Below are 56,337 nucleotides of genomic sequence, written 5' to 3' on the forward strand. Positions count from 1 at the left end.
GCCCGCGAACGACTGGATGGTTTCACCACCCAGTATGCCGAGTTGGCCGGCAACTGCGTGCTGGCCTACGGGCAACCGCGCCAGGAGATCCACCGCATGGCCAAGGAGCAGGGTTGCGACCTGATCGTGGTCGGCAGCCATGGTCGTCACGGTCTGGCCTTGCTGCTGGGCTCGACGTCCAACGACCTGCTGCACGGCGCGCCTTGCGATACCCTGGCGGTGGCCCTGAACAAGGACAAGACCTGATCCCGCGGCCGGGTTGGATCACTCCAACTCGGCCCAGCGCTCGATGAGGCGGTCCAGTTCGGCCTGCAGCGCGTCCATGCGGGCCAGCTTGGCCTGGGTGACCTCGCCCGGCAGCTGGTAGAAGCCGGGATCGGCAATGGCGGTCTGCAGGGCTTCCAGTTCGATCTCCGCGGTTTCGATGGCGCCTGGCAGGGCGTCCAGCTCACGCTGCTCCTTGTAGCTGAGCTTGCGCTTGGCCGGCGCGGCTGCGGGTGCCGCCACAGGAGCAGGCTCGGCCTTGGCGGCCGGCTGTACCGGCTTGTCTTCGCGGGTTTGTACGCCCAGCAGGCGCGGTGAGCCACCCTGGCGCAGCCAATCCTGGTAGCCACCGACGTACTCCCGTACCCGCCCTTCCCCTTCGAACACCAGGGTGCTGGTCACCACGTTGTCGAGGAAAGCCCGGTCGTGGCTGACCATCAGCACGGTGCCCTCGAAACTCAGCAGCACCTCTTCGAGCAGTTCCAGGGTCTCGACGTCGAGGTCGTTGGTGGGTTCGTCCAGCACCAGCAGGTTGGCCGGCTTGCTGAACAGCTTGGCCAGCAGCAGGCGCGCGCGCTCGCCACCGGACAGCGCCTTGACCGGGGTACGGGCACGCTGGGGGCTGAACAGGAAATCGCCCAGGTAGCTCAGCACATGGCGATCCTGGCCGTTGATGGTGATGAATTCGCGACCCTCGGCGAGGTTGTCGATCACCGTCTTCTCCGGCTCCAGTTGCAGGCGCAGCTGGTCGAAGTAGGCGATCTCCAGCTTGGTGCCGTACTGGATCTTGCCGGTGGTGGGCTGCAGGTCACCCAGCAGCAACTTAAGCAGGGTGGTCTTGCCCGAGCCATTGGGGCCGAGCAGGCCGATGCGATCGCCACGCTGGATCAGCAGGGTCAGGTCGCGGATGAGCGGCTCGCCGCCGGGGTGGGCATAGCTCATGTGCTCGGCGAGGATGACCTGCTTGCCGGACTTGTCGGCCGTTTCCAGCAACAGATTGGCCTTGCCCTGGCGTTCGCGTCGCTCGCTGCGTTCGTTGCGCATGGCCTTGAGGGCACGGACCCGGCCTTCGTTACGGGTACGTCGGGCCTTGATGCCCTGGCGGATCCAGACCTCTTCCTGGGCCAGGCGCTTGTCGAACAGGGCATTGGCGGTCTCTTCCGCCGCCAGCTGCTGCTCCTTGTGCACCAGGAAGCTGGCGTAGTCGCCCTGCCAATCGATCAGGTTGCCGCGGTCCAGTTCGAGGATGCGGGTGGCCAGCGCCTGAAGGAAGGCCCGGTCGTGGGTGATGAACAGCACGGCGCCGGGATAGCCGCGCAGGGCGTCTTCCAGCCAGGCGATGGCCCCGATGTCCAAGTGGTTGGTGGGTTCGTCGAGCAGCAGCAGATCGGGCTCGGCCACCAGGGCCTGAGCCAGCAGCACGCGCCGCCGCCAGCCACCGGACAGTTCGGCGAGGGTCTTTTCCGCCGGCAGCTGCAGCCGGCTCAGGGTGCTCTCCACCAGTTGCTGCAGGCGCCAGCCATCGCGGGCCTCCAGCTCCTGCTGGACGTGCATGAGGCGGTCCATGTCCAGTTCACCGCTGGTGTCCTGGGTCAGGTGATGGTATTCGGCGAGCAGCTCGCCGACGCCCGCCAGGCCGGCGGCCACCACGTCGAACACCGAGCGGTCGTCGGCGCGCGGCAATTCCTGCGGCAGCTCGCCGATCTTCAGCGCCGGCGCGCGCCAGACCTCGCCGTCGTCGGCCTGCTGCTCGCCCTTGACGATGCGCAAGAGGCTGGATTTGCCGGTGCCGTTGCGGCCGATGATGCATACCCGCTCGCCCCGTTCGATCTGCCAGGACACCCCGTCCAGTAAGGGGGTGACGCCAAAGGCCAGGGATACGTTGGTGAACTTGAGCAGCGCCATGGGTTTCTCCGCGAAAAAGGCCAGCCAGTCTAGCAGAGACGCCTACCCTAGCGCCGGTCGACGCGACCCGGCGAAACGCCCGGACCGCCCGACGGCAGGCCATGGCCGACGCTTTCGCCGCCTGGCGCCGGCACGTAAGCTAGACTGCCCCGTGACGGTCGGCCGCTGGCCCTGAGCCTGGCGCGCCGCCTCCTCCGCATTCAGCTTTTACGGAATTCCCATGCGCGGTCGCCTGTTCGTCATCCTGCCCCTGCTCCTCGCTCCCCTGATCGGCTCCACCACCTCGCAAGCCGCTCCCCTAGAGCAGCAGCGGCAACTCTACGACCAGGCCAAGGCGGCGCTGGATCGCGGCGACGCCAGCGTTTACCTGGCCAATCGCGGCGAACTGCGCACCTATCCGCTGGAGCCCTACCTGGCCTACGACGAGCTGATCAAGCGCGTCCCCGGCGCCAGCGACGCCGAGATCGAGACCTTTCTCGCCGAGCACGGCGATCTGCCGCAGTCCAACTGGCTGCGTCTGCGCTGGCTGCGCAGCCTGGCCGATCGCGGCGACTGGAATCGCTTCGAGAAATACTATTCGCCCGACTACAACTTCACCGAACTGGATTGCCTGCACGGCCAGTACCTGATCGCCCAGGGCAATGCCAGCGAGGGCTTCAAGCTGGCGGAGAAGTACTGGCTGGTGGGCAAAGCCCAGCCGACCAGCTGCGACGGCCTGTTCCAGGCCTGGGCGGCGCGCGGCCAGCTCACCGAGGAGCGGGTCTGGGAGCGCGCCAAGCTGGCCGCCGACAAGGGCGAATACGGCCTGGTGCGCACCCTCTCCGCCCAGTTGCCGACGCTGTCCGGCCAGGCCCAGCGGCTGATCGACGTGGCGCAGAAGCCGCAGCAGATCGCCAATGTCCAGGCTTTCGCGCCGGCCAGCGAAAGCCTCGCCGACGTGGTCGGCCTGGGCCTGCGCAAGCTGGCGCGCCAGGACCCGGAACAGGCCATGGGCCTGCTCGAGGTCTACAGCCAGCGCATGCCCTTCACCCGCGACGAAAAGGTCGCCATCGCCCGCCAGATCGGCCTGACCCTGGCGAAGAACTTCGATCCGCGCGCCCTGCCGTTGATGGAGCGTTACGATCCCGAGCTGCGTGACGATGACGTCAGCGAATGGCGCGCCCGACTGCTCCTGCGCCTGGGTCGCTGGAGCGATGCCCATGCCCTGATCGAGCGCTTTCCACCCAGCCTGGCCAAGGCCAATCGCTGGGAATACTGGCGCGCCCGCACCCTGGAGCTGATGCAGCCGCAGAGTCCGGCGGTGCTGCGCGAATACGCCGAAGTCAGTCGCGAGCGTGACTATTACGGCTTTCTCGCCGCCGACCGCAGCAAGGCGCCCTATCAGCTCAACAACAAGCCGCTGGTGCTCAGCGACGCCCTCAAGCGCAAGGTACGCAACACCCCGGGCGTGCAGCGGGCCCTGGAATTCATCGCTCGCGGCGAGCCGATCAATGCCCGCCGCGAGTGGTTCTACGTCAGCCGTCACTTCAACCGTGACGAACTGGTGGCCCAGGCGCGCATGGCCTACGACATGCAGTGGTACTTCCCGGCGATTCGCACCATCAGCCTGGCCAAGTACTGGGACGACCTGGATATCCGCTTCCCCATCGCCTATCGCGAGAGCTTCGTGCGCGAGGCCCAGACCCGCGGCCTGCACAGCAGCTGGGTGTTCGCCATCACCCGCCAGGAGAGCGGTTTCATGGCCGATGCGCGCTCCGGCGTGGGCGCCATGGGGCTGATGCAGCTGATGCCGGCCACCGCCAGCCATACCGCCAGCAAGTTCGCCATTCCCCTGGCCTCGCCGCAGCAGGCGCTGACCCCGGAAAAGAACATCCAGCTGGGCACCGCCTATCTGTCCATGGTCCATGCCCAGTTCAACGGCAACCGGGTGCTGGCCTCGGCCGCCTACAACGCCGGCCCGGGCCGGGTGAAGCGCTGGCTGAACGGCGCCCGCCACCTGGCCTTCGATGTCTGGGTGGAGACCATTCCCTTCGACGAGACGCGGCAATACGTGCAGAACGTGCTGGCCTACGCGGTGATCTACGGCCAGAAGCTCAATTCGCCACAACCCCTGGTGGACTGGAACGAGCGCTTCTTCGACGAGACCTGAGCGCCTGCCGGCTAATCTCCCCCTCCCTGGCGGACTCGAACGCTGCTTCGAGTCCGCCGCGCAGGCGCCGTCCAGAGCGTTTCCGTCGCTGCGCCGCACGTTCCATCAAGGCCTCCGGCCCCGTGATGGCTGCGCAATCGAGCGTCACCCCCTATACTGCAGCCCCCTTTTTTTCCGCTATTGAACCGGAGAAACCCATGCTCAAGCGTTCGCTGGCCCTGGCAGCAGGCCTGGCCCTGTCCCTGACGTCCCTGCTTTCCCATGCCGCCGACGAACTGCGCGTCTCGGCCATTCCCGACGAGGCGCCCACCGAGCTGATCCGCAAGTTCAAGCCGCTGGGCGAATACCTGGAGCAACGCCTGGGCATGCCGGTCAAGTTCATGCCGGTGTCCGACTATGCCGGCGTGGTGGAAGCCATGGCGTCGGATCGGCTGGACCTGGCCTGGTTCGGTGGCTTCACCTTCGTCCAGGCGCAGCGCAAGGCGCCGATGAATCCCCTGGTACAGCGTGAGGAAGATCAGCAGTTCACCAGCAAATTCATCACCGCCGATCCGGCCGTGAAGAGTCTGCAGGACCTCAAGGGCAAGACCTTCGCCTTTGGTTCGGTCTCCTCCACCTCGGGCAGCCTGATGCCGCGCTACTTCATGCAGCAGGACGGCATCGTTCCCGAGCAGTTCTTCTCGCGGGTAGCCTATTCCGGCGCCCATGACGCCACCGTCGCCTGGGTTGCCGCGGGCAAGGCCGATGCCGGGGTGCTCAACGCCTCGGTGTGGAAGAAGCTGGTCGACGCCGGCAAGGTCGACACCAGCAAGGTCCGGGTGATCGCTACCACCCCGGCCTACTATGACTACAACTGGACGGTGCGCGGCAGTCTGGATCCGCAACTGGCAGCCAAGATCAAGCAGGCCTTCCTCGACCTGGACCCGGCCAAGCCGGCGGACAAGGCGATCCTCGACCTGCAGGCGGCCAGCCGCTTCGTGCCGACCTCGCCGGACAACTACAAGAGCATCGAAGCTTCCGCCCTGGCAGCCGGCCTGCTCAAGTGAGTCTCGCCCTCAGGGGCGTGACGCTGGTACACGCCGACGGCTCGCCCGCCCTGGCCGATCTCGACCTGCACCTGGAACAGGGTGAGCAGGTCGCCCTAATCGGCCCGTCCGGGGCGGGCAAGACCAGCCTGCTGCGGCTGCTGGCCACCGGGCTGCGGCCCGTGACGGGTCAGCTGGAGCTACTCGGGGAAGATCCCTGGACGCTGGGCAACCGCGCGCGGCGCCAGCTGCGCGCCCGTATCGGTCTCATCCACCAGGCCCCGCCGCTGCCCGCACGTCAGAGAGTCATCACCGCGGTGCTGGGCGGACGGCTCGGCCAGTGGTCGCTGGTGCGTAGCCTGGTCAGCCTGGTGCATCCCCTGGATCGCGCCGGTGCCGCTGCGGCCCTGGAGCCGCTGGATCTCGCCGACCGTCTCTACGCCTCCTGCGATCAGTTGTCCGGTGGCCAGCTGCAGCGCATCGGCATCGCCCGGGCGCTCTACCAGCAACCGCAGCTGCTGCTCGCCGACGAACCCGTGTCGGCCATGGACCCGGTGCTGGCCGGCCATACCCTGGAGGTGCTGCGCGACGCTGCCGGGCGCCAGGGCAGCACCCTGGTCACCAGCCTGCACAACGTCGAACTGGCGCTGCAGCGCTTTCCGCGCATCCTCGGTCTGCGTGCCGGCCGGCTGCTGTGGGACAAGCCCGCCAGCGCGGTGAGTGAGGCCGATCTCGCGGCGCTCTATGCCAATGACGGCCTGAGCACAACTCTATCGCTCGCCGCGCCGACTCCGGCCGAGACACCGCTCGATCTGCCACGATGCTGAATCCGCCTCGTCGGGACCCCGCTGCCCGGCCCCGCCTGCTGCTCACCCTGCTGGCCTTGGTGCTGGCCTGGCCGACGCTGCGCCTGGCGGAATTCGATCTGCTGGGCCTCTTCACCGGCGACAATGCCCGCACCATGGGCAACTTTCTCGCCGGCTTCTGGCCACCGGCCCATGACGCCGACTTTCTCGCCGTGCTGGGTCGCGCCACCCTGGAAACCCTGGCCATCGCCACCTTGGGCATGGCCCTGGCGGCACTGATCGCCCTGCCCGCTGCCCTGCTGGCCACCCGCGCGCTGTCGATTTCCGCCCTGCCCCGCGCCGGTCGCCCCGGTCGGTTGCCGCGCCTGCTCCGCGGGCTGGTCCGCGGGGTACTGATCGTCCTTCGCAGCGTGCCGGAGATCGTCTGGGCGCTGCTGTTCGTCCGCGCCGTCGGCCTGGGCCCCACGGCGGGGGTGCTGGCCATCGCCATCACCTACGGCGGCATGCTGGGCAAGGTCTATGCGGAGATCTTCGAATCGGTCGATCCCCGCCCGGCGCGGGCCCTGCTACTGCAAGGCGCCGGGCGCCTGCAGGCCTTCGTCTATGGCGTGCTGCCCAATGCAGCAGGCGAGATGATTTCCTATAGCGTCTACCGCTGGGAGTGCGCCATCCGCTCCTCGGTGGTGATGGGCTTCGTCGGCGCTGGCGGCCTCGGCCAGCAGGTCGACCTGTCGCTACGCATGTTCGCCGGTGGCGAGGTGGCCAGCCTGCTGCTGACCTTCCTGGTGCTGGTGCTGTTGGCCGATGTGCTGAGCCGGCTGCTGCGCCAGGTGGAGCGCGGCCAAGGCCGTGGCCCCGGGCTGTTGACGGTAGTGGCGATGGGCACCGCCCTGCTGGTGTCCATCAGCTACCTGGGCACCGCCTTCGGTGAATTGCTGAGCGCCCGCGCCCTGGGTCAGATGGGTAGCTTCCTGGCCGATTTCCTCAAGCCGGATTTCTCCGTCGGCCAGCTGTCGGCCGTGGCCTGGGGCGCGGTGGAAACCCTGGCGATGTCGGCCCTGGGTACCCTGCTCGCCGGGCTGCTGGGGCTGCTGCTGGCCTTGCCGGCGGCCGGCCGCTTCGGCCTGGCCGCCCTGGCGCTGGCGCGACTGCTGCTCAATGCCCTGCGCGCCGTGCCGGAACTGGTCTGGGCGGCGCTGATGGTGCTGGCCGCCGGCCTGGGACCCAATGCCGGCACCCTGGCGCTGGCCCTACACACCGCCGGGGTGCTTGGCCGGCTGTTCGCCGAAGCCCTGGAAAACACCCCCAAGGCGCCTGCCGAAGCCATTCGCCTGGCCGGCGGTGGCGCGCTGGCGGCCTTTCTCTACGGCACCCTGCCGGCAGTCTGGCCGCAGTTGCTGGCCTATCTGCTCTATCGCTGGGAAAACAACATCCGCATGGCCAGCATCCTCGGCTTCGTCGGCGCCGGCGGCCTGGGGCAGCAGCTGTACTTCAGCCTGAGCCTGTTCCAGCAGGCCCAGGCCGCCACCGTGATCCTCGGCATGCTGGTGCTGGTGCTGGGCGTGGATCTGCTGAGTAACTGGGCCCGGCAGCGCTGGGTCGTTCGTTAGAGCCTATTCAAAGGCTGCTGCGCGTCGGCCAAACGGCGTTGAAAAGACCATCGGAATGCTCATTTACTACTCGTAAACTCCGCTTCCTCAGGTCTTTTCGCCTTGTTTGGCTCTAGCTCGCGAGCCTTTGAACAGGCTCTTAGCGAATCTCCGGCAGCAGCAGCGCTGGCAATTGCGCGAGAAAGGCGGCTTCGTCGTCGAGCTGACGCAAATCCAGCCAGAGCGCATCGGCGTCGATGCGCCCCACCACCGGAATGGGTAGCTGGCGCAGGCCCTCTTCCAATTGCCGCAGGGCGCGCCCACGCAGGCGCTTGCTGACCTGGGGGCGACAGCACAGCGCCGCCCCGGGCAGCCGTGCCACCGGCTGGGCGCCACTGCCGATCATGCCCAGCGCCGGCTCCACGCTGACCGCATAGGTCGCGCCTAGCACGGCGGCGAAGGCCGGCAGCAGCCGCTCGGCCTGGGTGGTGATGGCCTCGGCCGAGCGCGACAGCAGCCTGAGGCTGGGCAACCGCTCGGCCAGTCGATCCGGATCGCGATAGAGCGCCAGGGTCGCTTCCAGGGCGGCCAGGGTCAGCTTGTCGACCCGCAGCGCCCGCTTGAGCGGATTCTTCTTGATGCGCTCGATGAGGTCGCGGCGACCGACGATGAGGCCGCACTGGGGGCCGCCCAGCAGCTTGTCGCCACTAAAGGTCACCAGGTCGGCGCCATCGCGCAGGGCCTGCTGCACCGTGGGTTCGGCGGGTAGCCCCCAGCGGGTCAGGTCCACCAGGGTGCCGCTACCCAGGTCTTCCAGCAGCGGCACGTTATGGGCGCGGGCAATGGCGGCCAGCTCCGCCGTGGCCACGCTGGCGGTAAAGCCCTGGACGCTGTAGTTGCTGGTGTGCACCCGCATCAGCAGCGCGGTGCGCGGGCCGATGGCGGCCTCGTAGTCGCGGGCATGGGTGCGATTGGTGGTGCCCACCTCCACCAGCTTGACCCCGGCCCGGGCCATGATGTCGGGGATGCGAAAGGCACCACCGATCTCGATCAGCTCGCCACGGGACAGCACCCCTTCCTTGCGTGCCCCTATGGCATGCAGGGCCAGCAGGACCGCCGCGGCATTGTTGTTGACCACGGTCACCGCCTCGGCGCCGGTGAGTTCGCGCACCAGGTCGGCGACCAGGTCGTCGCGATCGCCGCGCTTGCCGGTGGCCAGATCGAATTCCAGATTCATCGGCTGACGCGCGACCTCGGTCACCGCGGCGATCGCCTCTTCCGCCAGCAGCGCCCGTCCCAGGTTGGTGTGCAGCACCGTGCCGGTGAGATTGAACACCCGCCGCACCCGCGGCTGGCTATGCAACGCCAGGCGCTCGCCCAGGCGACCGGCCAGCACGCCCTCCTCCACCTCCACGGCGGTCAGGGTGCCGGCTCTCAGGGCGTCGCGCAGATCGTCCAGCAGCGAACGATAGCCGCCAAGGACCAGCTGGCGACCGTGGCGCTCCTCCAGCGGACGCGAAGCGGGATGGCGCAGCAGGCGGTCGATGGACGGCAGGCGAATGGCGGTCATGGGAGCCTCTTGGATCGATTCGACCCCCAGTGTAGCCGGAACCCGCGGCGGGTCGACCAGGGCGCGCCGCGCTGCCGCAGACCTGGCCCGTCCCGGCGTGGGGTGGCCCGAACCCGGACCCGGGGCGTCCGGAAATGACCCCCGGGTTCCCGGCTTGCCGCGTGCCAGAGCCCGTCCTAGGATGGTTTTCGCGGGCTTTTCCCTGGCGCCTACCGTGGTCCTGGCGTGGAAGGCCCTGGCCACCGCGTCCACCTCACGACAATAACAAAGGTGCCGTCATGTCCAAGAAAACCTCCCCCTGGGCCAGCGATGGCCTGCTCGACAACAGCGACATCGTCAGCCTCGGCAACTTCACCTACCTGCACACGCTGAAGAGCGCCGCGGTCACGCCGCTGGCGCAGACCAGTTCGGCCAGCACCCCAACCGTCAGCGAATTCCTCAACGGCGCCATCAGCGAGTACGTGCTGGGTGGCACGCCCGACGGCATGCGGCCGTTCCTGGTCGATGGCCAGCAGCTGACGCTGCACAACTCGCTCAACGGCGCGACGGCCCACACCTGGATCACCGCCGAGAACCAGGTGCTCATCAGCTATGCCGGCACTACCAGAGGCGAGAATCTGCTGATCGATCCCCTGTCCACCGCCGGTGGTCTGCTGAGCGATCTGCAGATCCTCGGCCAGCAGGTCTCCAGCGCCCAGCGCCAGTCGCTGGACTTCGCCCACCAGGTGATCGAGGCGGCGGCCAAGCAGGGCTATGGCACCCAGGACATCTTCGTCACCGGCCACTCCCTGGGCGGCATCTCGGCGGCCTACGTCGCCCAGCAGACCGGTCTTGGCGGCATCAGCTTCGAGGCCTCGGGCATTCCCCGCGATGCGCACGCGGCGGGTCACGGAGGCAACTTCGTCAATGTGGTCACCCTCGGCGATCCGGTGGCCAACTACAGCTCCGACATCCGCGGCGAGCAGCCCTTCGCGCCCAGCTTCGTCAGTCAGGCCGAGGGCGGTGGCAGCCTGCCGCACTATGGCTCGCTGTTCCTGATCGGCGCCCAGGCGGATCAGCAGGACCTGGCCGAGGCGGCGGCCAAGGTGGGCCACCTGTTCAGCGGCGACAACGGCGGCCAGGTCAATCCGCTGGGAGCGGCCCTGCATCCGGTCAGCGTGGCCGCCGGGATCGCCGAAGCGGCGCGCCTGATCGCCGAATTCCATCTGCCGGCCGCCGAATACACTAACCTGGGAGTGACCCCGACCGGTGGCTTTCTCGACACCCTGCCGGCACAGATCGGCACGGCCCATGGTCCGGTGCTGATGGTCGGCAACTACAGCGTGGCGGAGTTGCAGGCCTTTTCCGAGACCCATGCGACCTTCGGCTAGCCGGCTCGCGGCGGCCTTGTTTCGCCGCCGTGGGAGAACTCCCTCCTGCCGTTCGGGTCTGCCCTCCTATCGTCTGGGACCCCGAGGGTCCCGCCCGCCTTTAGCCCAGGAGAACCCCATGACCGCAGACGGTCCCCAGCGCATGACCGATGAAGAAGCCCAGGAATTCGCCACCGAGGTGTTCAACCTTGCGCGCACCGGCAATGCCGAGGTGCTGGCCCTGGTACTGGACAAGGGGCTGACGCCCAATCTGCGCAATCACAAGGGCGACAGCCTGCTGATGCTGGCCAGCTACCACGGTCACCTGGAGGCCAGTCGCGTCCTGCTGGAGCACCGGGCCGATCCGAATCTGGCCAACGACATGGGCCAGTCGCCCCTGGCCGGGGCGGCCTTCAAGAACAACCTGCCGATGGCCGAACTGCTGCTGGAGCACGGCGCCGCCGTGGAGGGCGCCATGCCCGACGGCAAGACCGCGCTGATGATGGCGGCCATGTTCAATCACGTGCAGATGGTGGAATTGCTGGTCGCCCGCGGCGCCGATCCCAAGGCCCGGGACGCCGCCGGCAACACGGCGCTGAGCGTGGCCCGCGCCATGGGCGCCCAGGACACCCCCGCCGTGTTGGAGCGACTGGGCGGCGTCTGAATGGCTCGTTGTTCAGCGGCGGACAACGCCACGCTGGTGGCAGCCCTTGCCGAAGTGCTGCGCCACGACTACGGCTGTCATACCGCTATCCTCTACGGCTCGCGCGCTCGTGGCGACTGGGAGCCTGACAGCGATCTGGATGTACTAGGGTTCCGGGATACGGACGCCCCGATCCGCTTGCCCACGGACTGGCAGGGCCTATATGTGGATGGCTGGATCGATGCGACCGCTGCACGACCCAATGCCAGTTGGGTTCGGCTAAAGGGCGGCCGAGTCTTGTTCCAGCGCGAACGGTTTGGCGAGCAGGTGCTTGCCCAGGTGGAAGAGCTAGTAGCAGAACAGACCGTAGCGCTGTCAACCGATGAACGTCTCCACCGGCAACAGTGGGCGCGGCGCATGTTGCGCCGGGCAGCACGCGACGATGCCGAAGGTCACTATCGGCTCCACTGGCTGCTGTTCTCCCTGCTGGAAGACTATTTCGCGGTGCGGGGACTCTATTATCCGGGTCCGAAAGCGGCTTTTGCCTTGTTGCGTCAAGGTGCGCCTGAGCACTTTCATGGCTTTGATCGAGCGATGGCGATGAGGGGCTCGCTAACCGAGGTGGCCGATCTGGTTAGCTTGATCTACGACCCCTCCACCGGTATCGAGCAGTCTTGAATCCAAGCACCTGTTTCAGCGCTTCTGGTAGCGATAGAACAAGTTAGGCTCGCTGACCACATAGAGGTTGCCGGCGGTATCCAGGGTGGCACCCTCGGGCTGGCGGATCCGCCGTGACAGGCCGCCGAAGGGCGCCACCAGGGAACGGGTATCCAGGGTATGGCCCTGGTCGTCGAGTTCGATCAGCACCCGCGACTCGTCGCTGAGCAGCAGCAGGTGGCCGGTGCGGCGATCGACATGGACCGCGGACAGGTCGCCGGTGCTGGGCGCCTGGTCCAGCCAGGCCTGGCGATCGATGATGCGCAGGGCGAAGTCGCCGTCGAAGCTCTTGAGCAGGCCACGGATTTCATAGAGCTTGCGCGGCGAGTGCTCCTTGACCACGAACAGCCGATCGCGGGCGGCGTCGTAGTCCAGGCCTTCGAAGCCCTGGTTGGCGCGGGGGAAGAGATCCAGGGTCAGGCTGCGATAGTCCTTGCGCCGGAGCACGTCGTCGCCCTCGGGGATGCCTACCAGGGTCAGGGCGTTGGCACCCTCTTCCGCCAGCAGCAGGCGGTCGTTGCCCAGGTAGGTCACGCCTTCGACGTCGTCGAAGCCTTCCAGGCGATGGCGTTGCAGCAGCTCGCCGTCCCGGCTCAGCGCCAGCAACTCCGGCGGATTGTTGACCACTGCCCAGAGGCGATCCCGCTCCGGGTCATAGCTGAGGTCGGACAGGTTCTCGGTGACGCCGGCCACCGGCTTGGCTTCCACCGCCACCCGGTAGCGACCGAGTTCCAGGGAGGTTCGGGGTTCGCTCTGCCACTGCTGGCCGACCCAGAACAGCAACTGGCTGTCCAGATGGCTGCTGCGCAGGCCCTGGGTCACCCCCAGTGCCAGCAGCAGGGCCAGGCCCAGCAGCCAGCCGGTCCGTCCGATCCTGATCCGTCGTACCCACGCCGTCATCGCCTTGCCCCGTCATTGTTGTACGGGGCGGAGTATCCAGGGCTGTCTTTATGGTTGTGTGACAGTCCTAGCGCCGGGGCTGAACGGGGTTACCCTCCCAGCGCGAGCGACCCGGCAGGGTTTCGCCCTTCATCACCAGCGACAGCGGGCCCAGTTCCACGTCGTCGCCGACGCGGGCGCCATAGAGCACCACGCTGCGCGGCCCCAGGTTGACCCCGGCCCCCAGCTCGACTTCGCCCACCTTCATCACCCGATCTTCGAACAGGTGGGTCTGGGGCCCGGCCAGGGCATTGAGTTCGCCGTGATCGCCCAGCCGCACGCAGTCGAACTCGGTGAGGTCGGTGGTATCCAGGTAGGTGCCCCGGCCCAGTCGGGCGCCGAGCAGGCGCAGTGCCAGGGGCAGCCAGGGCGTACCGCGCAGGGTGCCGAGCAGATTGGGCACGGCCAGGGTCTCGTAGAGGCTGGTGATGGCTTCGCTGCGCCAGACGAAAAAGGTCCACATGGGCGCCGAGCGCGGTCGATAGCGACCGACCACCAGCCACTTGAGGCCCAGCACCACCAGGAAACTGGCCAGGGCGAAAGCGCTGCCGGCCAGCAGGGTCTCGCCAAGCAGTTGCAGCCAGGCTCCGGCCTGCCACAGCGGTACCAGGGCTTCGGCGATGGCGCAGCCGGCGGCGACGGTGAAGCCGGTAGGCAGCACGATGCGCAGGGCCTCGATCAGACCACGCGCCACCCGGCGCCAGGGTGCCGGGCGGAACGTCAGGCTTTCCGGGTAGCCGGTGAGGGTTTCCCGCGCCGGCAACCGCACCGCCGGCGAGCCGAGCCAGGTTTCGCCCTGGCGCAGGGGCACGCCTTCGTCGAGTCGACCCAGGACACCGATCAGGGCGTCCTCGGGGATATGGCAGCCGTCGGCGACATAGGCGCCGTTGCCGACGAAACTGCGGCGGGCGATGGAGGTGCGCCTGAGGGTCATCCAGCCCTGGGCTACCTGTTCGTCGCCTAGCATCACGGCATCGGCGATAAAGGTCTCGGCGCCCAGTTCCAGCAACGAGGACACCGGGCCCTGGGCGGTGGATATCTCCGCATCACGGCCGACCCGGGCACCCAGCAGGCGATACCAGAGGGCCGAGTACACCGTGGCATAGAGGCCCTGCAGGCTTTGCAGCGCCGACTCCTGGATCAGGTTGGCCAGCCACTTGCGCCAGTAGAAGAGGCTGTCGACCGACCACTGGCCTTCGTCCAGGCGCGGCAGGATCAGCCGGCGCGCCAGGGCGCAGCCGAGCAGGGTCAGGGCAACGCTGACCACGCCCAGTGGCAGCGCCAGCACCCCATACTGCAGGGCGTCGAGCAGCAGCGAAGAGGTGTGCCACCAGGGCAGTCCACCGAAACTTTCCAGTTCGTCGATCAGCAGCGCCAGGGGAAACAGCGGCATGAAGAACAGCACCGAGACCACCAGACCGCTGAGGGCATAGAGCCCTTTCAGTACGGCACGCTGGGCACGGGACACCGGGGTCGGCGGCAGGACGCGGGCACCGGCGGCGCCCTGGTCATGGGCCGGCGCGCCGCCCCAGTGGCGTCCGGCCGGGACGCGCTGACCGCTGCGCAAGGCAGACTGGGCCTGCAGGCGAGCGCCGTCACCAAGGGCGGTATCACCTTCGAGGATGGCATAGGAGCCGACCTGGGCCTCCTGGCCGAGGGTCACGGGGCCAAGCAGCAACTCGCCGCGCAGCACCCGGGCGTTCTCGAAGTTGACGCCATTGCCCAGGCTGGCGCCCTGCCCCAGGGTCAGCAGCTCGGGGACGCGCAAGGTCAGGGTGCCGACGAAGGCCTCGGCACCGACCTGGGCGCCCAGCAGCCGGAGCCAGCCACGAGCCAATGGCGAGCCGCTGAGCAGGTAGGCCGGCGCCAGGGCGAGAAAGCGTTCGCCCAGCCACCAGCGGTAGTAGGTCAGGCCCCACAGCGGATAACGACCGGGCTGCAGGCGCCCGGTCAGGCGCTTGCCTACCAGGGCCACGGCGAATTCCAGGCCGATGGCCAGAACGAACAGACTCAGGGCGGTCAGCATGGCCAGGGGCAGCGTGGTGCCGGAATGGATCAGCAGCGGGAAGGCCAGGAAAGGTGCCAACCAGCGTCCCAGGCGCAGGGTCAGGAGTGGCGGCAGAGCCGCCGCCTGGGCCAGCCCGCAACGCCAGCGGCGCCAGCGGCTGGGTGGGGCCCAGGCCTCGGTGGCCATGGCCTGGCCAGCCTCGGCGGCATCCGCCTCCAGGGCGTCGGCAATGGCGCCCAGGGTGCGACCGGAATAGACCGCCTTGACCGTGGCGCTGGCATAGCGCGAGTCCTGACGCAGGCGCGAAACCAGTCGGGCGGCAAACAGCGAGTGACCGCCCAGGTCATCGAAGAAATCCATCTCGGCGTGCAGCGCTTGGCCGGGAAACAGTTCGGCGGTGGCCGCGAGAACGGCGCCCAGGGCGCCGCTGGCCGGAGCGACCGGCGCCACCACGGCAATGGCCAGCGGCCGGGTGCGCAACTGCTTGCGGTCGATCTTGCCGGAATTCAGTCGCGGCATCTCGCCGAGCCACTCGAAACGGCTGGGCACCATGTACAGCGGCAGGCAGCCGGCCAACTCGGTCCGCAACAGGTCGCTGCGCGGCACCGGGCCGCCATCACCGACCAGGAAGGCCACCAGTTGCTCGACGCCGGCCTCTTCGCGCAGCACCACTGCCACGGTCCCGACGCCGGGCTGCCTCGCCAGGGTGGCTTCGATCTCGCCCAGCTCGACCCGATAGCCGCGGATCTTCACCTGGTCGTCGACCCGGCCCAGGCAATGCACCTGGCCGTGTTCGTCGACCCGCGCCAGGTCACCGGTGCGATAGAGCTTGAGGTCGTGGCTGCCAGTGCTCCAGGGATTAGGCAGGAATTTCTCGGCGGTCAGTTCCGGCCGCCCCAGGTAGCCATCCGCCACGCCCGGACCGGTGATGCAGAGTTCGCCCACCTGATCGCGTGGCAGCAGCGCCAGCGGCAGGCTGGCATCGGCGTGCACCACCAGCAGGCTGTAGTTGGGCAGCGGCCGGCCGATGGTCACCAGCTCGCCCGGTTGCAGTTGCGCCAGACTCGCCGAGACAGTGGCCTCGCTCGGGCCATAGGTGTTGAACAGCCGCCGCTGCGGCCGACTCCAGCGCGCCACCAGGGGCTCGGGGCACATCTCGCCGCCGAGGTTGATCAGGCGCAGGCTGGGGACGTCTTCCGGCAACAGCGCCAACAGGGTCGGCACCACGTGCAGCACGCTGATGCGATGGGCGGTCAGGGCGCGGGCCAGGGCCTCGGGGTCGGCGGTGATCTCCCGCGGCGCCAGCCAGAGGGTGGCGCCCACCAGGTAGCTGATCCAGATCTCTTCGAAGGACATGTCGAAGGCCACCGAGAAACCCTGGTAGACCCGGTCGCCGGCCTCGATGCCGAGCAGCGAATTCTCGCTGCGCAGGAAGTGGCAGATGCTGTCCTGGCGGATGCCGATGCCTTTGGGCTTGCCGGTGGAGCCGGAGGTGTAGATCAGGTAGGCCAGGTGGTCCGGGGAGACTTGGCCACGCCGGCGCAGAATCTCGCCCTGGGCCAGGGCGACGCTCAGCTCGTCGGGGGTCCAGCAGCCGAGCCCGGGACGCGCCAGCAGATCGGCGAAGGGTGCCCCGGTGATCACGCCCACCGCCTGGGCATCTTCCAGGCACAGGGCCACGCGATCGGCCGGGGTTTCGGCGTCGCAGGGCAACCAGGCGGCGCCGGTCTTGGCGATGGCCAGCTGCATCACCAGCAGCTCGATACCGCGCGGCAGCCAGAGGCCGACCACGCGGCCAGGCCCGGCACCGGCGGCCAGCAGCCGCGAGGCGGCGCGATCGGCCCAGGCGTTCAGTTCGCCATAGCTCAGGCTGCGCTCGCCTTCGAGCAGGGCGGGCCGCTCGGGCGCCCGCGCCGCGGTGGCCTCGAACAGATCGGCGAGGACTTCATCGCGGCACAGATCGGGGCGGATGGGGCCTTCGACCAGACTGAGGGAGAGTTCGGCAAGCGCTTCCATGGGGGACAGCCTCTGGGTGTTTAGCGCAGTGTGTATCTCCCGGGTTACGCGCTCCTTAAGGCGCGCTTAGGGTTTGCTTAAGGCTGGCGGGTCCTCGCGTCGCGGGCGCCGGAACAGCTCTGAGCTGCGCCTTTTCATCGATCTGCCATTGATCGGCGATGGGCGGCGGTGCGCTGGCGAGGCCAAAAAAAACGCCTCCCGAAGGAGGCGTTTTCAGTTACCGCTCAGTGATCAGCGGAGATCGAAACGATCCAGCTCCATCACCTTGGTCCACACCTTGACGAAGTCCTTGACGAACTTCTCTTGGGCGTCGGCACTGCCGTAGACCTCGCTCAGGGCACGCAGCTGGGCATGGGAACCGAACACTAGATCGACCCGGGTGCCGGTCCACTTCAGCTCGCCGCTCTGGCGATCGCGACCTTCGAAGGTGGCCTTGTCCGGACCGGTGGCCTTCCATTCGGTGGCCATGTCCAGCAGGTTGACGAAGAAGTCGTTGGTCAGGGTCTGCGGTCGCTGGGTGAAGACGCCGTGCTTGGCGCCGCCTACGTTGATGTCCAGCACGCGCAGGCCGCCCAGCAGCACCGTCAGCTCGGGCGCGGTCAGGTTCAGCAGGTGCGCCTTGTCCACCAGCAGGAATTCCGGCTTGACCTTGAACTCCCCGCCCACATAGTTGCGGAAGCCATCGGCCCAGGGCTCCAGGTGCCCGAAGGAATGAACGTCGGTCTGCTCCTGGGAGGCATCCACGCGACCCGGGGTGAAGGGCACGCTGATCGAATGACCCGCCGCCTGGGCGGCCTTTTCCACCCCGACGCTGCCGGCCAGCACGATCAGGTCGGCGATGGAGACCTGCTTGCCCTGACCCTGGACGTCACGCTGGATGCCTTCCAGCACGCCCAGCACCTTGGCCAGTTGCGCCGGCTGGTTGACCTCCCAGTCCTTTTGCGGCGCCAGGCGCAGACGGCCACCGTTGGCCCCGCCGCGCTTGTCGGAACCGCGGAAAGTGGAGGCAGCCGCCCAGGCGGTGCCGACCAGTTCGGACACGCTCAGACCGGACGCGGCCAGTTTGTCCTTGAGCGCCTTGACCTCGGCCTCGCCCAGGGGCGCGCCTGCGGCCTTGGGCAGCGGGTCCTGCCACAGCAGCTCTTCGTTCGGGGTTTCCGGGCCCAGGTAGCGGGCCAGGGGACCCATGTCCCTGTGGGTCAGCTTGAACCAGGCACGGGCAAAGGCGTCGGCCAGTTGGTCCGGGTTTTCCAGGAAGCGGCGGGAGATCTTTTCGTAGGCCGGATCGAAGCGCAGCGCCAGGTCCGAGGTGAGCATGGTCGGCTGGTGACGTTTGTTGGGATCATGGGCATCGGGCACGGCATTGGCACCGGCGCCGTCTTTCGGTCGCCACTGGTGGGCGCCGGCGGGACTCTTGAACAGCTCCCACTCGAACTTGAACATGTTCTCGAAGTATTCGTTGCTCCAGCGGGTGGGCGTGGAGGTCCAGGTCACTTCGAGGCCGCTGGTGATGGTGTCGGCGCCCTTGCCGGTGCCATAGCTGTTCTTCCAGCCAAGGCCCTGCTGTTCGAGGTCGGCCGCTTCCGGCTCGGCACCGACGCTGGTGGCGGGACCTGCGCCGTGGGTCTTGCCGAAGGCGTGGCCACCGGCGATGAGGGCGACGGTCTCCTCGTCGTTCATGGCCATGCGGCCAAAGGTCTCGCGAATGTCATGGGCTGAAGCCACCGGATCGGGATTGCCCTCCGGGCCTTCCGGGTTCACGTAGATCAGGCCCATCTGCACCGCGCCCAGGGGATTTTCCAGGGTGCGCTGCGGATTATCGTTGCGACTGTGCTCCACCGGATGCTGCTCGGGCTGGGCGGTCAGCACACCGTCACCGGGCTGTTCCATCTTCTTGTGGGCGCCATAGCGGACGTCGCCACCCAGCCAGACGGTTTCCGACCCCCAGAACACCGCATCGTCCGGTTCCCAGACGTCCTGGCGACCGCCGGAGAAGCCGAAGGTCTTGAAGCCCATGGATTCCAGGGCGACGTTGCCGGTGAGGACGATGAGGTCGGCCCAGGAGATCTTGCGGCCGTACTTCTGCTTGACCGGCCAGATCAGCCGGCGTGCCTTGTCCAGGCTGACGTTGTCCGGCCAGCTGTTCAGGGGCGCGAAGCGCTGCTGGCCCTGACCGGCGCCGCCGCGGCCGTCACCGACCCGATAGGTACCGGCGCTGTGCCAGGCCATGCGCACGAACAGCGGACCGTAGTGACCGAAGTCGGCCGGCCACCAGTCCTGGGAATCGGTCATCACGGCGCGCAGGTCAGCCTTCACCGCTTCCAGATCGAGGCTCTTGAATTCGGCGGCGTAGTCGAAGTCCTCGCCCATGGGGTCGGACAGCGAGGAATGCTGGTGCAGGAAGTTGAGATTGAGCTGATTCGGCCACCAATCCTTGTTGGTGGTACCGCCGCCGGCGGCGTGATTGAACGGGCACTTGGATTCGGTCGACATCTTCTTGGCACCTCAGGGTCTTGTTCATCCGGTTGTCAGCCGCGACGGCAGCACGGCCTTCAGAAGGCAGGGTTCCGCTCGTGTCGGCCTAGGGGCTCGACAGGCACAGCTGCCGGCGTCGAGCCGGCGCCGGGGGAAGCCCCACCCTGGGCAAAACGGACGTTGCGGTCATTGTTATCCCCTCATCAGATGGGCACACCGACGAAGCGGCGTAAGATCCATACTAGACGGCTTCGCCGCCTGGCGTGATAGAAGGTTTTGCGCCCCTCGATAGACTGGCTCTGCAAGATGACCCCGGAGTGACAGGGAATTGCCAGCCGACTCTTGGCGCGATAAGCAACGTTGGCGACCACTTTGCAGAGGTTCGCGCGGCTTGGCTTCAGGAAGCGGAATCGAAGGCGCGTTTGGGCACTGGCCAGGGCGAGGCAGCCCGCCATATGCGGAAACAGCAGGAACGGCGACCACCCTGCCCCGGGCGGTCGCCCAGCCCGGTCTAGCCCGGGGCGAACAGCAGGTTGGGCGCGTGGCGCTCGTAGCCCTCTTCCGCCAGGCGTACGTCCAGCGCCAGGCTGGCAAGGTCGGCGGACAGGGGTTCGCTGCGGGTGTCATGGTCGCGATAGAGGTGCTTGAGGTAGGTCTTGCAGTGGGCGCAGGTCTCGGCGCGTAGCGGCGCCTTCTGGGCGTTGGCGTCGTCGGTGCTCAGGGAGTAGTAGCCCAGGCCCTTGCCGGTCTCGCAGTGGCTGCACTTGACCCGCACGAAGTGCCACTCGCAGGCGCACAGCGAGCAGGTGAGATACCTCAGGCCATTGGCCTTGCCCAGGTGATGGATGATGCCGGCCATGGGCGGTGCGCCGCAGCAGGGGCAGAGGGTCTGGCTGCCCTGTTCGCGCAGGGCGCTGAAGTCACTGCGCTGCAGCCAGTGGGTCCAGGCTACCTGCAGGGCGGCGCCGAGGAAGGGCACCACGCCGGCCGGCACCAGTTCGTAGCTGCCGGCCAGCAGGGCGATGGCCCAGGCCTTGCGCTGGCCGGCATCGGCCTGGCGCAAGGCGTCGAGGGCGGCCCGTACCGGCGCCTGCTCGACCGTGAAGGCCTCCAGCAGCGCCTCAAGCGCGGGCAACCAGTCGCCTTCGCGGACCAGGGTGTCGTAGCCCAGCGGCGGTAGGCCGTGCTGCAGACTCTGGGCGCTGCGGGCCTCGTCCAGTGGCAGGGGCGCGAGACGGTCGAAGACCCCTTGCTGGGCTTCGCACAGGTCGGCCATCAGCAGCAGGTAGTCACTCAGCGCATTGTCGGTGGCCAGCAAGCGCAGGCGGTCGGCGCGATAGCCGAACAGCTCGCCACCGGGCAGCAGGATGAAATCGGGATTGACGGCCGCGGCTTCGATTTCGCCGGGCTCGAGGATCTGGCCTGCCATGGCAGGGCTCCTTAGGAAAACGGTGGAAGATGGAGGATTCAGGATAGCGGGCGGGTTTGGATGTCGGACTCCGCTGCCCTCACCCCAACCCTCTCCCGGAGGGAGAGGGAGTCAGATCGGTGCGCAGGAGAAATCCCGCGCTCCCGATCCGTAGGTTGGGTTGAGCGCAGCGAAGCCCAACAACAGCCTTACTTCTTCTCGCGGGTGACCTTCTCGTACCACAGCGAATGGTGCTTCTTGGCCCAGGCGCGACTGACCCAACCGGTCATCATCGCGGTCACCGAGCCCTTGATCCAGATCCCCGCATAGATGTGCACGATGATCGACAGCACCAGCACGAAGGCGGCGACGGCGTGGGCCAGGGCGCCCAGGCGGATCACCGGGATGGGGAACAGGTGGGCGAAGTACTGCCGCCAGATGACCACGCCGCTGACCAGCAGGATCAGCATGCAGGCCAGCAGCACCCAGAACAGGATCTTCTGCCCGGGGTTGTACTTGTCGATCGGCGGCAGCTTCTCCTCGCGGTTGTTCAGTACGTCGTTGATCTGCTTGAGCCACTGGGCGTCTTCGCGGCCGATCTTGTTGTGCCGCCAGAAGCGGATCACCAGAAAGGCGAAGAACAGGAACATCGCCACACCCATGAAGGGATGCAGGATGCGCGTCCAGGTGCCGCCGCCGAACAGGCTCGACAACGGAAACAGCGCCGGGTGGAACAGCGCCAGTCCCGACAGCCCGGCCATGAAGAACAGGATCGCCACGATCCAGTGGTTGGTCCGCTCGTTGGCGTTGTAACGCTGGATTTCAGGTTTCATCTCGATCTCCCAGGACGCCCCCGGCTAACCGGGGGCGTACCCCTGCTAGGGCTGCTTGTCGTGCGGATCGAAGATCTGCACGGACGGACTCAGCTGCTTGACCTCGCCCTTGGGCGCATCGCCCTCGTGACGGGGCGGCGCCTCGACCACTTCGTCGTCGTCATCGGTCCGGTTGGGACCGACGCGCACGTAGTGGAAGAAACCGGCCAGCACCGCCGCGCCCATGGCGAACAGTGCCAGGGGTTTGGTGAAGCCCTTCCACAGGCCCACGGTGGGGCTGATGGTCGGATCCTTGGGCAGGTGGTTGTACAGCTGCGGCTGGTCGGCATGGTGCAGCACGTACATGACGTGGGTGCCCCCTACCCCCACCGGGTCGTACAGACCGGCGTTCTCGTAGCCGCGACTCTTGAGATCGACGATGCGCTCGGCGGCGTGCTCCTTCATGGCGTCCTTGGTGCCGAACACGATGGCGCCGGTTGGGCAGGTCTTGACGCAAGCCGGCTCCAGGCCGACCCCGACCCGGTCCGAACACAGCGAGCACTTGTAGGCCTTGTTGTCCTTTTTCGAGATCCGCGGGATGTCGAAGGGGCAACCGGCGATGCAGTAGCCGCATCCGATGCAGTGGTCCTGGTTGAAGTCGACGATACCGTTGGCGTACTTGACGATGGCCCCCGGACTCGGACAGGCCTTCAGGCAGCCCGGCTCGGCGCAGTGCATGCAGCCGTCCTTGCGGATCAGCCACTCCAGCTTGCCGGCCTCGTCCTCGTGCTCGGTGAAACGCATCAGCGTCCAAGAGTCCGCGGTGAGGTCCGCCGGGTTGTCGTAGGTGCCGTGGGTATGGCCCACCTCGTCGCGCAGCTCGTTCCATTCCGAGCAGGCGACCTGGCAGGCCTTGCAGCCGATGCACTTGGACACATCGATCAGCTTGGCCACTTCCGCCTGATTGCGCACGGACGGATAAGCCGTAGTCGTCGCGGAGCGGGCGTAGATATCTTGGCTTGCCATCACGCTTTCTCCACGTTGACCAGGAACGACTTGAACTCGGGCGTCTGGGTATTCCCGTCACCCACGAAGGGAGTCAGGGTATTGGCCAGGTAACCCATCCGCGCCACGCCGGAGAAGCCCCAGTGGATGGGGATACCGACATGGTGCACCGTTTCGCCATTGACCTGCAGCGGACGGATCCGCTTGGTCACCACCGCCTTGCAGACGATGTGGCCGCGCTTGGAGCTGACGCGTACGAGATCACCCGCGGCGATGCCCTTCTGCTTGGCCAGCACCTCGCCGATCTCGACGAACTGCTCGGGCTGGATGATGGCGTTGAGGCGGCAGTGCTTGCTCCAGTAGTGGAAGTGCTCGGTCAGGCGGTAGGTGGTGGCCGCATAGGGGAAGTCCTTGCGATCGCCGAAGTCCGCCCAGTCGTCCTTGAGCACCCGCGCCGCCGGGCTGTTCAGCGCCTTGCGGTTGTTGGGGTGCAGCGGGTTGACGCCGATGGGCGTTTCGAACGGCTCGTAGTGCTCCGGGAAGGGCCCCTCGGCCATCTTGTCCAGCGAGAAGAAGCGCGCTACCCCTTCCGGGTTCATGATGAACGGACTCATCCCGTCGCCAGGCTTGCCGTCGATCTTGAAGTCCGGCACGTCGGTACCGCCCCACTTCTGCGCCTTGTCGTTCCACCAGACCAGCTTCTTGCTCGGGTCCCACGGCTTGCCGCTAAGATCCGAGGAGGCACGGTTGTAGAGGATGCGGCGGTTGTTCGGCCACGACCAGGCCCAGCCCAGGGTCTGCCCCATATGGAACGGATCGCTGTTGTCGCGCCGCGCCATCTGGTTGCCCTGCTCGGTCCAGGCGCCGCAATAGATCCAGCAGCCCGAGGCAGTACTGCCGTCGTCCATCAACTGGCCGAAACCGGCAAGTTGCTGGCCGGCCTTGGCCGAAACGGCGCCCTTGGCATCGAGCACGTCGGTCACAGCGTAGCCGTTGAACTCCTTGGCCAACTCCTCCGCCGAAGGCTCTCCTGGTTTGGCATAGGGCCAGGAAAGGCCCAGGATTGGATCAGGAAAGGCACCGCCGTCCTGGCGATAGGCCTCGCGCAATCTGAGGAACAGTTCGGACATGATGACGATGTCGCTTCGGCCCTCGGCAGGCGCTTCGGCACCCTTGAAGTGCCACTGCAGCCAGCGACTGGAGTTCACCAGGGAGCCGTCTTCCTCGGCGAAGCAGGTGGTGGGCAGGCGGAACACCTCGGTCTGGATTTCCGCGGTATTCACATCGTTGTGATCGCCGTGGTTGCGCCAGAATTCGGAGGTCTCGGTGGCCAGCGGATCCATGATCACCAGCCACTTGAGCTTGGACAGCCCGCGCATCACCTTGGCCTTGTTGGGGAAGGCGGCGATGGGGTTGAAACCCTGGCAGAAATAGCCGTTGACCTGACCCTTGCCCATCATGTCGAAGTAGCGCAGCACATCGTAGCCAGCACCCGTGACATCGACCTTGGGCAACCAGTGGTAGCACCAGTCGTTATCCTTGGTGGCGTTGTCGCCGTACCACGCCTTCATCAGGCTGACGTGAAACTTGCCGTAGTTCTGCCAGTAGCTCATCTGTCCCGGACGCAGCGGCTTGCTGGCGCGTCGGTCGATGAAGGCGTGGTAGTCCTGCTCGCCGTCGGCGCCGATGGTCAGGTAGCCCGGCAGCTGGATCGACAAGAGACCCAGGTCGGTAAGGCCTTGGATGTTGGAGTGACCGCGCAGGGCGTTCATCCCGCCACCGGGCATACCGATGTTGCCAAGCAGCAGCTGCACCATGGCGCCGGCACGAATGATCTGGGCGCCAATGGAGTGCTGAGTCCAACCTAGGGCATAGAGGATGGTCATCGTGCGACCGGGCGCCGAAGTCTCAGCAATCTCGGCCCAGACCTTCTCGATCGCCTCAACGGGCGTACCACATACCTGACTGGCCACTTCCAGGGTGTAGCGGCTGTAGTGCTGCTTCATCAACTGGAAGACGCAACGCGGGTGCTCAAGCGTTGCATCGATCTTGACGAAGCCGTCGTCGCCGATCTCGTAGCCCCATTGAGTCTTGTCGGTATAGGTACGTTTTTCAGCGTCGTAGCCGGTATACAGGCCGTCTTCGAAGGAGAAGCCTTCCTTCACGATAAAGCCTACGTCGGTGTAGTTACGGACGTATTCGTGCTGGATCTTGTCGTGAGTGATCAGGTAATTGATCAACCCGCCCAGGAAGGCAATGTCGCTGCCGGTCCGGATGGGGGCGTAGTAGTCCGCAACCGAGGCAGAACGGGTATAGCGCGGATCGACCACGATCAGCCGGGCGTTGTTGTGCGCCTTGGCCTCGGTGACCCACTTGAAACCACACGGGTGCGCTTCAGCGGCATTGCCGCCCATGATCAAGACGAGGTTAGCGTTCTTGATGTCGCTCCAGTGATTTGTCATGGCGCCACGGCCAAACGTCGGGGCAAGACCTGCCACCGTCGGGCCGTGTCAAACGCGCGCTTGGTTATCGAAGGCCAACAGGCCCAGATTCCGCGCGATCTTGTGCGTCAAATAACCGGTTTCATTGGAGGACGCCGAGGCGGCCAGGAAGCCCGTGGTCAGCCAGCGATTGACCGTCTGGCCCTTGTCGTTGGTGGCGATGAAGTTGGCATCGCGGTCTTCCTTCATCAGGGTAGCGATGCGGTCAAGCGCCTCGTCCCAGCTGATGCGGGTCCACTCGTTGCTGCCAGGCTTGCGCACCTCGGGATACTTGAGGCGATTGGGGCTGTGGATGAAATCCAGCAGGCCGGCGCCTTTCGGGCAGAGGGTGCCACGGTTGACCGGATGGTCGGCGTCGCCCTCGATGTGAATGATGTTCTGGGCCACGTTCTTGGCCCGGTCACCCATGCTGTACATGATCAGGCCGCAGCCGACCGAGCAGTAGGGACAGGTGTTGCGGGTTTCCACGGTGTGCGCCAGTTTGAAATGGCGCACCTGGTCGGCAAAGGCGGCTGTGGGAGCCATGCCTAACGCCGCCAGGCTGGATCCCGCAAGGCCGACTCCAGCGACCTTGAAGAATTGCCGACGGTTCATATCCACGTTTTCTTGTCCTCGTTCAGGCTGGGCCTGGTGCATAGCCAGGCCCTGAGGCAAGAGTAACCCAATCGTTTGGCTTATCGAGCGCTTCGCCCTTGTCGCCGATCAATGGAAGTCGGCCTTCCCTCCTCTAGTCCGATGCGACCTGACGAATGGCCTGAGCATCCAGCTCGGTCGTCGCCCCTTCCACCTGCAGCGGATTGTCGCCCCGCGCCACCAGTCGTTCGCCGATCAGCCGTGAACCCCTGACGTTTAGGTGGTTGCCATCCTGGTACAGCGGCGTGCCGTCGAGTGCCGAATGGCAGCGCTGGGCATCGCAGGTAACGGCCTTGGGATCCAGGGTCAGCAGCTGCGGGTAGCGCTGCTTGAGGTCGTCGAGGATCAGGGTGAAGGGTTCCTGGCGCCGCGCCACGTCGCCCAATTCGACGGAACAGTCGTTGGCGGTGTGGAACAGCCGGTTCTTGACCTGACAGGTGTCGCGCCCGGCACCGATCTCGGGGATGCCGGCCAGGATCACCGGGGTGGCGCCGCTCTGGACGATGATGCGCAGGGCGTTGTCCAGGCCCTCCCGCAACAGCTCGGCGGGCGTCGCGCTGCCCCCCGGGCGCTGCAGCACGTTGTAGGCCGAAAGGCCCGCTTCGCTCATGCCTTCCAGGTACATCGGCCAGCGTCCGCCCAGCACCACATAGCGATAGCCGCCGGTACGAATGGCCTGGGTCACCACCGGTGCGGTGAGCTGGATCGACGGATCCAGGCGATTGCCCGGACGGGTGATGTGGACGTCGTCGAGACCGGGCAGGTAGAGGGTACCACTGCGGGTCATGTCATAGCCGCGCAGGCCGGCGTCCTTGAGCAGGACATCGAGCATGCCGGTGCTGGCGGCGGCGTGGCTATCGCCCACCAGCAGCACCTCCGCCCGCGGCCGGTCGACGGCGCCCAGGCGGCAGCGGTCCGGCGACCATTGGGTCGCCATGGTGCCGAACTCCTCGATGAAGCAGCTGCCCCGTGCCTTGGCGAAGGTGCTGTCCAGCGCCTCGACCATGGCGGCGGTGTTGCCGTCGTAACGCTGCGGAAAACCCTGGAACTTGAGCGTCAGCCCGACCGCCAGCGCACCCACCAGCAGCGGCGCGACATAGAGGCCAGCGAAGATCAGTCGTGGCGAATGGCGCGGCCGACCGCGGAAGGGTTGCTCGACGAAGCGCCACGACAGCGCGCCTAGCGCCACCGAGGCCGCCACCAGGGCCAGTTGCAGCCCCAGCTCCTTGGGCACCTCCATGTAGTTCGTGAAGGCCATCAGCGGCCAGTGCCAGAGATACAGCGAATAGGAGATCAGGCCAATGAACACCAGGGGCCGTTGGGCCAGCAGCCAGCGCGCCGGGCCCCGACCGTTTTCTCCGGTCCAGATCAGCAGAGCAGCGCCCAGGCAGGGCCAGAGGGCATTCACCCCTGGGAAGCGACTGTGATGATCGAGGGTGAAGGCCGGTACCAGGATCAGCGCCAAGGCCACCAGCCCAAGCACCCTGGCCTGCCCGGCGCTGGCGCGCGGCAGGCGCTCCCAGTACAGCGCCAGCAGGCTGCCCACCAGCAGTTCGAAGGCGCGGGCATGCAGCAGATAGTAGGCGGCATTGGGTTGCGCCCGTGCGGCCCACTCCGACAGCGCCAGGCCCGCGAGCGCCAGCAACACCGCGACCTGGCCGCAACGGCGCACGCCCAGCAGGCGATAGCCCAGCAGGAGCAGCACCGGCCAGAACAGGTAGTACTGCTCCTCTACCGCCAGCGACCAGGTATGCAGCAGCGGCAGCTCATCCGCCGTGGGCGAGAAATAGCCATTGCTGGCGCGCCAGAAGAAGACGTTGGCGATGGACAGCAGCGCGGCCATCAGGCTCTTGCTGTAGCTGGCGAGATCCCGCGGCAGCAGGATGCAGGCAGCCGCCACGCTGGTGACCACGGCCATGGCCACGAAGGCCGGTAGCAGCCGCCGCACGCGGCGCAGATAGAAGTCGGCGAAGCTGAAGCGCCCCAGCGCGAGGTCCGGTGCGGTCTTGCGGGTGATCAGATAGCCGGAGATGACAAAGAAGACATCGACGCCGATATAGCCGCCACCAAAGGCGCTGAAGCCGACGTGATTGAGAACGACCAGCAACACGGCGATGGCGCGCAGGCCATCGATGTCCCGACGATAGTTAAGCTCCATGGTACAGACTCCTGCTAGGCCTCGACGATCCAGCGAGGGCCTCTGCCAGGAATCATGCCGACCCCGGAGACGCCATCGCTGCAAGGACGCTGCGCATCCCTTTGCGCAACCCGCCTGCGACCGGTGGTCGCTCCAGAGGTTCAGCACTAGGCGCAACCGAAACACCCAAACGAGAAGTGGATCACTCTAGCGCGGGCATCTGCCACCGATCCCGGCGATTCGGCAGCGCCGGAAAGTCATGCTAAGCTCGCTAACTTTCCTCGCGATGCCTTCGGACCCTTCCACCATGTCCAAGCACCTGCCGACGCCGCCATAGCACCACCCCTCCTCCGGTAACCGCCCCTGCGGCGTGTGCCCGCATCGTCCTGCCCCGTCGTCTATCCGCGATCGTGCCCCGCCGTACCATCGCCCGTTCTGGATACGCCATGAAAAGTGTCTCTCCCCGTGCCGACATCCTGGCCGGTCTCACCACGTCCTTCGCCCTGGTGCCCGAGTGCATCGCCTTTGCCCTGGTCGCCCATCTCAATCCGCTGATGGGACTCTATGGCGCCTTCTTCATCTGTACCCTCACCGCCCTCTTCGGCGGTCGGCCCGGCATGATCTCCGGCGCGGCCGGCTCCATGGCGGTGGTGATCGTCGCCTTGGTGGTGCAGCACGGCGTGCAGTACCTGCTGGCCACGGTGGTGCTGGGCGGCCTGCTGATGATCGCCTTCGGCCTCCTGCGCCTGGGCAAGCTGATCCGCATGGTGCCGCACCCGGTCATGCTGGGCTTCGTCAACGGCCTGGCCATCGTCATCGCCCTGGCCCAGCTGGAACACTTCAAGCAGGGCGACACCTGGCTCAGCGGCGCCCCGCTGTGTCTGATGATCGGCTTGACCCTGGCAACCATGGCCATCATCTGGCTCCTGCCCCGCCTGACCCGTGCCGTACCGCCAGCGCTGGCGGCCATCCTTGGCGTGGGGCTGGCGGTGTATTTCCTCGACCTGCCGACCCGTACCCTGGGCGACATGGCTCACATCGCCGGCGGATTGCCGCAGCTGGCCCTGCCCCACATCCCCTGGACGCTCGAAACGCTGCAGATCATCCTGCCCTATGCGGTGCTGATGGCCCTGGTCGGCCTGCTGGAGACCCTGCTGACGCTGAATCTCACCGACGAGATCACCGAGAGCCGCGGCCGGCCCAATCGCGAGTGCGTGGCCCTCGGCGCGGCCAACATGGCGTCCGGCCTGTTCGGCGGCATGGGCGGTTGCGCCATGATCGGCCAGACCATGATCAACCTGAGTTCGGGTGGGCGTGGCCGGCTATCGGGGATAGTCGCCGGGATCCTGATGCTGCTCTTCGTGCTGTTCCTGTCGCCGCTGATCGAGCGCATTCCGCTGGCGGCACTGGTCGGCACCATGTTCGTGGTCGCCCAGCAGACCTTCGCCTGGGCCTCGCTGCGGGTGCTGCACCGGGTGCCGCGCAGCGACATGCTGATGATCATCGCCGTCACCGTGATCACCGTCTTCGCCGACCTCGCCACCGCGGTGCTCTGCGGCATCGTCCTGGCCGCGCTCAACTTCGCCTGGCAGCACGCCCGCCGCCTCTATGCCGACAGCCACTTGGAAGCCGACGGCAGCAAGAGATACCAGGTGCACGGCACCCTGTTCTTCGCCTCCACCGCCACCTTTCTCAACCAGTTCGATCCGGCCGGTGATCCGCCCAAGGTGGTGGTGGACTGCCGCCACCTGAGTTTCGTCGACTACTCCGCCGTGGCGGCACTGCGCACCCTGCACGAGCGCTATGCCAAGGCCGGCAAGCGGGTGCGGGTGCTGCACCTGTCCGCCCGCTGCAAGCAGCTGCTGCGGCGTGGCGGCGTGACGGACGACCTCGCCCTCGGCGATTGAACCCGAAACGGCGCCGCCGGGTCTCTCCCAGCAATATCCTGTTCCCGGAGACCCGCGGCCATGTCCAAGATCCTCGCCTGCCTCGACGGCTCGGCCGTGAGCGCCGCCGTCTGTGACTTCGCTGCCTGGGCCGGCACCGCCCTGGATGCCCCGCTCACCCTGCTGCATGTGCTGGATCACCGACGCTTCCCGCGACCAGGCCAGGCCACCTCGCCGCTGCTGGTCAATCGGGAACAGCTGCTCACCGAGCTGGCCGCCCTGGATGCCCAGCGCGGCACGCTCGCCGAAGACCAGGGCCGGCTACTGCTCGATGCGGCCCAGCTACGGGTGGAAGAGCAGCAGGCGCGCTGCGCCGGCGCCGTGCTGCAACATGGAGATCTGATGAGCTCGCTGGAGAGCCTGCAGGAGGATTTCGACCTCATCGTGCTGGGGCGCCAGGGTGAGGACAGCCCGCCCAAGCGGCTGATCGGTCGCCACCTGGAAAGCGCCATCCGCCTCCTGCACCGCCCGCTGCTGGTGGCCGGCCACCTGTTCGTCAAACCCAGCGGCGTGCTGCTGGCCTATGACGACAGCAGCAGCGCGCGCAAGGCGGTGACCTGGGTGGCCAACTGCCGGCTGTTCGACGGCCTCGCCTGCCACCTGGTGACCGTCGGCCGCGACCGCGAAGAACGCCGCGCCGCCCTCGCCCGCGCCGCCGCCGAACTCAGGGCGCAGGGCCGCACGGTCACCACCGCCATCACCGACGGCGACGTGGAACTGGGCCTGGAGCGCTATCGCAAGCAACACGGCCTGGAGCTGGTGGTCATGGGCGCCTTCGGCCACTCCCGCCTGCGCCACTTCTTCATGGGCAGCAACACCCGCAACATGCTGGAAGCGGCCGGCAGTGCGCTGATCGTGGTGCGCTAAAGGGGCTTGAGCTCAGCCTAGAAATCCACCCGCCCGCGACTGGCCTTGAGGCCGCTGCGGCGCGACTTGCCTTCCAGGCGGCGCTGCTTGGAACCGTAGGTGGGCTTGGTCGGGCGCCGCGGCTTTTCCTGGACGTTGGCCGCCGCAATCAACGTGGCCAGGCGTTCCAGGGCGTCGGCGCGATTCTGTTCCTGGGTGCGGTATTGCTGGGCCTTGATCACCACCACGCCGTCGCGGCTGATGCGCCCGTCGCGCAGCACCAGCAGCCGCTCCTTGAGCGCTTCCGGCAGCGACGAGGCCTGGATGTCGAATCTCAGGTGGACGGCGCTGGAAACCTTGTTGACGTTCTGCCCACCCGCACCCTGGGCGCGAACCGCGGTGAGCTGGATTTCCTGCTCGGGCAGCGTCAGACGCTCGTCGATGACCAGACTCACGCCAGGTGCGCGCCGCGGCTGAGCCAGGCGTCCAGCAGCGGTTCCAGTTCCTCCAGCGGCTGGTAGCCGTTGGTGACCAGCGCCAGCTGACCATCACGCTCGGCCAACAGCGTGGGGAAGCCGGCGATACCCAGATTCAACGCCCAGTCGAAGTCGGCCTGGGTGGCCTGGTGCGCCGGCTCGCCATCGAACAGCGGGGCGAATTCGATACGCGGCAGGCCACAGGCTTCGGCCAGCTCCACCAGCAGCGCCGGCTGGGTGACGTCGCGGGCTTCGACATAGAAGGCCCGCTGGATACGCTTGGCCAGTGGCCAGACGGCCTCTTCGTCGAGCTGGCGGGCGGCGACCAGGGCGCGGCAGGCCGGCTCGGTGTCGTACACTAGGCCTTCCGGCGGACCCTGGTCCAGGGCGAAAGGCTGGCCCGTGGTCTCCTGCACCGCCTGCCAGTAGGCCAGGGTGCGTACCCGGCTGGCGGTGTCCTGGGCTACCCGCTCGCGGCGCAGGCCGCCCACCACCAGGTGCAGGGGAATGCCCTGGGCCGCCGCTCGCTCGGCCAGGCGCTCGACCACTGGGGCGAAGCCCCAGCACCAGGAGCACATGGGGTCCATCACATAGAGCAGGCGACCGGGCATCCTAGACCTCCTCGGGGCTGGGGGTGGCGTTCAGCCGCGGATCGCGGCCGATGGGATGGGGTTCGTTGCGCAGGCGCGCCAGCTCGATCTGCTTCTGCCGCTCGCGGGCACCGGCGCGGGTCTTTTCCGACAGCGAATCCCAGCAGTGCGGGCAGCTGATGCCGGGGCTGTAGTGCGGCGACTGCATGTCTTCCGGCGAGACCGGCGTACGACAGGCATGGCACTGGTCGTAGACCCCTTCGGCAAGGTCATGGGTCACGGTGACGCGGTTGTCGAAGACGAAGCACTCGCCTTCCCAGCGGGATTCCTCCGCCGGCACCTCTTCGAGGTACTTGAGGATGCCGCCCTTGAGGTGGAAGACCTCGGGGAAGCCTTCCTGCAGCATGAAGCTCGACGCCTTCTCGCAGCGGATGCCACCGGTGCAGAACATGGCGACTTTCCTGTGCCGGGCCGGATCGAAGTGCTCGCGGATATAGGCCGGGAAATCGCGGAAGCTCTTGGTCTTGGGATCGATCGCCCCCTTGAAGCTGCCGATGCCCACCTCGTAGTCGTTGCGGGTGTCGATCACCAGCACCTCGGGGTCGTCGACCAGGGCGTTCCAGTCCCGGGGTTCGACATAGGTGCCCACGCGGCGGTTGGGATCGACGCCGGGCACGCCCAGGGTGACGATCTCCTTCTTGAGCTTGACCTTGGTGCGATAGAAGGGCTGCTCGGCGCAGTAGGATTCCTTGTGGTCGATGTCGACCAGGCGCGGATCGGCGCGCAGCCAGGCCAGTACCGCATCGATGCCTTCGCGGCTGCCGGAAACGGTGCCGTTGATGCCTTCCTCGGCCAGCAGCAGGGTGCCCTTGACATCATGGGTCAGTAGGGTCTGCAGCAGGGGTTCACGCAATTGGACGTAGTCGTCCAGGGTGACGAACTTGTACAAGGCCGCCACGACAATCTTGTCGGTCATCTTCGGGTTCCCAGGGGTCGCCCTCGCAAAGGGCGGACCGGTTAGAACCTGTTCATGACCTGCTGCGCGTCGGCCAAACTGCGTTGAAAAGGTCTTCGGAATGCTCATTTACCACTCGTAAACTCCGCTTCCTCAGCCCTTTTCGCCTCGTTTGTCTCTAGCTCGCTAGGTCGTGAAACAGGTTCTTTGACGAAAACGCCGGCAAGAATGCCGGCGCCGGTCAAATTTTAACCAATTAGTAGGGCGCCGAACAATGGCGCCTTGAGATCAACCCGCCAGGTCGTGCTTGCTGCCGCCGCGGCAGGTGGGCGAATCCGGTGCCTGCCCCTGGGCCGCCCACTCCGCCGGGGTATAGGTGTGCAGCGCCAGGGCGTGGAACTGGCCCATGAGTTCGCCCAGGGTGCCGTAGACCTTCTGGTGGCGTTTCACCGCGTTGAGCCCGGCGAAGTGTTCGCTCACCACCACCGCCTTGTAATGGGTCTCCTGGCCGCGGCTGTGCATGTGGCTTTCGTCGAGCACCTCCAGGTGCTCGGGTTGCAACAGGCCCAGGCTGGACTGGATACGTTCGCGCATGCTCATGGGGATACCTCGACTGTGAGAAACGTCATTCTAGCGAGCCTGGGCCCCGCCCGGAAACGACGAAGCCCGGAACGGGTCCGGGCTTCGTGGCAAAGGCTCGACTCAGCGCTTGGCGGGCGGCGGCGCGTTCTCGGCACCGGCCGGCGGCTTCACGCCCAGCTCCTTGTCCATTTCGGCGAGGATGCCGTTGACCTTGGGTACCGCCTGCTCCAGCTTGGCCTGGGTCAGCTGAGCGGACTGGGCTGACAGCCGCGGCAGGGTGGCGATCATCTTCTTGCCCAGATCGGACTGGTAGAACTTGATCAGGCCTTCCAGCTCGTCTTCGGTGAAGTTGTCGGTGTACAGCTTGACCATCTCGGGCTTGATCTTTTCCCAGCCGATGGTGCTGTCCAGCGCCTGGTTGGCACGGGCGGTGTAGCTTTCCAGCACGGCTTTCTTGGCCGGCGCCTTGGCCTGCTCGAAGTGCTGGGCGAACAGTTGCTGGACCTGGGCATAGACCGGGGTGGTCAGCTTGTCGGCGTTGGCCAGCTTGAGAAAGCGCTCCGCGTCGGCCGCGTGGCTCTTGGCGTCGGCCAGGGCGAAGCTGCTGGCGCTGGCGAGCAGCACTACGGCGCCAAGCGTACGGAGAGTCTTTTTCATGGACGTCCTTGGGGATGCGAAAAATGGACGGGAAGTCTGGCAGAGATGGGCTGAATGCCAGCTGAACTGCCCACGGCACCCTCACAATTGAGAATACTTCCCATTTGGGAACCCTGGCGCTAAGCTGCTGCCCAAACTAGCTGGACCCACACTCTATAAGCGGAGAGCGCCATGAGCCGTACTGAAACCGATAGCATCGGCCCCATCGAAGTAGCCGACGACGTCTACTGGGGCGCCCAGACCCAGCGATCGCTGGAGAACTTCGCCATCGGCAACCAGCAGATGCCGCTGGCGGTAGTGCATGCCCTGGCGACGGTGAAGAAGGCGGCCGCGCGGGTCAATCTGCGCCTTGGCGAACTGCCGGAAGATGTCGCCACCCTGATCGAAAAGGCCAGCAGCGAGATCCTCGACGGCTTCCACGATGACCAGTTCCCCCTGGTGGTCTGGCAGACCGGTAGCGGCACCCAGAGCAACATGAACGTCAACGAGGTCATCGCCGGGCGCAGCAACGAACTGGCCGGCAACGGCATGGGCGGCAAGAAGCCGGTCCATCCCAATGACCACGTCAATCGCGGCCAGAGCTCCAACGACTGCTTCCCCACCGCCATGCACATCGCCACCGCCCTGGCGGTGCAGAACGACCTGCTGCCGGCCATCGCCGAGCTGTCCGGCGGCCTGGCGCTGCAATCGGCGCGCTACCAGAACCTGGTCAAGACCGGCCGCACCCACATGATGGATGCGACGCCAGTGACCTTCGGCCAGGAGCTGTCGGCCTTCGTCGCCCAGCTGGATCTGGCCGAGCGCGCCATCCGCAACGCCCTGCCGGCGGTCCTGGAACTGGCCCAGGGGGGTACCGCGGTCGGCACCGGCCTAAATGCGCCCAAGGGCTTCGACGAAGCCATCGCCAAGGAAATCGCCGAACTCACCGGCCTGCCCTTCGTCACCGCGCCGAACAAGTTCGCCGCCCTCGCCGGCCATGAGCCGCTGGTGGCCCTGCACGGCGGCCTCAAGACCCTGGCCGTGGCGCTGATGAAGATCGCCAACGACCTGCGCCTGCTGGGCTCCGGTCCGCGCGCCGGTTTCGCCGAGGTGAAGCTGCCGGCCAACGAGCCGGGCAGTTCCATCATGCCGGGCAAGGTCAACCCGACCCAGTGCGAGGCGCTGTCGATGCTGGCCTGCCAGGTGATCGGCAACGACGTCACCGTGGGTTTCGCCGCGAGCCAAGGCCATCTGCAGCTCAACGTCTACAAGCCGGTGATCGCCCACAATGTGCTGGAATCCATCCGCCTGCTGGCCGATGGCAGTCGCAACTTCAACACCCATTGCGTCACCGGCATGGAGCCGGACGAGCACAAGATGGCCGAGCACCTGGAACAGGGATTGATGCTGGTGACGGCGCTCAATCCGCACATCGGCTACGACAAGGCCGCCGAGATCGCCAAGAAGGCCTATGCCGAGAACAAGACCCTGCGTGCCGCCGCGCTGGAGCTTGGCTACCTGACCGACGAGCAGTTCGATCAGTGGGTACGCCCGGAGACCATGCTGGAAGCCGGTGGCCGTGGCTGAGGCCCGCGGCGCCACGCCGCTGGAGGGGGATGGCCGGCGTCTGCTGGTCATCCAGGGCAATCCCAAGCGCACCAGTTTCTGCCAGTCGCTGGCCGACGCCTATGTCCAGGGCGCCCAGGCCAGCGGCCAGGTGGTGCGCCAGCTCAAGTTGGCCGATGCCCAGTTCGATCCGGTGCTGCGCGAAGGCTATGACCTCTCCCAGACCCTGGAGCCGGATCTGCTGGAAGCCCAGCGGCAGATCCACTGGGCCGAGCACCTGGTGTTCATCTACCCGGTGTGGTGGAACGGCTTGCCAGCGGTATTGGCGGGCTTTCTTGAACGGGTGCTGCAACCGGGCTTCGCCTTTGCCCAGCGCGACCAGACCTGGGGCGGCGAACCCCTGCTGACCGGCCGCAGCGCCGAGTTGCTGGTGACCTCCGACACCCCGCCCTCCCCCTGGCAGCGCCTGCGCAACCAGGCGCCCCATCGCCAGGGCATCCAGGAGGGCCTCGAGGCCTGCGGTATCCAGGTGCTGCAGGTCCATGAGTATTCGCCAGTGCGGGCAGCCGACGAGGAGCAGCGGTTGCGTTGGTTGCAGGAAGTGGAGCGGTTGGGGCGGAACGAGTAGTTGCACGTTTTCTATCGCGGCCATGGGCCGCTCCTACACCTTGGACAATCCGTAGGAGCGGCCCATGGCCGCGATCAGCAAGACGCCCGAGTTCCGTAGGAGCGGCCGCATCGGCGGACCGGCATGGCCGCGATTTCGTCGCTGCAAACCGAAGCCTGGCATAACCAAAGCGCCTTTTATTCTTTCTCCTGCGGATCATCCATCGGCACTATCGGCTCTCCTCTTTCGTCTGCGGAGCTCCGTCATGACCCGCTATCTCATCCTTCCCGGTTGGCAGGGCTCTGGCCCTGAACATTGGCAGACCCACTGGCAACGCCTGCTGCCGGACGCCCGTCGTGTCGAACAAGACGACTGGCAACGCCCCGATCCGCAACGGTGGGTGGATGCCCTTGACCAGGCCATCGCCAGCTCGCCCTTACCCGTGGTGCTGATCGCCCATAGCCTGGGTTGCGTCACCGTCGCGCGCTGGGCCGCCAGCGCTCCGGTAGCGCGTCGGCAGCGGGTGCTGGCCGCCTTGCTGGTGGCGCCGGCCGACGTCGAGCGCCCGGGTTGCCCGGCGGAGCTGGTGGGTTTCGCGCCCTTGCCCCGCCAGGCGCTGCCCTTTCCCTCGCGGGTGGTGACCTCGGACAACGACCATGCCATCAGCCTTGCGCGGGCCGATGCCCTGGCGCAGGCCTGGGGCAGCGAGCTGGACATCCTGCCCGGCGCCGGCCATATCAATACCCGCTCGGGGCATCGGCAGTGGGAAGAGGGTCTGCTGCAGCTGGCGAAGCTGGGATCGGCCCAGGGCCTGCGGGTCGCCTGAGCCGCGCTCAGCGGTCAGAAACGCCCCATGACCTGGCTCTGGCCGGCCCTGAGCCAGCCGATGCTCTGCAGCACCGGAGAGATGTCGCTGCCGGGCTGCGCCGTACCCTGCACCTGACCCCGCCAGTTGGCTAGGCTCAGGCGCAAGTCCAGACGATGCTGGCCGGGGCGCTCGAAGACGCCCTGCAGCCAGGGTGCGGTCTGGCAATCCACCTGCAGCCGAACGTCGCCCAGGCTGAGTCGCCGGGGCACCAGGATCTGCAGGCCATCGCCCTGCCAGGCGCCACCGGCCGCCAGGCAACGGCGCCAGCTGCCCCCGAGGCGGACGGCGCCGACCAGCCGACCGGCGAGCAGCGCACTACCCGGTGTTTGCACCCAGCGCAGATCGCCACCGGCGAGATCGGCCCGCCACTGCCAGGGCCAGCCGCTCAGGGTCAGCCCCCAGGGCGCACCTTCGGGCTCGCCTACCGTGACCTGCAGCCTGCCCGGCCAGCGCAGGTGCCACTGCCAGGGCCCGGCGCCACCACCGGGCCAGGCGAGGCGCTGCATGCCGCCGCCGAGCAAGGAGCCCTGCAAGCCGACCGGGGTGACCTGGGGCGGCAGCAGGCGCGGCAGCCAGTCCGCGGCCGGCCAGTAGAGCAGGCAGCCCAGGGCGAAGATCAGGCAGGCGAACAGGGTGAACGCCAGGCGCACGAGCCAGCGAGTCATGGCGCGCGCTCCACCAGTACCGCCAGGACTTCCAGTTCGAAGGCCACGCCCGTCGGCTGGCTGCGGATCCTCAGGGTCCGGGGCAACCAGCCACGCACACGCGCCCAGGCCTGCAGCCGCTCCACGGCGGCCACATTCACCGCGTCTCCGCGCAGGTGCCAGACCGGCTCGCCCAGGGTCAGGGCGCTGAAGGTCACCCCGTCAACCGCACCGCGCCAATCCGCCTCCTGCAACGGCTGGGCGACGGGCAGCGCCCGAGCCTCTTCGGCGAGGCGGACCCAGTCCACCGAGACGGGTCGACTGCCTGGCGCAGGGCGCAGCAACAGGATGGCGGCCAGCAACAGGATGACCAGGCCGCCGAGGGCCAGTCGCCGGCGTTCGGCAGGCAGCCGCTGCCAGCGCTGCAAAAGGATGCTCATGGTCGCTTCTCCGTCGAGGCCGCCAGGCGCAGGGTCAGGCGCCCGGCCTGCCGTTGCCACTGCAGGGTAGCGAATTCCTCACCGAGTCGGGTGCGCAAGGCCTTGTCCAGGCTGGCCGGCCCGTCCAGCACCACCTGGATGCCCTGCTCGTCCAGCGACCACTCCACCAGGCGCAGGCCGGGCTGAGTATTCAAGGCGGCGCCGAGCGGCCCCCCGAGCCGCTGCCAGAGGCGCCACTGACCCTCCAGCTGCCGTTGGGTGCGGCTGGCCAGCTGGAGTTCGCGCGCGGCGCGGCCGGCATCGAGCCGGTCGCTAGGCAGGCCCAGACGCTGGGCGACATAGGCCCGGTCCGTCTGGGCCTGGCGCCAATGCTGCACCTGTTGCAGCCCCAGGTGCACCGCGGCCAGCACCGCAGCGGCGGCCATGCCCAGTACCAGGGGCCGTGGCAGCTCCAAGGACGCTCGACGGCGGCGCTGGCCTTGCCGTGGCCAGAGATCCTGGGGCGCCACGCCGGCGGCGGGCTGGGGCCAGAGGGGTGCGACGGTGGCCTCGGGATCGGCGTCGAGCAGAGTGGCCAAGGCTGGCGGCAGACTCGCCTGGAGCGCGCTGGGCCAGGTCAGCCAGACGTCGCGATCCGCCACGCGGGTCTTGAATCTCAGGCTGTCGCCCAGGCGCACGCCGATCCCACCCTCGGCGGTGGGCTCGGGCAAGAACTCGAAGTCGACCCAGCAGGCGGCCACCGTCCAGCCGCAGGCGGCGCAGTGCTCACGCCAGGCCTCCAGCAGCGCCCGGTCGAGGGCCAGCAGGCGCAACCGGCCAGGAGCGCGACCCAGGCAGACCAGGTGCTGGCCGCTGGCGTCCGCCAGCAACTGGTCTTCCAGCAGCAGGCCCCACTCGTGGGGACGCAGTCCCTTGGGCGCGGCGACGTCGAACAGGCTGCAGTCCTCACCGTGCAGCAGCAGGGTCACCGGCTGGGCGGCCTCTGGCAGCGCCGCCGCGGCTTGCAGCCGGTCGCCCTGGAGGCGCGCGGCCACCAGCGGATTGTCCGGGCCCGGCGGACCGGGTCGCCGCGTGCGCAGGAGCAGGCGCGCGGAACTCTGGGCCGGGCTGAGGTCGCGGCGCAACTGGGGCAGCAGGCGCCCGAACGGGAGGGAGGCGAGCATGGGGTCAACCTGTCTGAGGCAGGGCGAAGGTGCAGACATAGCCGGCACCCTGCACGGTAAAGGTCAGCCGTACCCCATTGGCGGGTTCGGCCTGGGGCGGATAGGCGAGCCAGCGCCCGCCGCCGTGAAATTCCAGTTGCAGGCGCTCGATGCCCGGTTGGTCGAGCACCGGTTGCCAGACCGGGGCCTCCACCGCATCCAACTCGGCGCTGCGCCACAGTCGCAGCCGCTCCTGGTCGGCATCCCATTCCAGGCGCTGGCGGCGCAGGCGACCGGCGCCCTGTCCCGCACTCAGCGGCAGGGCATCCAGGGCGACCCAGTCCAGCCGGTGCTCGTCGGGGTGCCAGTCCAGCAGGGCGTTGTGCAGCGGCAGACGGTGCTCCTGCAGCGGGCGCAAGACCAGGCCACCCAGGCGGCGATCCAGCAGGCCGCAGAGGTCCAGTACCCGCGCATCGGCCGACTCCCGCGCAGCCAGGCGGCCGCGGGCGTCGAGCCAGAGATTGACCAGCCCACCCAGCAGCAAGGCGAGCAGCGCCGTGAGGGCGATGGCCAGCAGCACCTCGATCAGGGTCATGCCCGCCTGGCCCCTCATGGTTGGGCTCCGGCATGGATCGGCCAGTCGCCCAGGGCTCGACCGAGGGCGGCATCGGCATAGAGCGCCAGGCGTTGCCCGCCCAGGGGCCCGCCCGCGCCCTCCAGACGCCAGTAGCAGCGCTCGCCGCCCTGGCTCAGTTCGCCCTGACTGGCAGTCAGGCCTTCCACCTGCCAGCGGGCCTGGAGTTCGCGGGCGCAGAGCTGGGCCCGTTCGCGGGCCTGGGCGACGCCGGCGATGTCCAGCCGCTGGCCGATCACCTGGCTGACGCCCACCGCCATGAAGGCAACGATGGCCAAGGCCACCAGCACCTCCAGCAGGGTGAAACCACGCTGGTTCATGGACGCTCCACCGCGGCACGCCCCCGCAAATCGACCACCAGCAGCCATTGCCGCTCTTCTTCGGCGAAGGCCAGGCGCTGGCCTTGGGTATCGCCGTTCGGCCACCAGACCAGCCGCGGCTGGGCACTCACCGGCTCGGCCAATTGCAAACCGCTGGGCCAGCGCCCGTCGGGTAGATCGGCGCTGGCCAGGGGTTGCCAGCGCGGGCCCTGGGCATCGGCCACCAGCTGCAGATAGCGAAAGCCGGTGGCGTCGGCCTGCCAGCCGAGGATGCGCCCGCTGTGACGGGCGGTGTCCCGCGCCAGCTGGAAGTCGCCCGCGAGGCTTTCCAGCCGCCACTGCCCGGCCGGACTGCCGCCGCCCAGGCGCGCCACGCCCACGGTGGTCAGCAGCCCGACGATCAAGAGCACGACCATCAGCTCCAGCAGGGTGAAACCGCCCTGGCGCCCCGGCATGGCAGCTCAGAGGGTCCAGTTGCCGATGTCGGCATCGCTGCCCTCGCCGCCTTCGCGGCCGTCGGCGCCGAGGCTGTAGAGATCCACCCGGCCATGTTCGCCGGGGATGCGATAGCGATAGGCGGCGCCCCAGGGGTCCTCCGGCAGGCGGCGGATATAGCCGTCGGCGCGATAGTTGCGCGGCTCGGGGGCCTGGGTCGGCTTGCTCACCAGGGCGGCGAGGCCCTGCTCGGCGGTGGGATAGCGCAGGTTGTCCAGGCGGTACATGTCCAGCGCCTGCTCCAGGCTGGCGAGATCGGCGCGGGCCTTCTGCTGCATGGCCTTGTCCTGGTTGTCCAGCACATTGGGCGCGACGATGGCCACCAGCAGGCCGATGATGAAGATCACCACCATGATCTCGATGAGGGTGAAACCGGCCTGGCGGGCGGGTACGGCATGGGAAGGCATCGCGAAAGTCTCCTTGGGGTGCATCAGAGGTTGAGCGCCTGGTTGAGCTGCATGATGGGCAGCAGGATGGCGAGTACGATGGCCAGCACCACCCCACCGAGCACGAGGATCAGCACCGGCTCGAACAGCGCCAGGGCCAGGTCCACCTGCTGGTTGAAGTCGCGCTCCTGGGCATCGGCGACCCGTTCCAGCATGGCATCGAGGGTGCCGCTGGCCTCGCCGCTGGCGACCATGTTCACCAGCAAGGGGGGAAAGACGCCGCTGCGATCCAGCGCCCGGCCAAGGCCCGTGCCGGCAGTGACCTGCTCGATGGCGGCTTCCAGGGCATCGCGCAGCACCTGGTTGCCCAGGGTGGCGCGACTGACCTGCAGGCCTTCGAGCACCGGGATGCCGCTGCCGATCAGGATCGCCAAGCTGCGGGTCAGGCGGGCGCTGTCGAGGGTGCGCAGCAACTCGCCCAGGCGCGGCAGGCGCAGCGGCTGCCGGTGCCAGCGTCGCCGCCACTCGACCTGGCGCAACAGGCGCTGCACACCTAAGCCGACCAGCAACACCAGGCCCAGCAACCAGGGTCCGAAGACCAGCAGACCGTCGCTGACGGCCACCAGGGCGCGGGTGATCCAGGGCAGTTGCAGGCCGCTGTGGATGAATTGCTCGGTGAGCTTGGGCACCACGAAGGTCATCAGCCCCGCCACCACGGCGACCGACACCAGGGCCAGCGCCAGCGGATAGATGAGCGCGGTGCGCGCCTTGTGGCGCTGGCGCTGCACCCGTTCGAGATAGTCGGCCAGGCGTTCCAGCACCGGGCCCAGGCGTCCGGCCCGTTCGCCAGCGGCCACCAGGGTCAGGTACAGCGGATCGAAGGTGCCCGGATGACGCCCCAGGCTGTCGGCCAGGGTATAGCCCTCGCGCACCTGGCCCAGCAGATCCAGCAGCAGCGCCTTGAGCGCCGCCTGGCGACTCTGGCGCTCCAGCATCTGTAGGGCCTCGGCCAGGGGAATGGCGGCGCCCACCAGGGTCGCCAGCTGGCGGGTGAAATCGGTGCGGCTGTTGGCATCCAGCCGCCCGGCACGGTTGCGGGTCCCCCGTGCCGGACCGGTCGCCTGCACCTCGCGGGGAAAGAGGCCGCGCTCGCGCAGCAACTGGCGAGCATGGCGCTCGCTCTCGGCCTGGATGACATCGCGCTGGCGACGCCCGTCGCCGTCCAGCGCCAGGTAGCGGTAGGCCGGCATCAGCGCAGCGCTCCGCCGAGGGCGTTACTGGTGCACCGCACGCAGCACCTCCGCCAAGCTGGTCTCGCCTGCCGCCAGGCGCTCCAGGGCGCTCTCGGCCAGAGTAGCGCGGCGGCCTTCCAGCAGCCGGGCCATCTCGCCTTCACCGGCGCCGCGATAGATGAGCTCGGCCAGTTCGGCGTCCAGGGCGACGAACTCGTAGAGCCCCAGGCGACCGCGATAGCCACTGCCATTGCAGCTTGGGCAACCCTGGGGCTCGCGCAGCCGTTCGAGCCCGGCCAGCCCTGGCAGCAGCGTCTGTTCGGCCGTCCGCAGTGGACGCCAGGCCGCGCAGCTGCACAACCGTCGTACCAGCCGTTGGGCTAGCACGCCCTTGAGGCTCGACGCCAGCAGGAAGGGCTCCACGCCCATGTCACGCAGCCGGGTGATGGCGCCCAGGGCGCTGTTGGTGTGCAGGGTGGAGAGCACCAGGTGGCCGGTGAGACTGGCCTGCACGGCGATGCCGGCGGTCTCCACGTCGCGGATCTCGCCGATCATGATGACGTCCGGGTCCTGCCGCAGGATGGCCCTCAGGCCACTGGCGAAGGTCAGGCCGGCACGCGGATTGACCGGCGTCTGGCCGATGCCGGGCAAGGCGTATTCCACCGGGTCTTCCACGGTAAGGATGCTGCGACTGCCTTCGTTGAGCAGCCCCAGGCTGGCATAGAGGGTGGTGGTCTTGCCCGACCCGGTGGGGCCAGTGACCAGCAGGATGCCGTTGGGCTGCGCCAGGGCGCCGCGCAGGCCGGCATCGATGGCCGGCGGCAGGCCGAGGCGTGAGAGCTCCAGCAGGCTGGCCTGCTTATCGAGGATGCGCATGACCACCCGCTCGCCATGCACGCCGGGCAGAGTCGAGACGCGGATGTCGACGTCGCGACCGCTGGCCCTCAGGGTGATGCGGCCGTCCTGGGGCTGGCGCTTCTCGGCGATGTCCAGCCGCGCCATGACCTTGATCCGCGACACCAGCATGGCCGACAGCGCCCGCGGCGGGCGCAGCAGCTCGCGCAGCACCCCATCCACCCGCACCCGCACCACCAGTGCCTGCTCGAAGGTTTCCACGTGCAGGTCGGAGGCATCCAGGCGCAAGGCCTCGGCGAACAGGGCGTTGATCAGGCGGATCACCGGCGCCTCGCCAGCGCTGTCGAGCAGGTCCTCCACTCGTGGCAGCTCCTCCATCAGCCCGGCCAGGTCGACGGTCTCGCCGAGGCCTTCCACCAAGGCCTCGGTGCTGGCCTGGCCGGCTTCGTAGAGCGGCCCCAGGCGCTGTTCGAAGACCTCGCGGGCGAGCCATTCGCAGCCCTGCGGCGGTCCGTGGCGGCGCTGCACCTCCTGCAGCAGCGCCAGGTCCGCATCCGTGCGGCACAGCAGCCGATAGCCCTCGGGTGCGGCGGCCAGGGCGATGCCGGCCTGGCGCGCCAGACGATAGGGCAGCGTCGGCGTCATCAGAGGCCGTCCAGGCGCGCCCGCGCCGAGGGATAGAGACTCTGCAGGGTGGGCGCACCGCGCGTGCCCGGTGGCGTGGCCGGCAAGGCCGCGGCCGGGGCGGCGGCGCGCATGCCGCGGTACTTGTCCTCGCTGATCTGCTGCACCAGCGCCGGATCGCGCAGGATGCGCGGGCGAATGAACACCACCAGATTCTGCTTGGTGCTGGAGCGGGTACGCGACTTGAAGAGATTGCCCAGCACCGGCACGTCGCCCAGCAGCGGCACCCGCTGGTCGCTGTCGCTACCCTCGTTGCTGATCAGGCCGCCCAAGACGATGAGGCCATTGTCCTCTACCATCACCGTGGTCTTGATCTCGCGCTTGTTGGTGACCACGTCGCTGGCACGCACGTTGTCGGCCAGGGACGAGACCTCCTGGACGATCTCCATGCGCACCGTGTCGCCCTCGTTGATCTGCGGCTTGAGACGGAGCTTGACCCCCACCTCGCGGCGCTCGATGGTCTGGTAGGGATTGGCGTTGTTGCTGGTGACCGAACCGGTGACGAAGGGCACCTCCTGGCCGACCATGATGGAGGCTTCGGCGTTGTCCAGGGTCAGCAGGGTCGGTGTCGACAGCAGGTTGAAACCGCTCTCGCTGCGCATGGCCTGCAACAAGGTGACGAAGTTCAGCCCGCTGCCGCCGATGCGCCCGACCCCGGCGGAGATGCCCTGCATGCCCGAGAGCAGGCTGCCCAGGGCGGTGGTGTCCTGGTTGGCCGCGGCGGCGGCGATACCGTTGATGGGCGTGCCGTTGGTGAAGTTGACGCCGCCCGCCGGCAGGTTGCCATTGCGGTCGAGGAACAGCCACTGGACGCCCAGCTGGTTGGCCTTGGTGTCGGTGATCTCGGCGATGATGGCTTCCACCACCACCTGGGCGCGGCGGATATCCAGCTGGCTGATGATGCGCTTGTAGCCGGCCAGCTCCCGCGGCGGCCCGATCAGCACGATGGAATTGGTGCCCATGTCCGCTTCCAGGCGAATACCGGGCGCTCCCGGCGCTAATGTCCCGCCGCCACCCTTGGGCAGAGGAGCCTCCCCCTCTCCACTACTTTCAGCAGGGGTGGTATTACCGACAGGGGCGGCCACAGGGATCTCCACCCGCGCCTCCTGGGTGACCTCGCCGCTCAGGCCGCGCAGTACCTTGACCACCTCGCCGGCCTTGGCATGGTGCAGATAGACCACCTCGGTGTCGCTGGCGGCATCGCGAGAGACGTCCAGTTCGGCCACCAGCCGGCGTACCTGACGCCGCACGCTTTCGTCGCCACGCACCATGAGAGCATTGCTGCGGGCGTCGGCCAGCACCTGGACGCCGCCGCCGGCCTGGCCGCGGCTGGCCAGCAGGCGCTCCACCAGCGGCGCGGTGTCACGCGCCTGGGCATGGCGCAGGCTGATCATCTCCACCGGTTCGTCGCGCCCGCGATCCAGCCGCGTCAGCAGCTGGCCGATGCGGCTAAGGTTGCTGCGCCAGTCGGTCACCACCAGCAGGTTGCTGGCCGGATAGGGCGTGGCCACTCCGACCCGGGCGTCCATCAGCGGGCGGACGATGCCCAGCAGCTGTTCGAGATTGCCGCCGCGCACGGCGAATACCCGGGTCGCCACGGTATCCCCGGCGCCGGGCTTGGCCGGGGCGCCGTCGTCCACCTCCACCGGCAGCGGCTCGGTGCGCGCAGCCTGGTCCGGCAGGATCTTCACGCTGCCGTCGTCCAGCTCCACCGCGGCGTAGCCATTGGCGCGCAGCTGGGCCAGGGCCAGAGCATAGACGTCATCGGCGGCCAAGGGCTGGGCGCTGCGTACCGTCAGGGTACCGCGCACCCGGGGATCGATGACGAAGTTGGTGCCGGTGATGCGCCCCACGCTTTCGATGAACAGATCGATCTCGGTGTTCTCGAAATTGACCTCGAAGCGTTGGTCGGCCTGGGCGCCGAGCAGCCAGAAGGCGAGGAGCAGGCCGCAATAGCTGCGTTTCTTCACAGGGACAGTCTCACGGGTAGGGCCAGGGCGCGGCCCCGACGTTCCAGTTCCAGGGTCAGGGCGCCGGTGGCGCGCCAATGCGGCAGGCGTTGCAGCAGCGTCCGGGTATCGGCCACGGGGACGGCGTCCACCCGGCGTAGCACGTCGCCGGGCTCAAGTCCGAGGCCACTGAAAAAGGCCGGCTCGGCGCCGGGTTGCAGGCGGTAGCCGGTCAACTCGCCGTGTTCGCGCACGGGGGTGGCGCGAATGCGTCTGAGCAGACTGGCGAGGTCACCCTCCTCCGCCGCTGGCGTAGACGGCGCCTTGACTGTGGCCGGCTTGGCCGTATCGCTAGCGGCCAGGCCCACCAGCGCTCGCGGCGCCGGCCAGGGCAGCCGCTCTTCGCGGCCGGCGCGGCTGAAGACCAGGCCCTGGGCGTCGATGGCGGTCAGCACCAGCCCCGGCGCCAGGCTGTCGCCCAGGACCAGCGACCGCTGGCGATCGCCGTGGCGCAGGACCACCACGGAGCCGTCGATGGGCACCGCCTTGATTGCCCCGACCCACTGGATCGGCAGGGTGCTGGGCGCCGCCTGGCTGGCGGCGCGCCAATGGCCGGCGAGCAGATCGGTGGCGGGAGACGCCTCGACCTGGACACTGGGTACGGGCGTCGGCAGCCACAGCAGGCGCAGATCGCAGACCACCCGCGCCGCCAGCCAGGCGGCGATGCCCAGCCACAGCAGGGTCAGCAGCCGCAACGCCAGGGGATGGATGAGCAGGCGCGCCATCAGGCCAGAGACTCCAGACGGCGGCGTAAGGCGGCCAGCGGATGCCAGCCCGGATGGCCTTCGACGAACTCCAGGCGTGGCACGGGTAGCGGCGCCAGGCCCCAGTCGGCGGGCCGGGCGCGCAGAAAGGCTTCGAGGCGTTGCCACAGCGCCTCACCGGCGCCGAGCTCGCGCCCCAGGGCGAAGGTACGACAGGTGGTAAAGGAGGCGCCCAGGGGCGCCTGCACCGGTCCGATGCGCTGGCCACGCGGCGCGCCGTAGCGGCAGGTCCACTGGACGCCCATCAGCCGCGGCAGATCCTGGCTGTTGTCCAGCAGCAGGGGTTCGCCGAAGCGATTGTCCGCGGCTTCCTCCAGCAGCGTGTGCAGGCCGTCGGCCGAGGTGGGCAGATCCAGCACCGTGGCCTCGTGGCCGCCACAGAGGGCGATCAGGTGCTCGCGGGTGATCCAGTCGCCCCGGCGCAGCGGCTGGTCGTATCTCAACCCCGGCAGGAGCACCGGCTGCGCATCGCCACCGCCCAGGGCCGCGGCGATCAGGGCGTCCCAGCTGCCGCCGAGCAGGTCACGGCGCCAGAGGTCCACCGGCGCCCGTGCCAGACGCTGGTCGAGCCACCCGGCATGGGGCGCGCGGGCGACGGCCAACTGACGCTGGTGGCTTTCCAGCAGGGCCCGGTCGAGCACCCGCTCGGCCTGCACCGGATGGAAGACGGCGTCCAGGCGCCAGCCGTCGCGACCACCCCGGCAGCGGATCTCGAAGATACCGACGCCGCGGCAACCCGGCAGGCACACCGGCAGCGGCCGACCGCTACCGCGCATCACCGGGATCAGCTCCGGCCAGAGATCCTGCCCGCGAGCGCAGAGCAGCAGGTCCGCTTCCTCCAACCGCTCGGCCAGCCACAGGCCCGGTCCACTGCCGACATCGGCCAGCACCACCAGCAGATCGACCTTGCCCCGTGCCTCGGCCAGCACCGGGCGCAGCCGGGCATACCAATCGGCCAGGGGCGCCTGCTGATCGCTGGCATAGGGATCGGTCACGCCGACCAGGGCGATGCGCACCCCGTCGCGCTCGATCAGGGTGAAGGGGGCGACGCCCAGGGCGCTGCGCTGTTCCTCGGTGAGGGTGGCGCCCAGTACCGGACGACCATAACGGCGATAGAGGGCGGCGCTGCGCTCGGGCCAGAGCAGGCGTTCGTCACTGCTGACCCGGACCTCGCTGCCCAGCAACTGGCTGCCATCCACCCCGGCTTCGCCGCGGGTGAGCTGGGTCAGGCCGCTGCCGTTCCAGCACTGGCCATTTTCCAGGGTCAGGCTGCGGGTCGCGCCCTGACGGGTGCGCAGCTGGGAGAGCTGACAGGCCAGGGCGGCATAGCCACCGTAGCGCTGGCCATCGCCACGCCCGGCATCCAGCAGAGGCGCCAGCGTCGGGGCCAGGCGCGCGGCATCGGCACCGGTGCGCCAGGGCGCGGCGCCGATGCGCCCGGCCGGGCCGAGGCGTACCCGCGGCACCACCGGCCAGCCGGGTTCGCGGGCGTCCAGGGTGTCGGCCACATAGAGCAGTTGTAGATCGGCATCCCCCGAGCGAGTCGAGAGGCCCTGGGCACAGCCGCCCAGCAGCGGCACCGTGGCGCCCGCCGCGAGCCAACCCAAGACCTGGCGTCGTGCCCAGTTGCTCATCCGATGTCTGCCCTGCGCGCTAGAGAGGGCGGCATCCTAGGCGGCGAAAAGCTACAAATTCATGACAAAACAGCAAGTTACAAACTGTTACAGATGGTCTGCCGGGAAATGACCGGCTGTAACCTTTCAGTCACCAGACCATCACAGAGGCTTCCTACAGTCGCCGCTCCCGTGATTAATCAAGGAAGCTTTGCGCATGAGCACTTTCACGAGCGACGACCGTAACCGTAATGAAAGCGGCAACGAACCGCTGGACGCCGTCGTCGACCGTTACCTGTCGCGCCGCAGCGTCATGAAGGGCGGCCTGGGCGCTGCGATCGCCATGATCGCCGGCGGCGGGCTGACCGCCTGCTTCGACGGCGGTGGCGGCTCGAACGACGATCCGGCTCCCAGCCAGCCGACCCCGGCGCCGCAGCTCAAGCTTGGCTTCGAATCCATCCGCGGCGCGCGCCTCGACGCCATCGTCCTGGCCGCCGGCTACAGCGCCCGCACCCTGGCGCCTTGGGGCACCCCGCTGAACAACCTGGCCAACGCCTGGCGCAGCGATGGCAGCAATACCTCCACCGACCAGGCCAATGCGGCTGGCATGCACCACGACGGCATGCACTTCTTCCCGCTGAACAACTCCAGCAGCGATGGCCTGCTGGCCATCAACTACGAATACATCGACCAGAAGGTGCTGCACCCCAACGGCCCGACCACCACCAACGGCAAGCGGCCCGCCGAGGAAGTGCGCAAGGAGATCAACGCCCACGGGGCGGCGGTGATCCGCATCCGCAAGGTCGACGGCATCTGGCAGGTGGTGACCAACGACGCCCTGAACCGCCGTTTCACCAGCGCCACGCCGATGGAAATCGCCGGCCCGCTGCGCGGCAACGCCAACCTGATCACTCCCTACTCTCCGGACGGCACCCGTACCCGCGGTACCAACAACAACTGCGGCAACGGCTTCACCCCCTGGGGCACCTACCTCACCTGCGAGGAGAACTGGCCGGGCATCTTCGTCAACAAGGGCACCCTGCCGGTAGACCAGAAGCGCATCGGCATCACCAACAAGAGCAACTACGGCTGGGAGACGCCGGCGGGTGACGCCAGCGAGGTGGACAACGAATTCCGCCGCTTCGACCTGACCCCCACCGGCGCCAGCGCGACCCAGGACTTCCGCAACGAAGCCAGCGGCTACGGCTACATCGTCGAGATCGATCCCTACAACAGCGCCGCGCCCGCCACCAAGCGCACCGCCATGGGCCGCTTCCGCCACGAGGGCTCGGCCTACGGCATTCCGGTCGCCGGCCAGCCGCTGGCGTTCTACATGGGCGACGACTCGCGCAACGAATACATCTACAAGTTCGTCTCCGCCGCCGCCTGGGATCCGGCCGACGCCAACTCGGCCAACCGCCTGGCCATCGGCGCCAAGTACCTGGACAACGGCACCCTCTACGTCGCCCGCTTCGACGACGGCGGCAACGGCAAGTGGCTGCCGCTGACGGTCAATGCGCCGACCAAGGACGGCCGTACCCTGGGCGCCCTCTATGGCGACCTGGCCGGCATCATCCTCAACACCCGCGGCGCCGCCGATGCGGTGGGCGCGACCCCCATGGACCGCCCGGAGTGGACCACCGTCAACCCCTTCACCGGCGAGGTCTACGTCACCCTCACCAACAACTCGGCGCGCACCGCCGCCAACGCCGCCAACCCGCGGGTGCCTAACGTCAACGGTCACATCGTGCGCTGGAAGGACAACAGCAACCAGACCGACTTCACCTGGGACATCTTCGTCTTCGGCTCCGACGCCGGTGCCGCACCCGACATCAACCGCTCGGGCTTGACCGAACTCAACCAGTTCGCCAGCCCCGACGGCCTGGCCTTCGACAGCCGCGGCATCCTCTGGATCGAGACCGACAACAGCGACAACGCCGTGGCCGAGTACACCAACGACCAGTTGCTGGCGGTCATCCCGGCCCAGGTGGTGGACGGCAGCGGCAAGCAGGTCGCCATCTCGGCCACCAACCAGACCGCGCTGCGCCGCTTCCTGGTCGGGCCCAACGGCTGCGAGATCACCGGCATCACCTGGACGCCGGATCTCACGACCATGTTCATCAACGTCCAGCATCCGGACAACTGGCCCTTCAGCGAAGTCGCCACCGAGGCCACCCCGGCTGGCACCAAGGTACGCCCCCGCGCCTCCACCGTGGTGATCCAGAAACTCGACGGCGGCCCCATCGGCGTCTGATCGCGTCGGCGATAGCCAGGCTCCCCGGTCGGCAACGACCGCGGGAGCCTTTTGTTTTGCGGCGGACTCGATATTCGTCCTGTGACGTTTTCACCTCCTGGCGCCAGATTGACCGTAGGTTGGGCTGAGACTGCTCCATCGTCGAAGCCCAACATTGCCGGACCCAAGCCCCGCTACGTTGGGCTTCGCTACGCTCAACCCAACCTACGACGAGCGGTGACAACGGCCGCTTCCGCGCGCGCTGGCCGCGATTAGCTACTGCAACACCTCCGCCCCGCCCGGTCCAGGGACCCACAGGGTGGTGTCACGCGTCGCCAGCCAGCGCACCCGTTGCGCCGGCACCGCCGCATGCCAGCGACTCACGCCCTGGGCCGCCAGCTGCCGCACCTGGCGAAAGACCTGGCCATCGCGACGCACCTCGACCCCGAGCAGGAAGTCGCCGCTGTTGAGGATCAGTCTTTGAGTCAACAGGCTGAAGGTCTCCTCCCCTACCCCGGGCAAGGCCTGGCGCAGGGCCTCGACAGTGGCGTAGCCCTGGGCCGGCCGCGCGGTGATCAGCAGTTGCAGCGTCTCCCGCGGCACCTCACCGAGAAACAGTGCCTCCAGCAGCGGCAGGTGGCTCATCCCCAGGGCATTGGCATTGAGGCGCCAGCCTGAGGTTTCCGGCAGCGCGCAGAGTTCGCGCAAGTGCAGATGCCGACCGGGTCGCGCCGGCACGATCAGATCCAGCTCACCTATCTCGGCCAAGGGCAGATTGGGCACCAGCACCGGTGGCGTCAGGCGCAAGGCATCGGGAGTCTCCAGACCGAATTCACGGGTCTCGCCATCGGCATCGACCCAGTCGGCGAGGCGTTCGGCGAAGCCCTCGGCCGTCAGTCCCGGCTCACCCAGCCCACCAGGACGCTGCGCCAGCAGCCGCTTCAGCTGGCGCAAGGCCAGGTCCCGCTCCGGACCGACCAGGGCGTTGACGTTGAAGCAGCCATGCAGATCGCGCAGCTGGGCACGGACCTGGGCGCCTTCCACCTCATAGACCAGCACCTCGCCGCTCAGGCTCCGCCAGAACTCGGGGCGCTGCCGCGCGCCAGCTTGCACCAGCCCCTGCGTGACCACCTGCTCGGCGCCAGTCGCCAGCGCCCGCGCCAGGGTCTCGTGCTCCAGCAACCTCGCCCGCTGCAGCTCGGCCCGCCCCTCGGCCAGCAGCACCGGCAACAAGGCCGCCACCAGCGCCAGCGCCCAGAGCGCCATCAGCAGGGCCACGCCCCTTTGTCGCCGCACCCCTGTTCCTCCAGGCAAAAGCGGCATTGGAACCGACTCAGGTTGCAGAATCGTGGCAGTGACGCAGATGCCTGTTGGGCTTCGACGATAGGGCCGTCTCAGCCCAACCTACAAAGCCTAGGTAGGTTGGGTTGAGCGCCAGCGAAGCCCAACAATCCAACGCCCAACAAAAAACCCGCCACCAGGGCGGGTTCCTCACCACGAAGGCCTCATCACAGCTTGGCGATGGACACCTCGGTGGATTTGACGAAGGCGATCACCTCGCTGCCCACCACCAGCTCCAGCTCCTTGACCGAGCGGGTGGTGATGACGGAGGTGACGATGCCGGCGGCGGTCTGGACGTCGATCTCGGAGAGCACCGAGCCTTCGATGATTTCCTTGATGGTGCCCTTGAACTGGTTGCGAACGTTGATGGCCTTGATGGTCATGGCAAAACTCCTCGGATGAGCGATCAGTAGGCCCAGCGCAGTTGCGTGGGCAGGGGTTGCACGATTTCCGGTAGATCGGGATTGAGCGGTTGCTGCAGCACCCGGGCCAGCACCTCGGCTTCCAGGCGGGCCAGCTGGGCATCGCCGGCGGCCCGGGGGCGCGCCAGGGTGACGTCGAGATCCAGGCCGACATGGCCGTCTTCGATGAGCACCACGCGGTCGGCCAGGGCCACCGCCTCGCCCACGTCGTGGGTCACCAGCAACACGGTGAAGCCGTGGCGCTGCCAGAGGCCTTCGATGAGTTGCTGCATCTCGATACGGGTCAGGGCATCCAGGGCGCCGAGCGGCTCGTCCAGCAGGAGCAGGCGCGGCTGGTGGATCAGGGCGCGGGCCAGGGCCACGCGCTGCTTCTGGCCGCCGGACAGCGCCGAGGGCCACTCCTGGGCACGATCGGCCAGGCCGACCGCCGCCAGGGCTTCCAGGGCGCGCGGCTTCCAGTCGCCCTTGAGGCCCAGGCCGACGTTGTCGATGATGCGTTTCCACGGCAGCAGGCGTGCGTCCTGGAACATCAGCCGGGTGTCTTCGCGATGCTCCGCCAGGGGTTCGTCCTGCCCCAGCAGGGTGCCGCCACTGGCGCGGTCGAGTCCCGCCACCAGGCGCAGCAGGGTACTCTTGCCGCAGCCACTGCGACCCACCACGGCAACGAACTGGCCGGCCGGGATTTCCAGATCGATCCCGTGGAGCACGGTGCGCTCGCCAAAGGTCTTCACCACCTGTTGCAGCTTCAGGGCGATGCCCCGCGCCAGCGGCGGAACGGCTTGCAGACTGGTCATGCGTGGGCTCCTTTCTGATAGGCCGGGTGCCAGCGCAGCCAGGCACGTTCCAGGCCGCGGGCGGCCAGATCCGCCAGCTTGCCCAGTACGGCATAGAGCAGGATGGCCAGCACCACGATGTCGGTTTGCAGGAATTCCCGGGCGTTCATCGCCAGGTAGCCGATGCCGGAGCTGGCGGAAATGGTCTCGGCGACGATCAGCGTCAGCCACATCAGGCCGAGGGCGAAGCGCACCCCCACCAGGATGGCCGGCAAGGCGCCCGGCAGCACCACGTGCCAGAACAGCCGCGCCCCGGAGAGGCCGTAGCTGCGGGCCATCTCCACCAGCGCCGGATCGACGTTGCGGATGCCGTGGTAGGTGTTGAGGTAGATGGGGAAGAACACCCCCAGGGCCACCAGGAACAACTTGGCCGACTCATCGATGCCGAACCAGAGGATCACCAGCGGGATCAGTGCCAGGTGCGGCACGTTGCGCACCATCTGCAAGGTGCTGTCCAGCAGGCGCTCGCCCCACTTCGACAGCCCGGTGATGAAGCCCAGCGCCAGGCCGATGCTGCCGCCGATGGCGAAGCCGATGCCGGCGCGCCAGCCGCTGATGGCCAGGTGTTGCCAGAGTTCGCCGCTCTTGACCAGGCTCCAGCCCGCCTCCAGCACCGCCGCTGGCGACGGCAGGATGCGACTGGACAGCAGGCCGCTGCTCACCGACAGCTGCCAGGCGGCGAGCAGGGCCACGGGCACCAGCCAGGGCGCCAGGCGCTGCAATTGACGTTCGGTCGTGCTGCTCATGCCGCCTTCCTCAACTCTGCGCCGCTTTTTGCGGCAGGATGTCGTTGGCCACCATCTCGCCGAAGGGACTCACGTAGTTGGCGCCTTCCACCTGGGTCGGGCGCTTGACCGGCAGGTGCGGGAACAGCAGCTCGGCCACCCGGTAGGATTCCTCCAGATGCGGATAGCCGGAGAAGATGAAGGTATCGATGCCCAGGGCGGCGTATTCCTTGACCCGCGCGGCCACGGTGGGACCGTCGCCGACCAGGGCCGTCCCGGCACCGCCACGCACCAGGCCGACACCGGCCCAGAGATTGGGCGCGATCTCCAGGTTGTCGCGACGGCCCCCGTGCAGGGCGGCCATGCGCTGCTGGCCGACCGAGTCGAAGCGGGCGAAGGCCGCCTGGGCCTTTTCGATGGTGGCATCGTCCAGGTTAGCGATCAGCCGGTCGGCGGCCTTCCAGGCCTCTTCATTGGTCTCGCGGACGATCACGTGCAGGCGGATGCCGAAGCGCACCGTGCGGCCCTGGGCGGCCGCCTTGACCTTGACCGCCTCGATCTTCTCGCGCACCGCGTCCAGCGGCTCGCCCCAGGTCAGGTACAGCTCCACCTGCTCGGCGGCCAGGTCCTGGGCGGCATCGGAGGAGCCGCCGAAATACAGCGGTGGGCGCGGTTGCTGCAGCGGCGGATAGAGCAGCTTGGCGCCCTTCACCTGGATGTGCTTGCCTTCATAGTCCACCGTCTCGCCTTCCAGCACGCGACGCCAGATGCGGGTGAACTCCACCGAGGCTTCGTATCTTTCGCTGTGGGACAGGTGCAGGCCGTCACCGGCCAGTTCGTCCGGATCGCCGCCGGTGACCAGGTTGAACAGCGCCCGGCCGCCGGACAGGCGATCCAGGGTGGCCGCCTGCCGCGCCGCCACGGTGGGCGAGATGATCCCGGGGCGCAGGGCCACGAGGAACTTAAGTTTCTGGGTGACCGGAATCAGCGAGGCGGCCACCAGCCAGGAATCCTCGCAACTGCGGCCGGTGGGGATCAGCACCCCACCGAAGCCCAGGCGATCGGCGGCCTGGGCGACCTGGGTCAGGTAGCCGTGATCGACCGCGCGGGCGCCTTCGGCGGTACCCAGGTAGTGGCCATCGCCGTGGGTCGGCAGGAACCAGAAGATATCGAGACTCATGGGGGCGTTCTCCAGCAGGCGAAATCAGGGTTGGGCGGCAGCGGTCTGCAGACTGGCGGGCGGGGTCCACACCACGTCGCGGATGACCAGCGGCTTGGGAATCAGCTTGAGGGCGGTGAAGGCGTCGGCGATCTTCTGCTGCTGCGCCGCCACCTCGGGACTGATGAACCGGGCGCCATAGCCCTGGCGCTTGACCACCCGTTCGGCGGTGTCCAGCGGCAGGTTCAGCAGCGGCGCCACCTGGGCGGCGACCTGGTCGGGGTGGGCCTTGGCCCACTCGCCCACCGAGCGCACCTCGTCGACGATGGCGCCGACCTGTTCGGGATGGGCCTTGGCGAAGCTGCGGGTGGCCAGATAGAACTGGTGGTTGTCGGCGAGGCCGGTGGCATCGGTCAGGGTACGTGCCTGCAGCTGGGTCTCGGCGGCGGCCTGGTAGGGATCCCAGATCACCCAGGCATCCACCGCGCCGCGCTCGAAGGCGGCCCGGGCATCGGCGGGCGGCAGGTACACCGGCTGGATGTCCTGGTAGGGGATGCCGGCCTTGGCCAGTGCCTGCACCAGCAGATAGTGGACGTTGGAACCCTTGTTCAGGGCGATCTTCTTGCCCTTGAGATCGGCCAGCGAGCGGATCGGCGAATCCTTGGGCACCAGGATGGCTTCGCTGGTGGGCGCGGGCGGCTCATGGGCCACATAGACCAGATCGGCGCCGGCGGCCTGGGCGAACACCGGCGGTGTCTCCCCGGTCACGCCGAAATCGATGCTGCCGACGTTGAGGCCTTCCAGCAGCTGCGGGCCGCCGGGGAATTCGGTCCACTGCACCTTGACGCCGTCCTTGGCCAGACGCTGCTCCAGGGTGCCGCGAGCCTTGAGGGTGATCAGGGTGCCGTACTTCTGGTAGCCGATGCGTACCGTCTCTTCCGCCTGCGCCAGGCCGGCGGCCAGGGTCAGCAGGGAAACGGCGAGCAGTGAACGGGTGAAGGAGAACTGCATGACTGAGGCTCCGGGTCAGATACCCCAGCGCGCCTGGCCGATACGATCGGCCAGCAGCTCGGGAGTCAGGGGTTGGGGACGCCGCACCAGGGCCGCGTGGAATTGTTCGAGGGATTCTTGGAGGCGCTGCTCCAGCGCCGGGGTCAGGGCGACGCCGGTCTCGGTATAGCTGACCTGGCTGTCGTCGGCGAAGACGCCATTGAGGATTTCCTGGGCCTTGAGCGCCGAGAGCACCGGCTTCAGCGCATAGTCGATGGCCAGCAGATGACCACTGGAGCCGGCGGTGGCCAGCGGCAGCACCACCTTGTGGGTCAGGGCCCGCTCGGGCAGCAGATCCAGCAGGGTCTTGAGGGCGCCGGCCAGGGAGGCCTT

Annotated in this window: 48 protein-coding genes and 1 pseudogene (2 of these 49 cut by a window edge); 15 read left to right on the forward strand and 34 right to left on the reverse strand. The window is 67.8% G+C overall.

Features of this window, described 5'->3' with window-relative positions:
• Positions 1-246, forward strand: the 3' portion of a protein-coding gene (locus tag FEZ61_RS16825; RefSeq protein ID WP_017639786.1) for a universal stress protein. The gene continues 195 nt to the left of window position 1, outside the view; the window shows 246 of its 441 coding nt (coding positions 196-441); its start codon lies beyond the left edge, outside the window; it ends in the stop codon at positions 244-246.
• Positions 247-264: 18 nt separating this feature from the next.
• Here the strand turns inward: FEZ61_RS16825 and FEZ61_RS16830 are convergent, their stop codons facing one another.
• Positions 265-2,169 (reverse strand): ATP-binding cassette domain-containing protein, encoded by a 1,905-nt coding sequence (locus FEZ61_RS16830; RefSeq protein ID WP_017639787.1) that lies wholly within the window; start codon positions 2,167-2,169, stop codon positions 265-267.
• Between the two features lie 220 nt (positions 2,170-2,389).
• Between FEZ61_RS16830 and FEZ61_RS16835 the strand changes: the two genes are divergently transcribed.
• The 5 genes and pseudogenes from FEZ61_RS16835 (at position 2,390) to phnE (ending at position 7,759) form a co-directional block, all read left to right on the forward strand.
• The gene (locus FEZ61_RS16835) at positions 2,390-4,318 is read left to right on the forward strand and encodes a transglycosylase SLT domain-containing protein (RefSeq protein ID WP_173149579.1); all 1,929 of its coding nucleotides are present in this window, start codon (positions 2,390-2,392) and stop codon (positions 4,316-4,318) included.
• A 197-nt stretch (positions 4,319-4,515) separates the two neighbouring features.
• Positions 4,516-5,364, forward strand: a complete 849-nt coding sequence (locus tag FEZ61_RS16840) for a putative selenate ABC transporter substrate-binding protein (protein ID WP_173149581.1) — start codon at positions 4,516-4,518, stop codon at positions 5,362-5,364.
• Entirely contained in the window at positions 5,361-6,170 is an 810-nt protein-coding gene (locus FEZ61_RS16845; protein WP_173149583.1) for an ATP-binding cassette domain-containing protein, read from the forward strand. The genes FEZ61_RS16840 and FEZ61_RS16845 overlap by 4 nt, the downstream gene beginning before the upstream one ends.
• Positions 6,164-6,976 (forward strand): annotated as a pseudogene (locus tag FEZ61_RS24470) (ABC transporter permease); the annotation flags it as partial. The gene FEZ61_RS16845 and the pseudogene FEZ61_RS24470, both read left to right, overlap by 7 nt.
• 51 nt (positions 6,977-7,027) lie before the next feature.
• The gene (gene phnE, locus FEZ61_RS24475) at positions 7,028-7,759 is read left to right on the forward strand and encodes a phosphonate ABC transporter, permease protein PhnE (protein WP_242455189.1); all 732 of its coding nucleotides are present in this window, start codon (positions 7,028-7,030) and stop codon (positions 7,757-7,759) included.
• Between the two features lie 139 nt (positions 7,760-7,898).
• On the opposite strand, the gene selA is transcribed toward phnE, so the two are convergent.
• The gene (gene selA, locus FEZ61_RS16855; RefSeq protein ID WP_093255969.1) at positions 7,899-9,308 is read right to left on the reverse strand and encodes an L-seryl-tRNA(Sec) selenium transferase; all 1,410 of its coding nucleotides are present in this window, start codon (positions 9,306-9,308) and stop codon (positions 7,899-7,901) included.
• 278 nt (positions 9,309-9,586) lie between these two features.
• Here selA and FEZ61_RS16860 point away from each other — a divergent pair, with 278 nt between their 5' ends.
• The 3 genes from FEZ61_RS16860 to FEZ61_RS16870 all read left to right on the forward strand — a co-directional run bounded on the left by FEZ61_RS16860 (position 9,587) and on the right by FEZ61_RS16870 (position 11,978).
• Entirely contained in the window at positions 9,587-10,678 is a 1,092-nt protein-coding gene (locus FEZ61_RS16860; protein WP_173149587.1) for a lipase, read from the forward strand.
• 118 nt (positions 10,679-10,796) lie between these two features.
• Positions 10,797-11,321, forward strand: coding sequence for an ankyrin repeat domain-containing protein (locus FEZ61_RS16865; protein ID WP_017639794.1), 525 nt, complete (start codon positions 10,797-10,799; stop codon positions 11,319-11,321).
• Complete coding sequence (locus FEZ61_RS16870; protein ID WP_017639795.1) at positions 11,322-11,978, forward strand: nucleotidyltransferase domain-containing protein; 657 nt, start codon at positions 11,322-11,324, stop codon at positions 11,976-11,978.
• Between the two features lie 15 nt (positions 11,979-11,993).
• On the opposite strand, the gene FEZ61_RS16875 is transcribed toward FEZ61_RS16870, so the two are convergent.
• From FEZ61_RS16875 to FEZ61_RS16910, 8 genes are all read right to left on the reverse strand, one after another.
• A complete protein-coding gene (locus FEZ61_RS16875) occupies positions 11,994-12,917 on the reverse strand; it encodes an SdiA-regulated domain-containing protein (RefSeq protein ID WP_017639796.1) in 924 nt (307 codons plus the stop codon).
• A gap of 67 nt (positions 12,918-12,984) precedes the next feature.
• Complete coding sequence (locus tag FEZ61_RS16880) at positions 12,985-16,980, reverse strand: Pls/PosA family non-ribosomal peptide synthetase (RefSeq protein WP_173149589.1); 3,996 nt, start codon at positions 16,978-16,980, stop codon at positions 12,985-12,987.
• 231 nt (positions 16,981-17,211) lie between these two features.
• Entirely contained in the window at positions 17,212-19,473 is a 2,262-nt protein-coding gene (katG, locus tag FEZ61_RS16885; RefSeq protein ID WP_173149591.1) for a catalase/peroxidase HPI, read from the reverse strand.
• Between the two features lie 493 nt (positions 19,474-19,966).
• Positions 19,967-20,884, reverse strand: a complete 918-nt coding sequence (gene fdhE, locus FEZ61_RS16890) for a formate dehydrogenase accessory protein FdhE (protein ID WP_173149593.1) — start codon at positions 20,882-20,884, stop codon at positions 19,967-19,969.
• A 188-nt stretch (positions 20,885-21,072) separates the two neighbouring features.
• Positions 21,073-21,696 carry a formate dehydrogenase subunit gamma gene (locus tag FEZ61_RS16895; RefSeq protein WP_059315878.1) on the reverse strand — a complete coding sequence of 208 codons (624 nt, stop codon included), beginning with the start codon at positions 21,694-21,696 and terminating at the stop codon, positions 21,073-21,075.
• 45 nt (positions 21,697-21,741) lie between these two features.
• Complete coding sequence (gene fdxH / locus FEZ61_RS16900) at positions 21,742-22,701, reverse strand: formate dehydrogenase subunit beta (protein WP_064309443.1); 960 nt, start codon at positions 22,699-22,701, stop codon at positions 21,742-21,744.
• Positions 22,701-25,781 (reverse strand): formate dehydrogenase-N subunit alpha, encoded by a 3,081-nt coding sequence (gene fdnG, locus FEZ61_RS16905; protein WP_173149595.1) that lies wholly within the window; start codon positions 25,779-25,781, stop codon positions 22,701-22,703. Before fdnG ends, fdxH begins: the two co-directional genes overlap by 1 nt.
• Positions 25,782-25,908: 127 nt before the next feature.
• Positions 25,909-27,972 carry an acyltransferase family protein gene (locus FEZ61_RS16910; RefSeq protein WP_173149597.1) on the reverse strand — a complete coding sequence of 688 codons (2,064 nt, stop codon included), beginning with the start codon at positions 27,970-27,972 and terminating at the stop codon, positions 25,909-25,911.
• A gap of 425 nt (positions 27,973-28,397) precedes the next feature.
• Between FEZ61_RS16910 and FEZ61_RS16915 the strand changes: the two genes are divergently transcribed.
• Positions 28,398-29,858, forward strand: coding sequence for a SulP family inorganic anion transporter (locus tag FEZ61_RS16915; protein WP_173149599.1), 1,461 nt, complete (start codon positions 28,398-28,400; stop codon positions 29,856-29,858).
• Positions 29,859-29,918: 60 nt separating this feature from the next.
• Positions 29,919-30,764, forward strand: coding sequence for a universal stress protein (locus FEZ61_RS16920; protein WP_173149601.1), 846 nt, complete (start codon positions 29,919-29,921; stop codon positions 30,762-30,764).
• Between the two features lie 17 nt (positions 30,765-30,781).
• On the opposite strand, the gene arfB is transcribed toward FEZ61_RS16920, so the two are convergent.
• From arfB to FEZ61_RS16945, 5 genes are all read right to left on the reverse strand, one after another.
• Positions 30,782-31,192 (reverse strand): alternative ribosome rescue aminoacyl-tRNA hydrolase ArfB, encoded by a 411-nt coding sequence (gene arfB / locus FEZ61_RS16925; RefSeq protein ID WP_064309477.1) that lies wholly within the window; start codon positions 31,190-31,192, stop codon positions 30,782-30,784.
• Between the two features lie 2 nt (positions 31,193-31,194).
• Positions 31,195-31,830, reverse strand: a complete 636-nt coding sequence (locus FEZ61_RS16930; protein ID WP_017639807.1) for a DsbA family protein — start codon at positions 31,828-31,830, stop codon at positions 31,195-31,197.
• Position 31,831: 1 nt separating this feature from the next.
• Positions 31,832-32,785, reverse strand: a complete 954-nt coding sequence (locus tag FEZ61_RS16935) for a rhodanese-related sulfurtransferase (RefSeq protein WP_064309448.1) — start codon at positions 32,783-32,785, stop codon at positions 31,832-31,834.
• A 267-nt stretch (positions 32,786-33,052) separates the two neighbouring features.
• Positions 33,053-33,364 (reverse strand): BolA family protein, encoded by a 312-nt coding sequence (locus FEZ61_RS16940; RefSeq protein WP_064309449.1) that lies wholly within the window; start codon positions 33,362-33,364, stop codon positions 33,053-33,055.
• Positions 33,365-33,466: 102 nt separating this feature from the next.
• Positions 33,467-34,003, reverse strand: a complete 537-nt coding sequence (locus FEZ61_RS16945; RefSeq protein WP_017639810.1) for a DUF2059 domain-containing protein — start codon at positions 34,001-34,003, stop codon at positions 33,467-33,469.
• Between the two features lie 171 nt (positions 34,004-34,174).
• On the opposite strand from FEZ61_RS16945, the gene FEZ61_RS16950 reads away from it, so the two are divergent.
• From FEZ61_RS16950 to FEZ61_RS16960, 3 genes are all read left to right on the forward strand, one after another.
• Positions 34,175-35,569, forward strand: coding sequence for a class II fumarate hydratase (locus tag FEZ61_RS16950; protein ID WP_017639811.1), 1,395 nt, complete (start codon positions 34,175-34,177; stop codon positions 35,567-35,569).
• A complete protein-coding gene (locus FEZ61_RS16955) occupies positions 35,556-36,176 on the forward strand; it encodes an NAD(P)H-dependent oxidoreductase (protein WP_007162355.1) in 621 nt (206 codons plus the stop codon). The genes FEZ61_RS16950 and FEZ61_RS16955 overlap by 14 nt, the downstream gene beginning before the upstream one ends.
• A gap of 244 nt (positions 36,177-36,420) precedes the next feature.
• Positions 36,421-36,981 carry an alpha/beta hydrolase gene (locus tag FEZ61_RS16960; protein WP_017639812.1) on the forward strand — a complete coding sequence of 187 codons (561 nt, stop codon included), beginning with the start codon at positions 36,421-36,423 and terminating at the stop codon, positions 36,979-36,981.
• Positions 36,982-36,995: 14 nt separating this feature from the next.
• Here FEZ61_RS16960 and FEZ61_RS16965 read toward each other — a convergent pair whose 3' ends face one another.
• The 12 genes from FEZ61_RS16965 to FEZ61_RS17020 are packed head-to-tail and all read right to left on the reverse strand — an operon-like array spanning position 36,996 to position 48,262.
• Positions 36,996-37,688: a hypothetical protein gene (locus tag FEZ61_RS16965; RefSeq protein WP_017639813.1), complete on the reverse strand. Its 693-nt coding sequence runs from the start codon at positions 37,686-37,688 to the stop codon at positions 36,996-36,998.
• The gene (locus FEZ61_RS16970) at positions 37,685-38,107 is read right to left on the reverse strand and encodes a hypothetical protein (protein WP_173149603.1); all 423 of its coding nucleotides are present in this window, start codon (positions 38,105-38,107) and stop codon (positions 37,685-37,687) included. Before FEZ61_RS16970 ends, FEZ61_RS16965 begins: the two co-directional genes overlap by 4 nt.
• Positions 38,104-39,270, reverse strand: a complete 1,167-nt coding sequence (locus tag FEZ61_RS16975) for a type II secretion system protein GspL (RefSeq protein WP_173149605.1) — start codon at positions 39,268-39,270, stop codon at positions 38,104-38,106. The genes FEZ61_RS16970 and FEZ61_RS16975 overlap by 4 nt, the downstream gene beginning before the upstream one ends.
• Positions 39,271-39,274: 4 nt before the next feature.
• Entirely contained in the window at positions 39,275-39,862 is a 588-nt protein-coding gene (locus tag FEZ61_RS16980; protein WP_173149607.1) for a prepilin-type N-terminal cleavage/methylation domain-containing protein, read from the reverse strand.
• Entirely contained in the window at positions 39,859-40,203 is a 345-nt protein-coding gene (locus FEZ61_RS16985) for a prepilin-type N-terminal cleavage/methylation domain-containing protein (RefSeq protein ID WP_064309455.1), read from the reverse strand. Before FEZ61_RS16985 ends, FEZ61_RS16980 begins: the two co-directional genes overlap by 4 nt.
• The gene (locus FEZ61_RS16990; RefSeq protein WP_173149609.1) at positions 40,200-40,658 is read right to left on the reverse strand and encodes a GspH/FimT family pseudopilin; all 459 of its coding nucleotides are present in this window, start codon (positions 40,656-40,658) and stop codon (positions 40,200-40,202) included. Before FEZ61_RS16990 ends, FEZ61_RS16985 begins: the two co-directional genes overlap by 4 nt.
• Before the next feature lie 6 nt (positions 40,659-40,664).
• On the reverse strand, positions 40,665-41,105 hold the full coding sequence (gene gspG / locus FEZ61_RS16995; protein ID WP_017639819.1) for a type II secretion system major pseudopilin GspG: 441 nt from the start codon (positions 41,103-41,105) through the stop codon (positions 40,665-40,667).
• A 23-nt stretch (positions 41,106-41,128) separates the two neighbouring features.
• Positions 41,129-42,334 (reverse strand): type II secretion system inner membrane protein GspF, encoded by a 1,206-nt coding sequence (gspF, locus tag FEZ61_RS17000; RefSeq protein ID WP_173149611.1) that lies wholly within the window; start codon positions 42,332-42,334, stop codon positions 41,129-41,131.
• A gap of 24 nt (positions 42,335-42,358) precedes the next feature.
• A complete protein-coding gene (locus FEZ61_RS17005; RefSeq protein WP_173149613.1) occupies positions 42,359-43,816 on the reverse strand; it encodes an ATPase, T2SS/T4P/T4SS family in 1,458 nt (485 codons plus the stop codon).
• Positions 43,816-45,825 carry a type II secretion system secretin GspD gene (gene gspD / locus FEZ61_RS17010; protein WP_173149615.1) on the reverse strand — a complete coding sequence of 670 codons (2,010 nt, stop codon included), beginning with the start codon at positions 45,823-45,825 and terminating at the stop codon, positions 43,816-43,818. The genes FEZ61_RS17005 and gspD overlap by 1 nt, the downstream gene beginning before the upstream one ends.
• Positions 45,822-46,589 carry a hypothetical protein gene (locus tag FEZ61_RS17015; RefSeq protein ID WP_173149617.1) on the reverse strand — a complete coding sequence of 256 codons (768 nt, stop codon included), beginning with the start codon at positions 46,587-46,589 and terminating at the stop codon, positions 45,822-45,824. The genes gspD and FEZ61_RS17015 overlap by 4 nt, the downstream gene beginning before the upstream one ends.
• Positions 46,589-48,262 carry a lipoprotein UxpA gene (locus FEZ61_RS17020; protein ID WP_173149619.1) on the reverse strand — a complete coding sequence of 558 codons (1,674 nt, stop codon included), beginning with the start codon at positions 48,260-48,262 and terminating at the stop codon, positions 46,589-46,591. Before FEZ61_RS17020 ends, FEZ61_RS17015 begins: the two co-directional genes overlap by 1 nt.
• A 196-nt stretch (positions 48,263-48,458) precedes the next feature.
• Between FEZ61_RS17020 and FEZ61_RS17025 the strand changes: the two genes are divergently transcribed.
• Complete coding sequence (locus FEZ61_RS17025; RefSeq protein WP_173149621.1) at positions 48,459-50,495, forward strand: PhoX family phosphatase; 2,037 nt, start codon at positions 48,459-48,461, stop codon at positions 50,493-50,495.
• Positions 50,496-50,750: 255 nt separating this feature from the next.
• Here FEZ61_RS17025 and gspK read toward each other — a convergent pair whose 3' ends face one another.
• The 7 genes from gspK to ssuE all read right to left on the reverse strand — a co-directional run.
• Positions 50,751-51,770, reverse strand: a complete 1,020-nt coding sequence (gene gspK, locus FEZ61_RS17030; protein WP_256563055.1) for a type II secretion system minor pseudopilin GspK — start codon at positions 51,768-51,770, stop codon at positions 50,751-50,753.
• 212 nt (positions 51,771-51,982) lie between these two features.
• On the reverse strand, positions 51,983-52,198 hold the full coding sequence (locus FEZ61_RS17035) for a TOBE domain-containing protein (protein WP_010795839.1): 216 nt from the start codon (positions 52,196-52,198) through the stop codon (positions 51,983-51,985).
• A gap of 23 nt (positions 52,199-52,221) precedes the next feature.
• Positions 52,222-53,031, reverse strand: a complete 810-nt coding sequence (gene ssuB / locus FEZ61_RS17040) for an aliphatic sulfonates ABC transporter ATP-binding protein (protein ID WP_093255926.1) — start codon at positions 53,029-53,031, stop codon at positions 52,222-52,224.
• The gene (gene ssuC / locus FEZ61_RS17045) at positions 53,028-53,816 is read right to left on the reverse strand and encodes an aliphatic sulfonate ABC transporter permease SsuC (protein WP_093255924.1); all 789 of its coding nucleotides are present in this window, start codon (positions 53,814-53,816) and stop codon (positions 53,028-53,030) included. The genes ssuB and ssuC overlap by 4 nt, the downstream gene beginning before the upstream one ends.
• A 10-nt stretch (positions 53,817-53,826) precedes the next feature.
• Positions 53,827-54,975, reverse strand: coding sequence for an FMNH2-dependent alkanesulfonate monooxygenase (gene ssuD / locus FEZ61_RS17050; RefSeq protein WP_173149623.1), 1,149 nt, complete (start codon positions 54,973-54,975; stop codon positions 53,827-53,829).
• 24 nt (positions 54,976-54,999) lie between these two features.
• A complete protein-coding gene (locus tag FEZ61_RS17055) occupies positions 55,000-55,965 on the reverse strand; it encodes a sulfonate ABC transporter substrate-binding protein (protein WP_017639830.1) in 966 nt (321 codons plus the stop codon).
• Between the two features lie 15 nt (positions 55,966-55,980).
• Positions 55,981-56,337, reverse strand: partial view of an NADPH-dependent FMN reductase gene (gene ssuE / locus FEZ61_RS17060; protein WP_173149625.1) — the 3' portion only. The gene runs 231 nt beyond the window's last position; 357 of the gene's 588 nt are visible here — the last part of the coding sequence; the start codon falls outside the window, past its right edge; it ends in the stop codon at positions 55,981-55,983.

Source organism: Pseudomonas sp. MS15a(2019), assembly GCF_013277805.1.
In the GTDB taxonomy this organism is placed as follows: Bacteria; Pseudomonadota; Gammaproteobacteria; order Pseudomonadales; family Pseudomonadaceae; genus Chryseomonas; species Chryseomonas benzopyrenica.

Excerpts from the sequence above, each read along its gene's own strand:
- FEZ61_RS16830 (WP_017639787.1), bottom strand. The coding sequence starts at position 2,169 with ATGGCGCTGCTCAAGTTCACCAACGTATCCCTGGCCTTTGGCGTCACC.
- FEZ61_RS16835 (WP_173149579.1), top strand. The coding sequence starts at position 2,390 with ATGCGCGGTCGCCTGTTCGTCATCCTGCCCCTGCTCCTCGCTCCCCTG.
- FEZ61_RS16840 (WP_173149581.1), top strand. The coding sequence starts at position 4,516 with ATGCTCAAGCGTTCGCTGGCCCTGGCAGCAGGCCTGGCCCTGTCCCTG.
- phnE (WP_242455189.1), top strand. The coding sequence starts at position 7,028 with ATGGGCACCGCCCTGCTGGTGTCCATCAGCTACCTGGGCACCGCCTTC.
- selA (WP_093255969.1), bottom strand. The coding sequence starts at position 9,308 with ATGACCGCCATTCGCCTGCCGTCCATCGACCGCCTGCTGCGCCATCCC.
- FEZ61_RS16860 (WP_173149587.1), top strand. The coding sequence starts at position 9,587 with ATGTCCAAGAAAACCTCCCCCTGGGCCAGCGATGGCCTGCTCGACAAC.
- FEZ61_RS16865 (WP_017639794.1), top strand. The coding sequence starts at position 10,797 with ATGACCGCAGACGGTCCCCAGCGCATGACCGATGAAGAAGCCCAGGAA.
- FEZ61_RS16870 (WP_017639795.1), top strand. The coding sequence starts at position 11,322 with ATGGCTCGTTGTTCAGCGGCGGACAACGCCACGCTGGTGGCAGCCCTT.
- FEZ61_RS16875 (WP_017639796.1), bottom strand. The coding sequence starts at position 12,917 with ATGACGGCGTGGGTACGACGGATCAGGATCGGACGGACCGGCTGGCTG.
- FEZ61_RS16880 (WP_173149589.1), bottom strand. The coding sequence starts at position 16,980 with ATGGAAGCGCTTGCCGAACTCTCCCTCAGTCTGGTCGAAGGCCCCATC.
- katG (WP_173149591.1), bottom strand. The coding sequence starts at position 19,473 with ATGTCGACCGAATCCAAGTGCCCGTTCAATCACGCCGCCGGCGGCGGT.
- fdhE (WP_173149593.1), bottom strand. The coding sequence starts at position 20,884 with ATGGCAGGCCAGATCCTCGAGCCCGGCGAAATCGAAGCCGCGGCCGTC.
- FEZ61_RS16895 (WP_059315878.1), bottom strand. The coding sequence starts at position 21,696 with ATGAAACCTGAAATCCAGCGTTACAACGCCAACGAGCGGACCAACCAC.
- fdxH (WP_064309443.1), bottom strand. The coding sequence starts at position 22,701 with ATGGCAAGCCAAGATATCTACGCCCGCTCCGCGACGACTACGGCTTAT.
- FEZ61_RS16910 (WP_173149597.1), bottom strand. The coding sequence starts at position 27,972 with ATGGAGCTTAACTATCGTCGGGACATCGATGGCCTGCGCGCCATCGCC.
- FEZ61_RS16915 (WP_173149599.1), top strand. The coding sequence starts at position 28,398 with ATGAAAAGTGTCTCTCCCCGTGCCGACATCCTGGCCGGTCTCACCACG.
- FEZ61_RS16920 (WP_173149601.1), top strand. The coding sequence starts at position 29,919 with ATGTCCAAGATCCTCGCCTGCCTCGACGGCTCGGCCGTGAGCGCCGCC.
- FEZ61_RS16930 (WP_017639807.1), bottom strand. The coding sequence starts at position 31,830 with ATGCCCGGTCGCCTGCTCTATGTGATGGACCCCATGTGCTCCTGGTGC.
- FEZ61_RS16935 (WP_064309448.1), bottom strand. The coding sequence starts at position 32,785 with ATGACCGACAAGATTGTCGTGGCGGCCTTGTACAAGTTCGTCACCCTG.
- FEZ61_RS16940 (WP_064309449.1), bottom strand. The coding sequence starts at position 33,364 with ATGAGCATGCGCGAACGTATCCAGTCCAGCCTGGGCCTGTTGCAACCC.
- FEZ61_RS16945 (WP_017639810.1), bottom strand. The coding sequence starts at position 34,003 with ATGAAAAAGACTCTCCGTACGCTTGGCGCCGTAGTGCTGCTCGCCAGC.
- FEZ61_RS16950 (WP_017639811.1), top strand. The coding sequence starts at position 34,175 with ATGAGCCGTACTGAAACCGATAGCATCGGCCCCATCGAAGTAGCCGAC.
- FEZ61_RS16960 (WP_017639812.1), top strand. The coding sequence starts at position 36,421 with ATGACCCGCTATCTCATCCTTCCCGGTTGGCAGGGCTCTGGCCCTGAA.
- FEZ61_RS16965 (WP_017639813.1), bottom strand. The coding sequence starts at position 37,688 with ATGACTCGCTGGCTCGTGCGCCTGGCGTTCACCCTGTTCGCCTGCCTG.
- FEZ61_RS16970 (WP_173149603.1), bottom strand. The coding sequence starts at position 38,107 with ATGAGCATCCTTTTGCAGCGCTGGCAGCGGCTGCCTGCCGAACGCCGG.
- FEZ61_RS16975 (WP_173149605.1), bottom strand. The coding sequence starts at position 39,270 with ATGCTCGCCTCCCTCCCGTTCGGGCGCCTGCTGCCCCAGTTGCGCCGC.
- FEZ61_RS16980 (WP_173149607.1), bottom strand. The coding sequence starts at position 39,862 with ATGAGGGGCCAGGCGGGCATGACCCTGATCGAGGTGCTGCTGGCCATC.
- FEZ61_RS16985 (WP_064309455.1), bottom strand. The coding sequence starts at position 40,203 with ATGAACCAGCGTGGTTTCACCCTGCTGGAGGTGCTGGTGGCCTTGGCC.
- FEZ61_RS16990 (WP_173149609.1), bottom strand. The coding sequence starts at position 40,658 with ATGCCGGGGCGCCAGGGCGGTTTCACCCTGCTGGAGCTGATGGTCGTG.
- gspG (WP_017639819.1), bottom strand. The coding sequence starts at position 41,105 with ATGCCTTCCCATGCCGTACCCGCCCGCCAGGCCGGTTTCACCCTCATC.
- gspF (WP_173149611.1), bottom strand. The coding sequence starts at position 42,334 with ATGCCGGCCTACCGCTACCTGGCGCTGGACGGCGACGGGCGTCGCCAG.
- FEZ61_RS17005 (WP_173149613.1), bottom strand. The coding sequence starts at position 43,816 with ATGACGCCGACGCTGCCCTATCGTCTGGCGCGCCAGGCCGGCATCGCC.
- FEZ61_RS17015 (WP_173149617.1), bottom strand. The coding sequence starts at position 46,589 with ATGGCGCGCCTGCTCATCCATCCCCTGGCGTTGCGGCTGCTGACCCTG.
- FEZ61_RS17020 (WP_173149619.1), bottom strand. The coding sequence starts at position 48,262 with ATGAGCAACTGGGCACGACGCCAGGTCTTGGGTTGGCTCGCGGCGGGC.
- FEZ61_RS17025 (WP_173149621.1), top strand. The coding sequence starts at position 48,459 with ATGAGCACTTTCACGAGCGACGACCGTAACCGTAATGAAAGCGGCAAC.
- FEZ61_RS17035 (WP_010795839.1), bottom strand. The coding sequence starts at position 52,198 with ATGACCATCAAGGCCATCAACGTTCGCAACCAGTTCAAGGGCACCATC.
- ssuB (WP_093255926.1), bottom strand. The coding sequence starts at position 53,031 with ATGACCAGTCTGCAAGCCGTTCCGCCGCTGGCGCGGGGCATCGCCCTG.
- ssuC (WP_093255924.1), bottom strand. The coding sequence starts at position 53,816 with ATGAGCAGCACGACCGAACGTCAATTGCAGCGCCTGGCGCCCTGGCTG.
- ssuD (WP_173149623.1), bottom strand. The coding sequence starts at position 54,975 with ATGAGTCTCGATATCTTCTGGTTCCTGCCGACCCACGGCGATGGCCAC.
- FEZ61_RS17055 (WP_017639830.1), bottom strand. The coding sequence starts at position 55,965 with ATGCAGTTCTCCTTCACCCGTTCACTGCTCGCCGTTTCCCTGCTGACC.